At 46.0% G+C, this 50,319-nt stretch carries 46 protein-coding genes (1 of these 46 cut by a window edge); 28 read left to right on the forward strand and 18 right to left on the reverse strand.

The genetic code is table 11. The annotated features are described in order from the left end of the window. The 5 genes from aceE to DKW60_RS16150 form a co-directional block, all read left to right on the forward strand. On the forward strand, window positions 1-1,968 hold the 3' portion of the coding sequence (gene aceE, locus DKW60_RS16130; protein WP_109838693.1) for a pyruvate dehydrogenase (acetyl-transferring), homodimeric type. Its footprint begins 696 nt before the window's first position; the window shows 1,968 of its 2,664 coding nt (coding positions 697-2,664); its start codon lies beyond the left edge, outside the window; its stop codon occupies window positions 1,966-1,968. A 10-nt stretch (window positions 1,969-1,978) separates the two neighbouring features. Continuing rightward, the gene (gene aceF / locus DKW60_RS16135; RefSeq protein ID WP_181389745.1) at window positions 1,979-3,637 is read left to right on the forward strand and encodes a dihydrolipoyllysine-residue acetyltransferase; all 1,659 of its coding nucleotides are present in this window, start codon (window positions 1,979-1,981) and stop codon (window positions 3,635-3,637) included. Window positions 3,638-3,646: 9 nt separating this feature from the next. Beyond that, window positions 3,647-5,431: a dihydrolipoyl dehydrogenase gene (gene lpdA / locus DKW60_RS16140; protein WP_109838695.1), complete on the forward strand. Its 1,785-nt coding sequence runs from the start codon at window positions 3,647-3,649 to the stop codon at window positions 5,429-5,431. Between the two features lie 5 nt (window positions 5,432-5,436). After that, a complete protein-coding gene (locus tag DKW60_RS16145) occupies window positions 5,437-5,982 on the forward strand; it encodes a DUF924 family protein (protein WP_109838696.1) in 546 nt (181 codons plus the stop codon). 93 nt (window positions 5,983-6,075) lie between these two features. Continuing rightward, window positions 6,076-6,813 (forward strand): metallophosphoesterase, encoded by a 738-nt coding sequence (locus tag DKW60_RS16150; RefSeq protein ID WP_109838697.1) that lies wholly within the window; start codon window positions 6,076-6,078, stop codon window positions 6,811-6,813. Between the two features lie 99 nt (window positions 6,814-6,912). Here the strand turns inward: DKW60_RS16150 and DKW60_RS16155 are convergent, their stop codons facing one another. Both DKW60_RS16155 and DKW60_RS16160 read right to left on the reverse strand, forming a co-directional pair. Then, the gene (locus DKW60_RS16155; RefSeq protein ID WP_109838698.1) at window positions 6,913-7,395 is read right to left on the reverse strand and encodes a Fe-S cluster assembly transcription factor; all 483 of its coding nucleotides are present in this window, start codon (window positions 7,393-7,395) and stop codon (window positions 6,913-6,915) included. A gap of 144 nt (window positions 7,396-7,539) precedes the next feature. After that, window positions 7,540-8,022: a DUF1249 domain-containing protein gene (locus DKW60_RS16160; protein ID WP_109838699.1), complete on the reverse strand. Its 483-nt coding sequence runs from the start codon at window positions 8,020-8,022 to the stop codon at window positions 7,540-7,542. A gap of 151 nt (window positions 8,023-8,173) precedes the next feature. Here DKW60_RS16160 and DKW60_RS16165 point away from each other — a divergent pair, with 151 nt between their 5' ends. The 8 genes from DKW60_RS16165 to DKW60_RS16200 all read left to right on the forward strand — a co-directional run bounded on the left by DKW60_RS16165 (window position 8,174) and on the right by DKW60_RS16200 (window position 17,112). Beyond that, window positions 8,174-9,799 (forward strand): alpha-D-glucose phosphate-specific phosphoglucomutase, encoded by a 1,626-nt coding sequence (locus DKW60_RS16165; RefSeq protein ID WP_109838700.1) that lies wholly within the window; start codon window positions 8,174-8,176, stop codon window positions 9,797-9,799. 245 nt (window positions 9,800-10,044) lie between these two features. After that, on the forward strand, window positions 10,045-11,877 hold the full coding sequence (locus DKW60_RS24085; protein WP_109838701.1) for a peptidoglycan-binding domain-containing protein: 1,833 nt from the start codon (window positions 10,045-10,047) through the stop codon (window positions 11,875-11,877). A gap of 473 nt (window positions 11,878-12,350) precedes the next feature. Beyond that, window positions 12,351-12,803 (forward strand): acetyl-CoA carboxylase biotin carboxyl carrier protein, encoded by a 453-nt coding sequence (gene accB, locus DKW60_RS16175; RefSeq protein WP_109838702.1) that lies wholly within the window; start codon window positions 12,351-12,353, stop codon window positions 12,801-12,803. Window positions 12,804-12,815: 12 nt separating this feature from the next. Then, window positions 12,816-14,162, forward strand: a complete 1,347-nt coding sequence (gene accC, locus DKW60_RS16180) for an acetyl-CoA carboxylase biotin carboxylase subunit (RefSeq protein ID WP_109838703.1) — start codon at window positions 12,816-12,818, stop codon at window positions 14,160-14,162. Beyond that, window positions 14,162-15,049, forward strand: a complete 888-nt coding sequence (gene prmA / locus DKW60_RS16185; RefSeq protein ID WP_109838704.1) for a 50S ribosomal protein L11 methyltransferase — start codon at window positions 14,162-14,164, stop codon at window positions 15,047-15,049. The genes accC and prmA overlap by 1 nt, the downstream gene beginning before the upstream one ends. 44 nt (window positions 15,050-15,093) lie before the next feature. Beyond that, the gene (locus tag DKW60_RS16190; RefSeq protein WP_109838740.1) at window positions 15,094-15,756 is read left to right on the forward strand and encodes a zinc-ribbon and DUF3426 domain-containing protein; all 663 of its coding nucleotides are present in this window, start codon (window positions 15,094-15,096) and stop codon (window positions 15,754-15,756) included. Window positions 15,757-15,771: 15 nt separating this feature from the next. Further along, window positions 15,772-16,779, forward strand: a complete 1,008-nt coding sequence (dusB, locus tag DKW60_RS16195) for a tRNA dihydrouridine synthase DusB (RefSeq protein WP_109838705.1) — start codon at window positions 15,772-15,774, stop codon at window positions 16,777-16,779. A gap of 84 nt (window positions 16,780-16,863) precedes the next feature. Further along, complete coding sequence (locus DKW60_RS16200; RefSeq protein WP_109838706.1) at window positions 16,864-17,112, forward strand: helix-turn-helix domain-containing protein; 249 nt, start codon at window positions 16,864-16,866, stop codon at window positions 17,110-17,112. Between the two features lie 39 nt (window positions 17,113-17,151). Here DKW60_RS16200 and ispF read toward each other — a convergent pair whose 3' ends face one another. From ispF to DKW60_RS16230, 6 genes are read right to left on the reverse strand one after another with little or no spacing between them, the layout of a single operon-like run. Beyond that, window positions 17,152-17,634, reverse strand: coding sequence for a 2-C-methyl-D-erythritol 2,4-cyclodiphosphate synthase (gene ispF, locus DKW60_RS16205; protein ID WP_109838741.1), 483 nt, complete (start codon window positions 17,632-17,634; stop codon window positions 17,152-17,154). A gap of 1 nt (window position 17,635) precedes the next feature. Beyond that, window positions 17,636-18,391: a 2-C-methyl-D-erythritol 4-phosphate cytidylyltransferase gene (gene ispD / locus DKW60_RS16210; RefSeq protein WP_109838707.1), complete on the reverse strand. Its 756-nt coding sequence runs from the start codon at window positions 18,389-18,391 to the stop codon at window positions 17,636-17,638. 5 nt (window positions 18,392-18,396) lie between these two features. After that, window positions 18,397-18,732, reverse strand: coding sequence for a septum formation initiator family protein (locus DKW60_RS16215; RefSeq protein WP_181389747.1), 336 nt, complete (start codon window positions 18,730-18,732; stop codon window positions 18,397-18,399). Window positions 18,733-18,748: 16 nt separating this feature from the next. Further along, complete coding sequence (gene eno, locus DKW60_RS16220) at window positions 18,749-20,029, reverse strand: phosphopyruvate hydratase (protein ID WP_109838709.1); 1,281 nt, start codon at window positions 20,027-20,029, stop codon at window positions 18,749-18,751. A 39-nt stretch (window positions 20,030-20,068) separates the two neighbouring features. Next, complete coding sequence (gene kdsA / locus DKW60_RS16225; RefSeq protein WP_109838710.1) at window positions 20,069-20,902, reverse strand: 3-deoxy-8-phosphooctulonate synthase; 834 nt, start codon at window positions 20,900-20,902, stop codon at window positions 20,069-20,071. 15 nt (window positions 20,903-20,917) lie between these two features. Next, entirely contained in the window at window positions 20,918-22,555 is a 1,638-nt protein-coding gene (locus DKW60_RS16230) for a CTP synthase (RefSeq protein WP_109838711.1), read from the reverse strand. A 247-nt stretch (window positions 22,556-22,802) separates the two neighbouring features. On the opposite strand from DKW60_RS16230, the gene DKW60_RS16235 reads away from it, so the two are divergent. The 10 genes from DKW60_RS16235 (at window position 22,803) to mgtE (ending at window position 31,504) form a co-directional block, all read left to right on the forward strand. Beyond that, a complete protein-coding gene (locus tag DKW60_RS16235; RefSeq protein ID WP_109838712.1) occupies window positions 22,803-23,774 on the forward strand; it encodes a calcium/sodium antiporter in 972 nt (323 codons plus the stop codon). Between the two features lie 40 nt (window positions 23,775-23,814). After that, a complete protein-coding gene (locus DKW60_RS16240; protein WP_109838713.1) occupies window positions 23,815-24,804 on the forward strand; it encodes a KpsF/GutQ family sugar-phosphate isomerase in 990 nt (329 codons plus the stop codon). A 37-nt stretch (window positions 24,805-24,841) separates the two neighbouring features. After that, the gene (gene lptC / locus DKW60_RS16245; RefSeq protein ID WP_109838714.1) at window positions 24,842-25,408 is read left to right on the forward strand and encodes an LPS export ABC transporter periplasmic protein LptC; all 567 of its coding nucleotides are present in this window, start codon (window positions 24,842-24,844) and stop codon (window positions 25,406-25,408) included. After that, window positions 25,377-25,910, forward strand: a complete 534-nt coding sequence (lptA, locus tag DKW60_RS16250; protein ID WP_109838715.1) for a lipopolysaccharide transport periplasmic protein LptA — start codon at window positions 25,377-25,379, stop codon at window positions 25,908-25,910. Before lptC ends, lptA begins: the two co-directional genes overlap by 32 nt. Before the next feature lie 11 nt (window positions 25,911-25,921). Then, on the forward strand, window positions 25,922-26,647 hold the full coding sequence (lptB, locus tag DKW60_RS16255; RefSeq protein WP_109838716.1) for an LPS export ABC transporter ATP-binding protein: 726 nt from the start codon (window positions 25,922-25,924) through the stop codon (window positions 26,645-26,647). A gap of 217 nt (window positions 26,648-26,864) precedes the next feature. Continuing rightward, window positions 26,865-28,301, forward strand: a complete 1,437-nt coding sequence (locus tag DKW60_RS16260; protein ID WP_109838717.1) for an RNA polymerase factor sigma-54 — start codon at window positions 26,865-26,867, stop codon at window positions 28,299-28,301. Between the two features lie 90 nt (window positions 28,302-28,391). Further along, window positions 28,392-28,718: a ribosome hibernation-promoting factor, HPF/YfiA family gene (hpf, locus tag DKW60_RS16265; protein WP_109838718.1), complete on the forward strand. Its 327-nt coding sequence runs from the start codon at window positions 28,392-28,394 to the stop codon at window positions 28,716-28,718. 18 nt (window positions 28,719-28,736) lie between these two features. Continuing rightward, a complete protein-coding gene (locus DKW60_RS16270) occupies window positions 28,737-29,210 on the forward strand; it encodes a PTS sugar transporter subunit IIA (RefSeq protein WP_109838719.1) in 474 nt (157 codons plus the stop codon). Then, window positions 29,211-30,074, forward strand: coding sequence for an RNase adapter RapZ (gene rapZ / locus DKW60_RS16275; protein WP_109838720.1), 864 nt, complete (start codon window positions 29,211-29,213; stop codon window positions 30,072-30,074). A 53-nt stretch (window positions 30,075-30,127) separates the two neighbouring features. Continuing rightward, complete coding sequence (gene mgtE / locus DKW60_RS16280; protein WP_109838721.1) at window positions 30,128-31,504, forward strand: magnesium transporter; 1,377 nt, start codon at window positions 30,128-30,130, stop codon at window positions 31,502-31,504. A 98-nt stretch (window positions 31,505-31,602) separates the two neighbouring features. Here the strand turns inward: mgtE and djlA are convergent, their stop codons facing one another. From djlA to nagZ, 6 genes are all read right to left on the reverse strand, one after another. Beyond that, complete coding sequence (gene djlA, locus DKW60_RS16285; RefSeq protein WP_109838722.1) at window positions 31,603-32,430, reverse strand: co-chaperone DjlA; 828 nt, start codon at window positions 32,428-32,430, stop codon at window positions 31,603-31,605. A gap of 36 nt (window positions 32,431-32,466) precedes the next feature. Beyond that, window positions 32,467-33,297, reverse strand: coding sequence for a dihydropteroate synthase (gene folP, locus DKW60_RS16290; RefSeq protein ID WP_109838723.1), 831 nt, complete (start codon window positions 33,295-33,297; stop codon window positions 32,467-32,469). Between the two features lie 3 nt (window positions 33,298-33,300). Beyond that, complete coding sequence (locus DKW60_RS16295) at window positions 33,301-34,347, reverse strand: quinone-dependent dihydroorotate dehydrogenase (protein ID WP_109838724.1); 1,047 nt, start codon at window positions 34,345-34,347, stop codon at window positions 33,301-33,303. A 100-nt stretch (window positions 34,348-34,447) separates the two neighbouring features. Further along, window positions 34,448-35,362: a protease HtpX gene (htpX, locus tag DKW60_RS16300; protein WP_109838725.1), complete on the reverse strand. Its 915-nt coding sequence runs from the start codon at window positions 35,360-35,362 to the stop codon at window positions 34,448-34,450. A 177-nt stretch (window positions 35,363-35,539) separates the two neighbouring features. Continuing rightward, on the reverse strand, window positions 35,540-36,112 hold the full coding sequence (locus DKW60_RS16305) for a rhomboid family intramembrane serine protease (protein ID WP_109838726.1): 573 nt from the start codon (window positions 36,110-36,112) through the stop codon (window positions 35,540-35,542). Between the two features lie 7 nt (window positions 36,113-36,119). Next, complete coding sequence (gene nagZ / locus DKW60_RS16310) at window positions 36,120-37,148, reverse strand: beta-N-acetylhexosaminidase (protein ID WP_109838727.1); 1,029 nt, start codon at window positions 37,146-37,148, stop codon at window positions 36,120-36,122. 238 nt (window positions 37,149-37,386) lie between these two features. Between nagZ and DKW60_RS16315 the strand changes: the two genes are divergently transcribed. The 4 genes from DKW60_RS16315 (at window position 37,387) to DKW60_RS16330 (ending at window position 43,531) form a co-directional block, all read left to right on the forward strand. After that, window positions 37,387-37,878 carry a DUF805 domain-containing protein gene (locus tag DKW60_RS16315; protein WP_109838728.1) on the forward strand — a complete coding sequence of 164 codons (492 nt, stop codon included), beginning with the start codon at window positions 37,387-37,389 and terminating at the stop codon, window positions 37,876-37,878. A gap of 144 nt (window positions 37,879-38,022) precedes the next feature. Beyond that, complete coding sequence (locus tag DKW60_RS16320) at window positions 38,023-39,552, forward strand: efflux RND transporter periplasmic adaptor subunit (protein WP_109838729.1); 1,530 nt, start codon at window positions 38,023-38,025, stop codon at window positions 39,550-39,552. Further along, on the forward strand, window positions 39,552-42,722 hold the full coding sequence (locus DKW60_RS16325; RefSeq protein WP_109838730.1) for an efflux RND transporter permease subunit: 3,171 nt from the start codon (window positions 39,552-39,554) through the stop codon (window positions 42,720-42,722). The genes DKW60_RS16320 and DKW60_RS16325 overlap by 1 nt, the downstream gene beginning before the upstream one ends. After that, window positions 42,722-43,531, forward strand: a complete 810-nt coding sequence (locus DKW60_RS16330; protein ID WP_109838731.1) for a sialate O-acetylesterase — start codon at window positions 42,722-42,724, stop codon at window positions 43,529-43,531. The genes DKW60_RS16325 and DKW60_RS16330 overlap by 1 nt, the downstream gene beginning before the upstream one ends. Window positions 43,532-43,536: 5 nt before the next feature. Here DKW60_RS16330 and DKW60_RS16335 read toward each other — a convergent pair whose 3' ends face one another. From DKW60_RS16335 to DKW60_RS16350, 4 genes are all read right to left on the reverse strand, one after another. Continuing rightward, complete coding sequence (locus DKW60_RS16335) at window positions 43,537-45,102, reverse strand: alpha/beta hydrolase (RefSeq protein ID WP_109838732.1); 1,566 nt, start codon at window positions 45,100-45,102, stop codon at window positions 43,537-43,539. A gap of 9 nt (window positions 45,103-45,111) precedes the next feature. Further along, window positions 45,112-46,587, reverse strand: coding sequence for a threonine synthase (gene thrC, locus DKW60_RS16340; protein ID WP_109838733.1), 1,476 nt, complete (start codon window positions 46,585-46,587; stop codon window positions 45,112-45,114). A 27-nt stretch (window positions 46,588-46,614) separates the two neighbouring features. Continuing rightward, complete coding sequence (locus DKW60_RS16345; protein ID WP_109838734.1) at window positions 46,615-47,925, reverse strand: homoserine dehydrogenase; 1,311 nt, start codon at window positions 47,923-47,925, stop codon at window positions 46,615-46,617. Between the two features lie 136 nt (window positions 47,926-48,061). Then, a complete protein-coding gene (locus DKW60_RS16350) occupies window positions 48,062-48,991 on the reverse strand; it encodes a sigma-70 family RNA polymerase sigma factor (RefSeq protein ID WP_109838735.1) in 930 nt (309 codons plus the stop codon). A gap of 282 nt (window positions 48,992-49,273) precedes the next feature. On the opposite strand from DKW60_RS16350, the gene ypfJ reads away from it, so the two are divergent. Then, a complete protein-coding gene (gene ypfJ, locus DKW60_RS16355; RefSeq protein WP_109838736.1) occupies window positions 49,274-50,155 on the forward strand; it encodes a KPN_02809 family neutral zinc metallopeptidase in 882 nt (293 codons plus the stop codon). The last annotated feature ends 164 nt before the right edge of the window (window positions 50,156-50,319 follow it).

The raw sequence follows: 50,319 nt of genomic DNA on the forward strand, positions 1-50,319 counted from the left end.
GAAATGGATGAGCCGGAATCACTGGGTGCTTGTTCACTGGCAGGTCGTGAGCAGCTGGATAACCTAACATGGGTAATCAACTGTAACCTTCAGCGCCTTGATGGTCCGGTACGTGGTAACGGTAAAATAGTTCAGGAACTTGAAGCTAATCTGCGTGGCTCTGGCTGGAACGTGATTAAAGTCATGTGGGGTTCTTATTGGGATCCATTACTGGCTAAAGACAAAGATGGCATCCTTCAGCGTCGCATGATGGAAGTGGTTGATGGTGAATTCCAAAACTACAAAGCTAAAGATGGTGCGTATGTTCGTGAGCATTTCTTTGGTGCTTCACCAGAGCTAAAAGCGATGGTGGCGAATATGACTGATGATGACATCTGGCGATTGAACCGTGGTGGCCACGATCCTCATAAAGTCTACGCGGCATACCACGCGGCTGTTAACCACAAAGGTCAACCTACTGTCATTCTTGTACACACAGTAAAAGGTTACGGCATGGGCTCTGCGGGTCAGGGCCAAAACCGAACTCATGGTCAGAAGAAGCTGAATGAAGAAGAGATGATGGAGTTCGCTAAGCGGTTCAACATCCCAATCAGTGAAGAGGATGCTGCTGCAGCCAACTACTACATGCCTCCTGAAGATAGTGAAGAAATTCAGTACATGAAGGCACGTCGTAAAGAGTTAGGTGGCTCACTCCCTCAGCGAAACACCACAGCTGCTCCACTGACGGTTCCTGAGTTATCGGTTCTTGATCCGATCCTTAAAGGATCTGGCGATCGTGAAATGTCCACTACGATGGCATTTGTACGTATCTTAACAATCCTTACTCGTGACAAGAAACTGGGCAAACACATTGTTCCAATCGTCCCTGACGAAGCCCGTACTTTTGGCATGGAAGGTATGTTCCGTCAGTTGGGTATTCACTCTTCGGTTGGTCAGTTATACACGCCTCAGGATTCTGAGCAGGTTATGTTCTACAAAGAAGATAAGACTGGTCAAATTCTTGAAGAAGGTATCAACGAAGCAGGTGCATTCTCATCGTGGATCGCTGCGGCAACCTCTTACAGCACGCACGCTGTTAACATGGTTCCGTTCTATATCTACTACTCAATGTTCGGCTTCCAACGTATCGGTGACCTGGCATGGGCAGCTGGTGATTCTCGTGCACGTGGTTTCTTAGTCGGTGCAACTGCTGGTCGTACGACACTGGCAGGTGAAGGTCTGCAGCATCAGGATGGTCACGGTATGGTTCAGGCTGCACTGATTCCTAACTGTATTAGCTACGATCCGACTTATTCTTATGAGATGGCCGTTATCATCCATGATGGTTTGAAGCGCATGTACTCAGATCAGGAAGATATCTACTACTACATCACATCAATGAACGAGAACTACCAGATGCCTGCTATGCCTGAGGGCGCTGAAGAAGGCATTCTGAAAGGTATGTACTTGCTTCAAGGTGGTGGAAAGAAGAAGAAGAAGGTTCAGCTCATGGGTTCCGGTACGATTCTTCGTGAAGTTATCGCAGCGGCTGAAATTCTTAATAAGGAATGGAGTGTGGATGCGGACATTTGGAGCTGCACAAGTTTCAATGAGCTGGCTCGTGATGCACAGGATGCAGATCGCTGGAATCGTCTACACCCGCTCGAAGATCAGCGTACACCATATGTAGCTGAGCAACTGAAGGGACACCGTGGCCCGGTCATTGCGGCAACGGATTATATCCAGCAGTACTCTGAGCAAATCCGTCAGTGGATTCCTGCCCGCTATACAACATTGGGAACAGATGGTTTCGGGCGAAGTGATACTCGTGTAGAACTGCGTCGTCACTTTGAAGTTGACCGTTTCCACGTAGTGGTTGCTGCGCTAAAAGCGTTAGCAGATGAAGGAACACTACCTGCCGTTAAAGTTGCTGAAGCCATTGAAAAATATGGTATTGACGCAGATAAGATTAACCCATTAAAGGCCTGAGGAAGTAATTATGTCTGTTAAAAACATTATTGTGCCCGATATCGGCGACTTTGATGAAGTTGAAATCATTGAGCTATTGGTATCTGTGGGTGATCGCATTGAAGCTGAGGACTCACTGATTACGGTTGAATCTGATAAAGCGTCGATGGAAATCCCTAGCTCTGACTCTGGAGTTGTCAAAGAAATTGCTGTCAATATTGGTGACAAAATCGCTGAAGGCAGTGTGATCCTGACGATTGAAGCTGATGCTGATGCACCCGCTGCAGAAGCACCAGTACCAGCTCCTGCTGTTGAGGCTGCACCTGCGCCGGCAACACCTGAGCCAACTCCGGCACCTGCAGCCGCACCGGCGAGTGCTCCTGTCGCTGCAGGTCCAAAAGAAATCGTTGTACCTGACATCGGTGACTTTGATTCGGTTGAGATAATCGAGTTATTAGTCTCTGTCGGTGATCGTGTTGAAGTGGAAGACTCGCTGATTACAGTTGAATCCGACAAAGCCTCTATGGAAATTCCTAGCTCGGATGCGGGGACAGTCAAAGAAATTAAAGTTGCTATTGGCGACAATGTATCTAAAGGTAGTGTGGTATTAATACTTGAAGCAGATGCTGCGACAGCAAGCCCGGCTCAGGCCGCTGCACCAGCTGCTGCGCCTGCTCAACCGGCATCATCAACACCATCACCTGCTCCTGCAGCCGCTGCGCCAGCTGAGCAAGCTAAACCATCACCAACGGCAAAGATTGATAATGTTGGGTTTAAGCGAGCTTATGCCAGCCCATCGGTACGACGTCTCGCCCGTGAGTTAGGCGCAGACCTGGGTAAAGTCAGTGGTACTGGTCGCAAGCAACGCATCATAAAAGAAGATGTATTCGCTTACGTGAAGTCAGTAATGACGGCACCACCGGCAAAAGCCGCACCAAGTGGTAATACACCACTGGGTATCGCACCTATGCCTGAGATTGATTTCAGCAAATGGGGTAATATCGAAACTCAGCCACTGAGCAAGATCAATAAGCTAACGGGTGAATACTTACATCGCAGTTGGGTAAGCATTCCTCACGTCACACAGTTCGATGAAGCTGATATCACTGAAATGGAAATCTTCCGCAAGCAAGTTGCTAAGGAAATGGAAAAAGAAGGGGTGAAAATTACACCGCTGGCATTCATTGTTCAGGCCGTCGTTGCCAGCTTGAAAGCCTTCCCTCGCTTTAACAGCTCTTTGGACTCATCAGGCGAAAATCTGATCATGAAGCAATACTTCAATATCGGTATTGCAGTGAATACACCTGATGGCTTGGTGGTTCCTGTGATCACTGATGCAGATAAGAAGTCTTTGGTTGAGATTTCTAATGAGATTCGTGAATACGCGGGTAAAGCGCGTAACAAGAAACTCAAGCCTGCTGAAATGCAAGGCGGCTGTTTCACTATCTCAAGCTTAGGTGGTGTTGGTGGCACGGCTTACACACCGATTATTAATGGTGCTGAAGTGGCTATTTTGGGTGTATCTAATACACGTACCTCGCCGGTTTGGGATGGTAATGAGTTTAAGCCTCGCCAGATCTTGCCGTTATCACTGTCCTATGATCATCGTGTGATTGACGGTGTTGCTGGTGCTCAATTCACAACTTACCTATGTCGCATGCTAAGCGATGTACGTCGTTTACTGGTTTAGGAGAATCCCATGAGTCAGGAAATTGATGTAAAAGTCCCGAATATCGGTGATTTTGATGGTGTCGAAATCATCGAACTATTAGTTGGTGTGGGTGATGTAGTTGCTGCTGAAGATTCTTTGATTACTGTGGAGTCTGACAAGGCTTCCATGGAAATTCCAAGTTCTGATAGCGGTACCGTTACAGCTATTTATGTAAATGTAGGTGATACAGTTGCAGAAGGCAGTCCGATTTTAAAGTTGGAAGCGAATGCATCAGCAGAGAAACCAGAGTCTCCGGCAGCTGCACCAGAAGCGCCTGCTGCACAAGCAGCAAAGCCTACCGAAGCAGCAGCTGCGCCTAGTGCACCTGCGCCTCAGGCTGTTACCTTCAGTGGTGAATCCGATCAGCATGCTCAAGTGGTTGTGCTGGGCTCCGGGCCTGGTGGTTATACCGCCGCATTCCGTGCAGCGGATCTTGGCCTGAATGTCATTATGATTGAACGCTATGAGAATATTGGTGGTGTTTGCTTAAATGTAGGCTGTATTCCTTCGAAGGCACTGCTACATACTGCAGAGATCATTAATGAAGCTGCAGAATTTGCTCATCAGGGTGTGACTTTCTCTGAGCCAGAAGTTGATTTGGACAAGCTGCGTGCACATAAAGATGATGTAGTAGGCAAATTAACAGGCGGATTGAAAGGTCTCGCGAAACAACGCAAAGTCACTATTGTGAAAGGCTACGGTAAATTCTCCTCGGCCAATACCCTAAGCGTCACGGATGAAGACGGTAGTTCGCAGGTGATCAGTTTCGATAATTGCATTATCGCAGCAGGTTCACGGGTGACTAAACTGCCGTTTATTCCATGGGATGACCCTCGCGTTATCGACTCGACCGGAGCATTGGAACTGGCAGAAGTACCTGAGCGTATGCTGGTTGTTGGTGGTGGAATTATCGGACTGGAAATGGCAACTGTTTACGACGCACTGGGCGCTAAAATCTCAGTCGTTGAATTATCGCCAGGCCTAATTCCCGGGCCAGACCGTGATTTGATTCGCCCGTTGGAAAAGCGCATCAAGGCTAAATATGAAAATATTTACCTCAATACCAAAGTCACCGCAATTGTGCCAACTGATGAAGGTCTGGTGTGTCATTTTGAAGGTGATAAAGCACCTGAAACCGAGACCTTTGACCGTGTTTTAGTTGCTATTGGACGCAGCCCGAATGGCTTGGCTATTGATGCTGATCTTGCAGGCGTACAGGTTGATGAGCGTGGGTTTATCAACGTTGACAACCAGATGCGTACCAATGTTGATCATATCTTTGCTATTGGTGACATTGTTGGTCAGCCAATGCTTGCTCATAAAGCAACTCACGAAGGTAAGGTTGCTGCTGAAGTTATCGCAGGCCACAAAGCTTATTTTGATGCGCGCACCATTCCCTCAGTCGCTTATACTGACCCTGAAATTGCTTGGATGGGTGAGACTGAAGAGAGCTGTAAATCTAAAGGTATCGCCTACACGAAAGGTGTATTCCCTTGGGCAGCCAGCGGTCGATCTCTAAGCCGTGGTCGTAATGAAGGAATGACTAAGGTGCTGTTTGACAAGGAAACCGGACACCTGATAGGTTCCGGTATCGTTGGCTCAAACGCCGGTGAGTTAATCGCTGAAGCGGTCTTAGCGCTAGAGATGAATGCAGACGCTCATGATATCGGGCTGACGATTCATCCGCACCCGACCTTATCTGAGACACTCAACTTCGCTGCGGAAGTGGCTGAAGGAACGTGTACTGATATTTACGCGCCCAAGAAAGGTTAAAACCTATGCATTCACCAGATGACATTCTAAAATTTTGGTACAGCGAGCCGATGAAATCTCATTGGTTTAAATCAACGCCTGAAATCGATGCGTTGATTACCGAAAAATACGAATTCATCTGGCAGACTGCTGCCAATGGCGACCTTGATATCTGGCAAGATAGCCCTGAGGGCTGTCTTGCCTTATGTATCATCCTGGATCAATTCCCTCTGAATATGTTTCGGGGCCAAGCATTAGCATTTAGTACAGAGCAACACGCGGTCACTGTCGCTAAACACGCCATTGTTCAGGATTACGATAAGCAACTCGACAAATCCCATCTCAGCTTTTTATATATGCCATTAATGCATAGCGAAAACCTTGATGATCAGGATCTAGCCATTGCATGTTTTGAAGCAGCTGGATTAGACGATAATGTACGATTTGCACACCATCATCGGGGCATTATTGAGACATTTGGTCGCTTCCCTCACCGCAATGAAATACTTGGTCGTGAGAGCAGTGAAAATGAAATAGCTTATTTAAATTCGAAATCCGCCTTCAAGGGATAATCCTTCCCTCACGCTTTCGTGTTATCCTTGCGTTTAGTGCCAATCATGCGAATTGATAGGCGGCCATAACAAAATCGACTTATAACGCCTGAGATGACCACAGTTCTATTCAAATATTTTCCAAAAAATCACCAAGGTAGAGACTTTATCATCGGTGATTTACATGGCATGTTCCATACTCTGGAAACCATGCTGGAAACTGTTCATTTTGATAAAACACTGGACCGTTTATTTTCGGTGGGTGATCTGGTTGATCGTGGCCCACAGTCAGAACGCATTTTACAGTTTCTTGACGAGCCTTGGTTCCACGCGATTCAAGGTAATCATGAGCAATTACTACTCCAATCCATCACGTCTCATTCCATTCATAAAGCATGGACTCAACGCGCTGGTGGTGCCTGGTGGTTGACCGTTAGTGATGTGGACAGAGAAAATATTCGAAAGAAGATAGAAGCATTACCGATGGCATTTGAGATTTCAACGGATACCGGCGAGATCGGCGTCGTACACGCTGACATCCCTATTGGTCTGACATGGCAGGAGTTCATAAAAGCCCTTCAACATGACCCTGAACTACAACAACATGCGCAATGGTCACGCATCAGGCATCGCTACATCACTGCATCTGAAAGTGTTCCAAGTGTCAAAGGCATTGATCTGATGGTGGTAGGGCATTCAATCGTTGATAAGCCATTGTTCGCCGCAAACTTATGCTACATAGACACGGGCGCGGCATACACCGGATATGGCATTGATTCACGGCTTACAATGCTGCAGGTTCATCCGGAACAGAAAGTTTTCCAACAAAAGACTCGGGAAAAGAAAAGGTAGCAAATCGGGGATTATCGATACAACCTGTTGCGGGCTGTATGCAAATCATACCGGCAGAATGCAGACTAAGTTTAGATCTGCACACAGCCCGGATATGAATCAACTTGCGCGTGCTACTGGTTGAAACATCTTGTTGATACGGTTTGACGTGGAGTTCTGCTGCACCGAAATACGTTTCACTTCAGGACGCTTAATAAAGTCAGACAACGTAATACCATTCAAAAACTCATAGAGCCTCACACTCAAGTCTTCCCAAAGCTTGTGTGTCATGCAACGGTCACCGCTTTGGCAGTCCTCAGCACCTTGGCATTGAGTACTATCGATAGTCTCATCTACCGCCAAAATTATCTCCGCAACACTGATGCTGTTGGATGGTTTACCCAGACGATAGCCGCCGCCGGGCCCACGCACACCCTCAACTAATCTGGCTTTACGAAGCTTGGCAAACAGTTGCTCCAGATATGATAGAGATATGCCTTGACAACTCGAAATTTCTGCCAACGTGACAGGCCCATTTCGATCATTAATGGCTAAATCCATCATCGCAGTTACTGCATACCGACCTTTTGTAGAAAGTTTCATTTTGCAATCTCCAGTCCGTTTTTCTAACAGATATTTAAGCCTCTGCACCCATGGAAATAATTCCTGAGTGATTTACTGGGTATTATAAATAACCTAGTAAAACAGTCAATCTTTCTGAAGAAAATTTAATCTACTGAATTTTGGTCAAAATGAGTAGTTCTGGCGACGCAGATATTTCACCCATTTAAAGAGAAATCGGTTGGTGCGCCACTGACAAAGTAACTGAGTATCTGCCCCCATCTTACGAGTATTGATTTGATCCCCAAGGAACTTGCATCGACGGGAAATTACATTCGCTTGGCGTGAATCGTGATAAATCTGAATTTGTAAATCCGGCCTAGGCTGGTCATCACTATTAAAGTCGTACGTGAGTAATAAAATAGTGGTGTGACTACTTTGCTCCAAAACCTCCAGTCGAAGTGGTATCCCTGTGGACTGTTTAGAGAAATAAGTGCCTTGCAGACTACGAATATCCCCGCAAAGCAGACGTAATTGCATATAATTGATTTCATACATTTCCATCAACGCAGCAAATGACCGCGGACGTGGAGGGAAGATGGCCTGCTGAATATTTTTCAGCAACTCGATATCACTGGTAGACAGTTTTGTAGTGAGACTAGTTTGCATATTGGCCAATCTGTATTAGAAAAAAATGCATATTATTCATTCCGTTTAGCGTTTTTTATGGCACGAGGATAGTGATTCATTCTATCATCAGTGTATCAATTAATAGCGTTAAATCCTGCTAAACCCTTAAAAATAGACCAAAAGGCTGAGCATGTTACTAAAAACCACTCCGTTTTCAGATCAAAAACCCGGTACTTCTGGTTTGCGCAAGCAAGTCACACGTTTTCAGGAACCTAACTACCTGCCCAACTTCATACAATCCATCTTCAACTGCCTGCCTGATCTGAAAGGTGCAACGCTCGTAGTTGGCGGCGATGGTCGTTTTTATAACCGTGAAGCTATCCAGATTATCATCAGTATGGCGGCTGCAAATCAAGTTGGAAAGTTACTGATCGGACAGTCGGGTGTTCTCTCAACGCCTGCCGTGTCACATCTGATACGCAGCAACAATGCTTTAGGAGGCATCATACTGTCGGCCAGTCATAACCCTGGCGGCCCTGACGGTGACTTTGGCGTAAAGTATAATGCAAGTAATGGCGGCCCTGCTCCTGAATCCTTCACGGATGCTGTGTTTAAAGTAAGCCAGAATATTGAGTCATATGAGATAGCCGACAACGACCCTGTCGATCTTGAAACTAAATCGACGACTGAACTTGATGGGATGATTGTTGAGATTGTTGATTCCGTATCAGACTATGCTGACTTGATGGAGTCGATTTTTGATTTCGATAAAATCCGTGATCTGATTTCACAGTCTGACTTCAAGCTTTGCTTCGATGCAATGAGTGCGGTAACCGGCCCATATGCAAAAGAAATCCTTGGCAACCGACTTGGCGTACAAGCTGAAAATATTATTCGTGCAGAACCGCTTGAGGATTTTGGTGGCGGACACCCTGACCCTAACTTGGCTCATGCCAAAGAGCTTGTCGAAAGAATGTTTTCAGACCAAGCACCCGCATTCGGGGCTGCTTCTGACGGTGATGGCGACCGTAACATGATACTGGGTGCCAACTGTTACGTTACACCAAGCGACAGCTTAGCAATATTAGCGGCTAATGCTCAGCTGGTACCCGGCTATAAAGATGGACTTGCCGGCGTTGCCCGATCAATGCCAACCAGTCAAGCGGTTGATCGCGTGGCTGAAGCTTTGTCACTGAAATGTTTTGAAACACCAACTGGCTGGAAGTTTTTCGGTAATTTACTCGACGATGGTCGAATAACGCTGTGTGGCGAGGAAAGCTTTGGCACAGGCTCTGATCATGTTCGCGAAAAAGATGGCCTGTGGGCTGTCCTGTTCTGGTTGAATATTCTTGCAGTTAAGCAGCAAAGTGTCAGTGATCTGGTCATGGATCACTGGAAGCATTTTGGCCGCAACTACTATACGCGCCATGATTATGAAGGTATTGAGACCAGCCGTGCTGATGAAGTGTTCAACTTACTGGAGTCAAAACTGGCTGACAGTGCAGGCAAGGTCATGTCAGGTAGAACCATCAAGAAGGCTGATAATTTTGCCTATAATGATCCGGTTGACAGCTCAGTGAGCTCCAATCAAGGTATTCGTTTTCTATTCGAAGATGGAGCACGCATTATTTTCCGTAAATCCGGCACTGGCACCAGCGGTGCGACATTGAGGCTCTATGTGGAGCACTTCGAAAGCGACCCAACCCGCTTTGAGCTTGATACTCAGCAAGTACTGAAAGACTTACTTAATATTGCAGAAGAGCTGGCGCAGTTAACGACATTAACCGGGAGAGAAAAAGCAGACGTAATCACATAAGTATTTACCAATAATCATTAAAAATATTAATCGGTAGAAACGTTAGGGCAAACTATAACAATAAGATTCCATGACTTAAATTTGTGTTGCTCACCCTGAATTATGGGTGAGCGGGATAATTTTATACGGAAAAGACAACCGCTTAGCTGGAATCACACCATTAATTCACTGTTATAACTTTAAGATATATCCAACGTAGAAAATCACATCGAAATATCACCCAGTGAAAGGGGTTCCAAAAAACTATGAATACAACAATTAAATTATCGGTTTCAAGCGTATTGCTTGCCGGCTTCATGACCGGCTGTAGTCAGCAACAATTCCAGGGTGGTGGGCAGCAGATTGCCGGTGGCTCACAACTAGCTGGCGGACAGCAGGTATCGGGTGGTTCTCAGGTCGCTGGTGGCCAACAAATTGCTGGCGGCTCACAACTAGCTGGCGGACAGCAGGTATCGGGTGGTTCTCAGGTTGCTGGTGGCCAACAGCTCGCAGGCGGTCAGCAGGTCATGGGTGGCCAGCAGTCGATGGATAGACAAATTCAGGAGCGGGTAGTTGTTGACACTCACTCCCACACTTTACAGTCACAAACTCATTCGCATAATGTTCAGTCGCAGGAGCGCGTTTACGTCCCACTCCCTAAGACACACAAAGCACCGCCAGCAGTAGTGATGTTCAAGCAACCTAAGCCTGTTGCTCAAGCACCCGTTGTGAAACGCCCTGCTCCCGCTGTTAAGCGCCCGGCACCTGTTGTGCGCCCGGCAGCTCCTAAACCTATACACCGTCCTAAACCAGTGGTTCAGCACCGCGGTATTGGTCTGCCTCCGGCACAACCAGGTCAGTGTTTTGCTAAGGTAAAGACACCTGCTAAGTTCAAAAATGTTGTAAAGCGAGTTCAGGTAAGCCCTGCAACCAGCAAGCGTGTTTTAGTTCGTGGCCCTCAGTATCGCTGGAACACCAAGAAAGTATTAGCACGCCCAGCCACACATACTTATAAATACATTCCTGCACAATACAAGAATATAACAAAGCGCGTACTCGTTAAGCCTGCACACTACAAGTGGCAGAAAGGCAAACAAGGCCCAATAACGCGCATCGATAACATGACTGGCGAGATCATGTGCCGTGTTAAAGTACCTGCGGTATATCGCACGGTGACTCAAAAAGTGGTTGCACGACCTGCACAACGCGTTAAACGTTACGTTCCTGCTGTTTACAAGAATGTTAAGCAGAAGCAGTTAGTTTCACCAGCTCAATACAAGACCGTCAGAACACCGGCTCGCTTTGTTAACAAATCATATCGCGTCAAAGTAAGTGATGTACGCTATCAGTGGAAGCCGATCGCTTGTAAAGCTCCAGCACCGGTTCATAAGCCAAAGACAGTTGCTTACAAACCTAAGCAAACGCCTCAGCAGACAGCAGAGCAACGCCGTTTGAAAATTGAATTCGATAAGCAACAGCGGATACTACGTCAGCAGTGGTTAGTGCAAGAGAAACAACGTCAACAGGCAGCTGCAGCGAAGCAACGTAAAATTGCACAGCAGCGTCAACAGGCACAACTGCAAAAACAGCGTCAGGCTCAATTACAGCAGCAACGCCAACAGGCTGCAGCGGCAAAGCAACGTCAGGCACAAGCTAATCACCAACGCCGTCAGGCAGCGCTGAAAGCTCAACATGATGCACAACTGCTACAACAGCGCAAAGCAGCTCAGATGCGCACTCTGTCTCAGGGGCATCAGCAGCCTGCGTACGCTAAGCCAAAACCAAAAGTGACTCAGGTCAGACATGTACCTAAGCCACGCCCTGCAGCACCTGTCCATGTAGCTGCACCAGTGAAGGCTCAGCCAGTTGTGCAGCAAGCTCCTGTTGCTGCTAATAACGACAAGACTCCATTGACTCGTGCTAATGCGGTTTACCGTATCCAGAAAGCACTTCAGCAACGTGGTTTTAACCCGGGTGCGATCGATGGTCGCTTAGGCCCAAGCACAGTGAAGGCTCTGACAGCGTTTCAGGAAACTCGTGGCCTGAAAACGGGCACACTGAACCGTGACACGTTACGTGCACTAAGCTTAGTTGAGTAATTACTCAGTTTTTTAAGTACAAATTGAGGCCTGTCTTTTGACAGGCCTTTTTTATGGTGCTTTCATTTAGCTTGAAAGAACCCTATGAATGCGAGTATTCTTCGCAGATATAAATATAAGCAATGTCAGTAGAGGCTGTCATGCCCTCCCCGAAGAGTATGTACTCTGAATTAATCTATGTGTGTTGCAGAAGCAACATAAGCCATTGAATCTATGATGAGCAATCAGCTCATTTTTCTAAAATAAAATTTAGTTGTTAAAAATTCATTAGAAAACTAGCCGGTGACGTTATTTAGTAGTAAAATGCATCGATCTTTCACTAACACCGGCTAACTTCGATTAAGCTGACTTTTTTAAGCTATTTAGTCAATAATAAGCGTATCCTAACTGTGTTAGTCCTTCACTCCGAAGTGCTTGCAGAGTTGCATATAAAAATCGAAATAAACCGACAGCTAACAGAACAAGGATCTCAAATGGATGTTCGAAAAATTAAAACACTGATCGAATTAATCAACAGCAGCGACATTGCTGAAATTGAAATCAAAGAAGGCGAAGAGTCAGTCAGAATATCCAGGACTAGTTCAGTTGCAGCACCTGTTTATGCTGCACCAGCAGCTGCTCCTGCTCCGGTTGCACAAGCGGCAACGCCTGCTACAGCGCCTGCCGCTGCTGAGGCAGCACCTTCCATGAAAGGTGAGCATATAGAATCACCGATGGTTGGTACCTTCTACAGAGCATCGTCACCAACCTCAAAGGCATTTGTTGAAGTAGGCCAAAAAGTCGCTGTAGGCGATACGCTTTGTATCATCGAAGCCATGAAAATGCTTAATCAGATTGAATCTGACAAGGCCGGTACTATCACACAAATTCTAGTTGAGAACGAGCAGCCTGTTGAGTTTGGCCAGCCTTTGTTTGTGGTTGAGTAAATAGGAGCTATCATGATTAAAAAGCTACTTATTGCAAACCGGGGCGAAATCGCCTTGCGTATATTACGAGCATGCCGGGAAATGGGCATCAAGACTGTTGCCATCCACTCAACAGCAGATCGCGACTTAAAACATGTGCGTCTGGCCGATGAGTCAGTCTGTATAGGGCCTGCCTCTTCAACCGATAGCTACTTAAATATTCCAGCCATCATTAGTGCAGCTGAAGTAACAGATGCTGACGCTATACATCCAGGCTACGGATTTCTCTCAGAAAATGCTGACTTTGCCGAACGCGTTGAAGAAAGCGGTTTTATCTTTGTTGGCCCGAAGGCCGAAACTATTCGCTTAATGGGTGATAAAATTTCTGCTAAAGAAGCGATGATCAGAACCAACGTCCCGTGTGTTCCGGGCTCTGACGGTGCCATTCCTGACGACACTAATGAAGCATTGGAAATGGCGGAAAGAGTTGGTTATCCCGTTATCATCAAAGCTACTGGTGGCGGTGGTGGTCGCGGTATGCGTGTGGTAGAAAAAAGCGAAGACCTGTTGGAATCGATTACGCTGACTAAATCAGAAGCACGTGGTGCGTTTGGTAACGATGTACTTTACATGGAGAAATACTTACAAACGCCGAGACATATCGAATTTCAGGTGCTCGCAGATTCGTTCGGTAACGCCATCCATTTGTGTGAGCGTGACTGCTCCATGCAACGCAGACATCAGAAGGTTGTCGAAGAAGCACCGGCACCGGGTATTACAGCAGAAGAACGGGCAAGACTCGGCAGTATTCTCACTAAAGCATGCACTGATATTGGCTATCGCGGCGCAGGTACCTTTGAGTTTTTATACGAGAATGGTGAATTTTACTTTATCGAAATGAATACTCGCCTACAGGTAGAGCATCCTGTCACTGAGCTGATTACAGGCGTAGACCTTGTTAAACAACAATTACTGATAGCTTCCGGTGAAAAGTTGGCGATAAAACAAGAAGATATCACACCTAAAGGCCACTCGATTGAGTGTCGGATTAACGCTGAAGACCCAAATACTTTCATGCCTTCACCTGGTAAAGTTGAGCGCTTTCATCAACCTGGTGGTCTTGGGGTGAGAGTGGATTCCCATGTTTATGGTGGCTACACCGTTCCTCCTTACTACGACTCAATGATCGGCAAGTTAATCGTTCATGCAGAAGATCGCGACAGTGCGATTGCTCGTATGGTTGGTGCACTTGATGAGATGGTCATTGAAGGTATTAAAACGAATACACCGCTACAACGTCGTATTTTAGAAGATGATGCTTTCAGAGCAGGTGGTGCGGATATTCACTACCTCGAGAAAAAACTGGAATCAGAAAGCTAATGTGGTTACAACTGATTTGCCAAACGGCCAGAGATACTGAGTCTCTGGTCAGTGAAGCGGCAGAAAACATGGGTGCTGCGTCTATCACGCTCAGCGATGCTGGTGACAATCCGGTTCTTGAACCTCTGCCTAACGAAACACCGTTATGGGATGATATTATCGTTACCATATTGTTTCGGGAGGAAGAAAAATTCCTGATTGACAGCCTTGAGCAACAGCTTGAAGCGAGCAAAGAAGCCTGGAAAATCTCAAACATTCGCCAAGAAGAACTCGAAGAACAGCAATGGGAGCGAGTATGGATGGATGATTTCCATCCTATGAAATTTGGTGAAAACCTATGGATTTATCCAAGCTGGTCTGATATCCCTGATGATGATTCTGTAAAAATTAAGCTAGACCCGGGTTTGGCATTTGGGACAGGCACACACCCTACTACCGCATTGTGCATGGAATGGCTTGACCAAAACCACCCACGCAACCTCACCGTTGTTGATTATGGTTGTGGCAGTGGAATTTTGGCTATTGCGGCAGTAAAACTGGGCGCGAAACATGTATTAGCTACTGACATAGACCCTCAGGCTCTTCTTGCGACACAGGACAATAATCTCAAAAATGATATTCCGGACGGGATGATTGATTGCTGTTTACCAGAGGATATGCCAGAGTCAGTTCAAGTAGACTTAATGCTAGCGAATATATTGTGTGGCCCTTTGATAGAGCTATCAAAAACACTCTGCTCTATGACAAAGAGTGGTGGTCATATCGTCCTTTCTGGCATCATTGAAGAGCAAAAAAAGCTGCTAAATGAAGAATATAACCAATACTGTAATGATATTCAGTTTGCTACAGTCGATGGCTGGGTTAGAATGACTGCGTTAGTTCGTTAATTTTGCTACACTATTTATAGTTAGTAACTAATACAGAATCACTCATGTATACACGTTGCAGTCATTGTAAAGCTATCTTTCGTGTCACAATGAAAGAACTCACCGCAGCTCAGGGTAAACTCCGCTGTGGCGAATGCGCATCCGTGTTTAATGCAATGGACAGTCTATCCACTAAGCTACCGGAGCAAGAAGATCCAACGGGTAATGTTTCGTTCGAAACATTAAACCAAAACGCTAAGCAGCACTTTGAAACCAGCGGAACAGCCGCACGCAGAAATGAAAAAGTCAGGGAACATAAGAAACCTGCTACTTATAGCCCGTTTCTGCCAGTTGCTCTGGCGGGACTGTTAGCCACCATCTTAGCCTCACAAGTTTGGTTGACACGTGATTTATGGTTCAGTGCTCGCGATCCTGAAAAGGTTAAAATGCTTAGTCGCAAAGTTTTTACCCACCCAAGCCAACCTGAAGCCTTGATTATCACAGGAGCTATACAAAACACTGCTGAACGCTCACAGCCTTACCCTTACCTTGAAACTCGTCTACTTGACGGGAATGACAGAGTGGTTGCGCTGAGACGTTTCAGACCACATGAGTATGTTGAAAACTACCAGCCAGATCAATTACTACAGAGCGATCAACAAGCGTCAATACGCCTGAAGATACTTGATTTTCCTGGTGCTAAACAATTCAAGTTTTCGTTTTTGTAGTGGAGACTTGTTGATATGTTGAAGATCGCACAATACACTTTATCCAGCCCTCTTCTGCAGGCGCCTATGGCAGGTGTTACTGACCGGGTTTATCGGGACATTGTCAGAGAGCATGGCGCAGGCATGGCTACTTCCGAGATGGTGACGAGTCAACTGTCTTTACTAAAAACCCAGAAAACTCAGCTAAGACTGCCACAACTCGATGAGTGCTCTCCACGCAGCATTCAGATTGTCGGTACAGATCCTGATACCATGGCAGAAGCCGCCCGACACTATGTCAATATCGGTGCTGAAATAATAGACATCAATTTTGGGTGCCCGGTGAAAAAAGTAGCGGGGAGCAAGCAATTAGCGGGATCTGCTCTTTTAAAAGATGAGCAAAAGGTAGAGCAAATAATAAGTAGAGTAGTCGAGGCAACCGGAAATATTCCTGTCACAGTAAAATACCGCACTGGATGGTGTCAAAGTACCAGGAATGCCGTCAGAATAGCAAAAATAGCAGAACAAGCAGGTGTCGCAGCTTTGGCACTTCATGGGCGAACGCGTGAAGACAAGTACAAACCCTACGCGGAATACGAGTCGATACGCCAGGTTAAAAAACACGCTAACTCCATTCCTATCATTGCCAACGGAGATATTGCTGGCGATGAAGAACAGGCTAGATTCATACTGGATTATACTCAGGCTGATGGACTGATGATCGGGCGAGCCTCATTTGGCAGACCTTGGATATTCAGCGAACTGAATCATAGCTTGTTCGGAATACCTACCAAGGAAATTACTTGGCAATATAAACGTGATATCGCGTTAAAGCATCTCGAAAGTGTACATGACTTCTACAGAGATTCTACTTCCCATCATGCAAAAGCAACCACTAGTCATACTGGGTTTGCTAATAAAGTAATCAATTGGTATTTATTAAGTATGTCAATTCAAACTAATCTAAGGCCCCGACTACTGAAAAGTAGAACCCCCGGTGAACAAATATCGCTCTTCAAAGAGGTATTAGATGCAGCTGCATAATTTTCACCAAAATCGGACACCTCGATTGGCTTTGTCCTTGGCAAAAACACAAACCCATACAATAATACATAGGTCACGTGAACAATGACAAACACACCCCTCAACGCAGACTCGTTGTCTGAAGCAACGGATAAGGCAGTATCTGAATATTTGGATCTGCTAGGAGATCACGACGCAACTAACCTTTACCGTCAAGTAGTTGACGAGGTAGAACGTCCATTACTCGAAGTTATCATGAAGCATACACGTGGAAACCAATCCAAAGCGGCGATGTGCTTAGGTATGAACCGTGCAACGCTAAGATCAAAACTCAAGCGTCACGGCTTACTGTAAAATACAAAACAGGATCAGAGCGTCAATACTGCCTGCAGCTTAAGCGCTCTGATCTTTGTATAAGAGCACGGATACATTCACCGCGACCCCCTGTTTCAAACCAACAAAGCCTAACCCCTCGGTGGTGGTTGCTTTGATTCCGACTCTATCTTTTTCCACACCTAAATCACCTGCGATATATTCTTGCATTAGCCCGATATGTTTGGCCATTTTAGGTGCCTGTGCTGAAATCACTGAATCCATATTTTGTAGTCGGTAACCTTTTTCTTTAACCAACTCATAAACATGCCTGAGTAGTATTCTGCTATCAATATTTTCATAGTCACTGGAAGTGTCGGGAAAGTGTTGTCCTATATCTCCCATCGCCAATGCGCCGAGCAATGCATCGCAAAGTGCATGAAGTAATACATCACCATCAGAGTGAGCAATAAAGCCTTGGTCGTGAGGTATTTTCACACCTCCCAGCATTATATGATCCCCTTCACCAAATGCATGAACGTCGTAGCCACACCCTATTCTCATATCAAACATGTTTTGAGCGCTCTTTTTGCTGTAGTAAAAATTCAATTAACGGGAGATCGGAAGGCGTTGTTAATTTAATGTTATCGGACGCCCCTTCTACTAATGCCACACTTGCTCCTGCATATTCCATAGCGGACGCTTCATCCGTAATTTTCACTCCTGGGTCATGCATTACTGATCTAAACGCCGACTGTAATGCCCCTAAACGAAATAATTGGGGCGTTAGTGCGTGCCACAATTTTTCACGTGATTCTGTGTGACTAATCAATTGGTTGTCGCTTGTCGCCCGCTTCATAGTATCTTTGACTGATGATGCCAAAATACCACCGTCACCACCGGATTCTCGTAACCTTAATAACTCCATCAAATCATGCTCTCTGAGACAAGGTCTGGCAGCATCGTGCACCATCACCCATTGATCTTTATTAAGACCCACCTCCTCGGATAAATAGTTCAGACCCATCATGACAGTATCTGATCGCTCAGCTCCCCCTACGGTTGACTGCAAGAATGGTGCTCGCACACCTGAGGCAAGCAAACGCATCTCAATATCCTGCCAATACGAATCGTCTGCCCCATGTATGACTAAGATTCCGGACACTGCATCAACACCCTGAAAACAAGCTATTGTATGCTCCAGGATAGTTCGGGATTGAATGGTTAGATACTGCTTTGGGGTTTCACTAAGCATCCGTGAGCCTACACCCGCTGCTGGGATTATTACCCAGACGCCATCATCAGTAGACTGCTTTGACAAACACGCTATTCCGTTGCGGAAGTTGATGGATTTTCGGAAGGAAGCACCGCTCGCGGTGACTCTTCTTTTTTATCCAGAATGACTTCATAGAACGTTTCACGATTGCGAATCATACCTAACTCACTGCGTGCACGCTCTTCAACAGCAGCATTCCCTGATTGAGCATCTTCAAGCTCAGCTCTGATTTGCCGGTTTAGCTCTCGCTGCTGTTCGTTTTGCTGCTGCATGGCTTTGATTTCATCTTCAAGCTGCCATTTAGCCGGATAACTACCATGACCCACCCACAGGCTTACTAAAAGCAGAATGAGCAACACAGCCATGATAGTTATCAGGTATTTCATACTAAGCGATCCTTCGTTAGCCCAAGTAACGGAATGCTGAAGCACCCGCATAGCTGGCATTGCTTCCTAGTGCCTGCTCGATACGTAGTAATTGGTTATATTTTGCAATGCGATCTGAACGTGACAAGGAGCCAGTCTTGATCTGACCCGCATTCGTGGCAACCGCTAAATCAGCAATAGTGACGTCTTCCGTCTCACCTGAGCGATGCGAAATAACCGCAGTGTACCCTGCATCATGAGCCATTTGAATCGCCTCTAAAGTCTCACTCAAAGTACCAATTTGATTCAACTTGATAAGGATCGAGTTAGCAATATTCTTATCAATACCCTCTTTAAGAATAGAAGGATTAGTCACAAACAGATCATCACCAACCAATTGTACTTTATCGCCTAGTCGTTCAGTCAACAGCGCCCAACCTTCCCAGTCACCTTCGTCCAAACCATCTTCGATACTGATGATTGGGTAACGCTCAACCCAGTCTGCCAGGAAATCAACCATTTCAGCTGCGCTAAATGATTTACCTTCTGACTCAAGCTGATAAGCACCATCCTTGTAGTATTCAGAACTTGCACAGTCTAAACCAAGATAAATATCTTTACCGGCAACAAAACCAGCACGCTCGATAGCTTCAAGGATTACTTCAATTGCTTCTTCGTTTGAAGATAAATCAGGCGCAAAACCACCCTCATCACCAACAGCGGTATTCATGCCGCGTTCTGTTAACACTTTTTTCAATGTATGAAATACTTCAGCACCATAGCGAACCGCTTCTGAAAAGCTGCTTGCACCTACCGGAAGAATCATAAACTCTTGCATATCCACGCTATTATCAGCGTGAGACCCACCGTTGATGATGTTCATCATCGGAACCGGCATTTTATACTCCGTACCCTGACCTAAATACTGGTACAAGCCAACGCCCTTATCATTAGCTGCTGCATGTGCAGTAGCCATTGACGCTGCAAGTAGCGCATTCGCACCTAAACGCCCTTTATTGTCCGTGCCATCAAGCTCGATCAATTTAGCATCAAGTGCAGCCTGATCATCAGCATCCATACCGACCACAACGCCAGCAATTTCACCATTCACATTGGCAACTGCTGTTTGAACACCTTTACCCATGTAACGAGAATCAGCATCACGCAGCTCGATCGCTTCACGAACACCTGTTGATGCACCCGATGGCACCGCTGCGCGACCCATTACACCATTACTTAAGGTTACGTCCGCTTCAACTGTTGGGTTTCCACGTGAATCAATCACTTCGCGTGCGACGATACTTGCTATCTTTGTCATTAATACTTACCAGTTTTGTATTTTTAAATGAAAATGAGATTAAAGTGTGCTTTCCAAATACGGCCCTGCTTTTACAGCACGATCGATATCTAATAATATTTTGAGAAGCTCTTCCATACGCTGCACCGGCCATGAGTTAGGCCCATCACTCAGTGCTTCTGCAGGATTCGGATGAGACTCCATAAACAAGCCCGATACCCCGGCAGCAACGGCTGCACGTGCTAATACCGGCACATGTTGGCGCTCACCACCTGAAGCATTACCCTGTCCGCCCGGTAATTGAACGGAGTGAGTAGCATCAAACACAACAGGGCAACCGGTTTCACGCATCGTTGCGAGACCGCGCATATCGGAAACAAGGTTATTATAGCCGAATGTATAGCCTCGCTCACAGACCATTATTTGATCATTTCCGACTGCTTTAGCTTTATTAACAACATTCCCCATATCCCAAGGCGCCAGGAACTGCCCTTTCTTAATATTTACCGGACGTCCTAACTTTGCGATGCTTTGGATAAAATTTGTTTGTCTGCACAGGAATGCCGGCGTCTGCAACACATCAGCAACTTCTGCCACCTCATCCAACGGAGAGTCTTCGTGTATGTCGGTCAATACCGGCACACCAATTTCAGTCTTGACCTTCTGAAGAATTCTCAAGCCTTCTGAGATACCCGGTCCACGATAACTGTCGTGAGATGAACGGTTCGCCTTGTCATAAGATGCCTTAAAGATATAAGGAATACCCAAACGATCCGTAATTTCTTTCAGTGAGGACGCGATCTCTAAGGTCAGCTTTTCTGACTCAACCACACATGGCCCTGATATCAGGAAAAATGCTTGCTGATCACCGACTTCATATCCACATAACTGCATACTAAACCCCTTAATTTATTTATTGCCTTTTTCTTTTTGGTAGGCCAACGCTGCACCGATATAGCTGGTGAACAATGGATGCCCCTCACGAGGGCGCGATGTAAATTCAGGATGGAACTGACAAGCAACAAACCATGGATGTTCTTTCAGTTCGATCATTTCAACCAGGCTGCCATCTTCGGACAAGCCAGATAAAGTTAACCCTTTTTGCTCCAGGACTTCCCTGTAGTTATTATTGAATTCATAGCGATGACGGTGACGTTCTACCACTGAACTTGCACCATAAATCTCAGCAGATAAAGATCCCTCCTTTAGCTCACAACGCTGACCACCCAGTCGCATTGTCCCGCCTAAGTCTGACTCCTCATCACGCAATTCGACTTCACCGGTCTCAGTGCGCCACTCAGTAATTAATCCGATAATCGGATCTGGCGTATCCTGCACAAACTCTGTACTGTGCGCTGCCGTTAATCCGGCACAATCACGCGCGAATTCAATCACAGCAACCTGCATACCCAAACAGATACCCAAATAAGGGATATTGTTCTCACGAGCATAACGCACTGCGCTAATTTTACCTTCAACTCCACGGATGCCGAACCCACCGGGAACAAGGATTGCGTCGGCTTCTGCTAAACGATCCAAACCTTCTGATTCAAGTTTTTCAGAGTCAATGTAGTCAATCCTCACACGTGCGCTATTTTGAATCCCTGCATGTGTTAGTGCTTCATTCAATGACTTATAGGATTCTGTTAAATCGACGTATTTACCAACCATGGCAATCGTCACTTCCGCTTCCGGGAACTCCATGGCATTGATTACTTTACGCCAGTCACTTAAGTCTGCTTCCGGTAAATCATGCAGTCCTAAACGTCTCGCTACAATTTGATCCAGTTTTTGTGCATGATACCACAGTGGGATTTTGTAAATATTATCCAGATCCATCGCAGAAATAACGGCTTCTTCTGCAACATTGGTGAACAAGGCAATTTTACGGCGCTCATGCTCAGGGATTTTACGTTCGCTTCGACATAGCAACACATCCGGCTGAATACCAATTGAGCGAAGCTCTTTTACTGAGTGTTGCGTTGGCTTCGTTTTCATTTCACCGGCAGCTGCCAGATATGGCACCAGTGTCAGGTGCATAAATAAAGCCTTCTCACCCTCCTCAACACGAATCTGTCGAATCGCTTCGAGGAATGGTAGTGACTCGATATCACCAACTGTGCCACCGATCTCGACAATCGCAATGTCAGCATCGCCAGCAGCAGCACGAACAGATCGCTTAATTTCATCTGTGATATGCGGAATCACCTGCACCGTCGCACCGAGGTATTCACCCTGACGTTCCTTACGAATAACTTCGCTGTAGATACGGCCAGTTGTAAAGTTATTGAGTTTTGATGCTTTAAACCCAACAAAGCGCTCATAGTGACCAAGATCCAGATCCGTCTCAGCTCCATCTTCTGTGACAAACACTTCACCATGTTGAAATGGACTCATCGTTCCCGGATCAACATTAATGTAGGGATCCAGCTTCATCATGGTCACTTTCAAACCACGCGCTTCCAGAATTGAGCCTAGAGATGCACCTGCAATTCCTTTACCTAAAGAAGAAACCACACCACCGGTAACAAAGATGTAACGCGCCATTGAATTAATCCTAAACAGTTTTCAGGTACTTAACTACCTGAGAAAATTGACTATGCAGGTGAAAAGAAAGTCGTGAAATAACCGCATTCTTAACCCCAAAAAATAATCTGCGAATCCTATCACAGACGACATTATGACGCACCCTAAGTCATGGTACTTTTCATGTGAAAGACCTGTAATCCTTTGTGACTAATCAAACTTCTGTATAATCGCCAATTCATTCCAAACTGACATACTCAGAATCATCATGATTAGCCTTATTTTAGCTGTAATTATCGGCCTCCTCTTGCTTGTGTGGAGCGCAGATAAATTTATTGACGGCGCTGCGAACCTTGCGCGCAATTGGGGAATTTCTCCCTTCATTATCGGTGTACTTATTGTTGGCTTAGGTACATCGGCCCCTGAAATGCTGGTCGCAGCAGTCGCGGCACTCCAAGGTAACCCTGGCATAGGGATTGGTAATGCGCTGGGATCCAATATTACTAACATCACTTTAGTGCTTGGCTTCACGGCACTACTGGCAAATCTGCCTGTGCGGTCCGAGATTGTTAAACAAGAGTTACCGCTTATATTATGCGTTGGCTTGTTTAGCTGGATTCTCATGGCGGATCATATGCATAGTCGATTTGATGGGATATTACTCCTGACAGGATTGTTTGCTGTACTTTTCTGGTTAGCCAGAACCGCCAAAAAGCAACAGTCCGTGACAGACCCATTACTGGAGGACTCTGTTGATGAACTACCAGATGAGATGCCTTTTAAAAGCGCACTCATCTGGACAGCTGTAGGCTTGGTATTACTACTCGTTAGCTCCAAAGTCCTGGTCTGGGGCGCCAGCGGCATTGCCAGTCAATTCGGGGTCAGTGACTTGGTAATCGGTTTGACGGTTGTTGCGATCGGTACCAGCTTGCCTGAACTTGCAGCCAGTATTAGCAGTGTAAAAAAAGGCGATACAGATCTGGCAATAGGCAATATCGTTGGATCAAATTTATTCAATAATCTTGGCGTATTAGCAATCCCTGCACTCATAAGTCCGGGCGTAGTACCTGACGGTGTATTAAATCGGGATATGCCAATCATGATGGCCGTGACTTTATTATTGATTGTACTTGGTTACGGTTTGCTATCTCGCTCCCGCTATATGATAACTCGCGGACGTGGTGCATTTTTTCTCATGATATTTGTCGCTTACCAATTTCTGCTTTACTATCAGCATTAAGGTATCGACATGCCTTCCCATAATAAGAAAAGGAATTCCCATGAAACAACTTCATGATAATCAAAGACATGAGCTCATCACTAATGCCAAACAAGTCATCACGGACGAACTGTCTGCTATCCAGTCTTTAACAGAAAGATTCGATGAGCAGTTTGTTGATGCGTGCCAGATCATACTGGATTGTAAAGGTCGGGTAATTATTGCGGGCATGGGGAAATCCGGGCATATTGGGCACAAAATAGCGGCTACACTGGCTAGCACCGGGACACCATCTTTTTTCGTACATCCTAGTGAGGCACTACATGGTGACTTGGGGATGATCACCAAACAAGATGTTCTGATTCCTATCTCAAACTCAGGTAGCACTGACGAGTTAGTCACTCTATGCTCTGTGGTGAAACGCCAAGGCACAAAACTCATTGCCATGACCGGTAACCCCGATTCATTGCTGGGAAAACTAGCTGACTATCACATCAATATAGGGGTATCAAAGGAAGCTTGTCCGCATGACTTAGCACCCACTTCCAGTACGACCGCAACATTAGTGATGGGCGATGCACTAGCGGTTTCACTGCTTAAAGCACGCTCCTTCACGCCAGAAGACTTTGCGCGTTCACATCCCGCCGGACGTTTAGGCAAGAGACTGAGTATATTGGTTAGCGATCTGATGCACAGTGGTGAAGAAATGCCGACCGCGCTACCAGAGGAAACGCTGGAAAAAGCCATCTTGGTTATGACAGGCAAACAATTCGGAGCAACTCTGGTTGTCGACTCTCAACGCAATCTGTTAAGTGTGTTTACAGACGGTGATTTAAGACGAGCGTTCGAATCTGGCACTGATTTGAAACGCTCTTCGCTTGCTGATGTCATAAAGATAGGATGTCATCGCATTCAGGAATCATCACTTGCAGTCGAGGCACTTTCGCAAATGCAAAGCAAAAAGATTATGGTGTTACCGGTTGTGAATAGTCACGATGAGCCGGTAGGTATCATTCATATGCATGATTTATTGAAAGCAGGTATCGTCTGACGGCAATGACCACATTTATGTTAAACACTGATTAATAATGAAAAATATCGGGCGCTTATTATTCGTATTGTCGCTTATCGTGGCAGCAGTCGTGACATGGTTGAACTTGTCATGGAAATCCATCGAGCAGTTGACCAACTCACCCAGTGAGTCCCGTATTGATTATTATCTGAGTGACTTCACGCTGATGAAGACTAACGAGAGTGGCAGTATTGACTACCAGTTGAATGGTCGACATTTGACGCATAAACAAGCAAGCGGTGCGACTGAAATCTATCAACCCCGCATAAGAATGCGATCGGATGATGGACAAATCATGACCGTGGTTTCAGAAAAGGCATTGCAACAGGCGAAAGATGATAGCATTACGCTGAGTGGCGATGTTTTGGTGAAAAAGGTGGGCACTTCATCTTCACCAGAATTTACACTTAGCACAGAAGATTTACTTTACAATCCACAACAAAGACTAATATCAACCACTGCAGCTATTCAATTTAATAGTGCAGCAGGCACCTTAAAGGGTACTGGTTTTGAGACCAGTCTGGATGAACAAGAACTAAGGATACTTTCAAATGTACAAGCAGAATTTCAAGCCACTCAGTAAGCTACTTGTTGTACTCTCACTGTGCTTATTAAGCACACCACTGATGGCACTCCGGGACGATGTGACTAAACCCGTCAGAATCAACGCTGATACGGTTGTCTTCAATAAAGCTAAAGGTTTCGCCGTCTACTCTGGAAATGTAGTGATCGTACAAGGCAGCTTACAGATCAGAGCATGGGAAATCACGATTCAAGCACCAAACAACACGATTCAGTCGATAACTGCGAAAGGATCACCAGTGCAGTTTCAGCAAACGATGGACGATGGAAAGGTCGCTAAAGGTAAGGCAAACCTTGTGCGCTACTTAGTGCCACAAAAGCAGTTGTATTTAGACGGTGCTGCTGAACTGACTCAGAACAATGATAAATTCAGTAGCCAACACATTGAATACTCAACCCGTACCGGTGAACTCAAAGCGGGTATCGCCAGAGTAAAAGGTAAGAAGCCTGACCCGAAAGGCCGTGTTAGCGCTATCTTCTACCCTACTAATAAAGCGCAGTAAAAGGATTCCAGTTGAGCGTTCTAGCGGCAAACGGTCTGCGTAAAAGCTACGGCAAACGAACCATTCTTGAAAGCATCAGCCTACAGGTTAACAGTGCAGAAGTCGTTGGGCTACTAGGCCCCAATGGAGCGGGAAAGACGACCTGTTTCTACATGATTGTCGGACTCGTCCCCATCGATAGCGGTACGGTAACGCTGGATGATAAAGATCTGACCAAGCTTTCGATGCATCAACGGGCCAGGTATGGGGTCGGTTATTTAGCCCAAGAAGCCAGCGTATTCAGAAAGCTTTCTGTAGAAGACAACATCATGGCTATCTTGCAAACCCGCAAGGGCATGACACGCCAACAACGTCGTCAAAAGATGGAAAGCTTGCTGGAAGAGTTTCAAATTACTCACATCAGAAGCGGCTTGGGGATCAGTCTTTCCGGGGGTGAACGACGGCGTGTTGAGATCGCCAGAGCCTTAGCCACAGAACCTGAATTTATTCTTCTGGATGAGCCCTTTGCGGGTGTTGATCCTATTTCAGTGATTGAAATCCAAAAGATTGTCACCCACCTTAAACAGCGTGGTATCGGTGTATTGATCACTGACCATAATGTCCGTGAAACGCTGGGAATTTGTGACCGGGCCTATATTCTTGGTAATGGTTCGATACTGGCTCAAGGCACCCCGGCAGAAGTATTGGACAATCGTCAGGCGCGGGAAATTTACCTAGGTGAAGACTTTAAATTATAGTTTATTAACTTCAAGCCATATTAGTCACTATAACTACCTTCAATCGGTTTCGGCACCACGCTAATATGCACGCATGCTATCCTGATCAGGAAAAATGGAATGACCAAAACAAACCCTCCCCGGCACTCCTGCAAGCATTTCCCATTGGTGGCATTTTGATGGTAGATATTGTTTGTTTGGGATTGACCGATGACAGCAAAAAGACAATGATAATAATATGCTGAAACAAGGAATTCACCTAAAGCTAGGACAGAGTCTTTCAATGACTCCGCAACTGCAACAGGCCATTAAGATGCTGCAGTTGTCATCTTTGGAGCTCGAGCAAGAGATTCAAAGCGTTCTTGAAACCAACCCATTACTGGAACGTGCTGATGAAGTTGATCAGTACGACAGCGGTCAAGCTCAGGAGGAAGTAACACGCTCTGATGAGCCATTGAGTGAGACTATCCCCGAAGAACTGAGTACTGACTCTAATTGGGAAGACACTTATGATACAGAGTGGAAAACAAGCAATCCTGACAGTGAAAGTGCTTCAGATTACATTGAGAAACTGCACTCTCACTCCGAAGGTTTGACCGAACACCTTCTGTGGCAGATTGACCTGAGCAATCTCAGTGTAATCGATAAAACCATCGCTCACCTTGTTGTGGATTACATCAATGATGATGGATTACTTACTGAGTCACCAGAGCAAATTCTTGATGCTCTGGAATCAGAATTATTGATAGAGCAAGATGATGTTGAGGCTGTCATTCGATTTGTACAACACCTCGACCCAATAGGTATCGGGGCCAGAGACCTGGGACAAAGCCTTTGGCTGCAGTTCAATTTTCACTACCCTGACCACCCTCTAAAGAAAAAGGCTCAGTTACTTTTAGAAAAAAATCTGGACTTACTGGCCAAACGGGATTATAAAAGTATTAAGAAAGAAATAAGGTTAAATAATGATCAACTCGACACGTTGGTCAATCTGATGAAGACCTTAGATCCCAATCCGGCAAGTCAGTTTAACCGGGATGACGTGGATTACATCAGACCTGATGTCTACGTGAGAAAAGTGAAAGGCCGCTGGCAGGTAAGCCAAAACGCTGAGACTGTCTCAGAACTCTGCATCAATCAAGAGTATGCAGAGATGGCTTCAGACAAGCACGTAGATAAAGCAGCAACAGAGTACATCAAAAATAATCTGCAGCAAGCGAGGTGGTTTATTAAAAGTCTCGAAAACAGGAACTCGACAATCCTGAATGTCGCTCACGCAATCGTAGAGCGCCAAATGGCATTTTTACAGTATGGCGATGAAGCCATGAAGCCTATGGTGCTAAAAGACTTAGCCGAGCAACTCGACTTGCATGAATCAACCATTTCTCGTGTCACTACGCGTAAATTCTTGCATACACCTAAGGGAATTTATGAATTCAAATATTTCTTCTCAAGCCATGTCAATACGGATACTGGCGGAGAATGTTCAGCAACGGCAATCCGAGCCATGATCAAGAAAATAATTACCTCGGAGAACCCACGTAAACCCTATAGTGACAACAAATTGACGAACCTGCTGAATGAGCAGGGGGTCAACGTAGCGCGACGTACTGTCGCAAAATATCGTGAAGCTTTAGCGATACCTTCCTCTCATGACCGCAAAGCGCTGTCTTGATCTGAAAGGAGATTTTATTACTTAGCATCACGAATCGAAACATGCCTACATAGGCTGTTTCGCTCATGTAACAAAATGGAGACAATTAGTATGCAATTGAACATTACCGGTCATCACATTGAGATTACTCCTTCTATGAGCAATTACATCAAGGAAAAAACGAAACGTCTTACCCGTCATTTTGACCAGGTACTGAATATCAACGTTATCCTTGAAGTCCAGAAGCTTGAGCATAAAGCTGAAGCATCAATTCTGGTCAGTGGAAACCAACTGTTTGCCGAGTCTGTCGATGAAGACATGTATGCAGCCATTGACTCCCTTGCGGATAAATTAGACCGCCAAGTCCTGAAACATAAGGAAAAGATCACCCGAAAGCATCGACAGGAAGGTAGCCACCGTAATATTATTGCGGAGTAGCCTTATTCGGGATCACTTATGTTAAGTGACATCACAACACTCTTAAGCCCTGAGCGGACGCTGTTCGTTCAGGAGCTTGAAAGCAAAAAACGCGTTTTCGACACTCTGTCGGAACTACTTTCACACAAGCAACCACAGCTTGAGAAAGGCCAAATCTTCGATTATCTGATTGACCGGGAAAAACTCGGTAGTACGACCATTGGTGGGGGAATCGCGCTGCCGAGAGCACGAGTACCGATATCACAGCCCTATGCAGCGCTACTGGTTCTCAAGGATGGCATAGCCATCGAGACGCCTGACAAACAAGCTGTCTCTGTGTTCTTAGCGCTGTTACTTCCGGAAACCAACGCTCAACAGTACTCTGATCTGATTTCAAATCTGATGCTGAGGATGGCTTCACGCCCTGTGGCAGAAGAACTTTCAGAAATTAGCGAACCTCAAATTGCCATCAACTATTTTGAGACATTACTACTACAGGAAAAGGCCGCCTAAATGCATGTCTTAATCATCACAGGCGTGTCAGGTGCAGGTAAAACCCAGGCACTCAATACTCTGGAAGATCAGAACTACTACTGCATCGATAATCTGCCACTCAACATGCTTGAGTCGCTTTTTGATAATGAGTGGGTACAGTCAAAAGAGAAAGTGGCCATCGGCGTTGATGTAAGAAGCGGCAAAGCTCAATTAAGTGAACTGCCGGCGATTGTTCAAAACCTAAAGAATCGCTTCAGAACTGATTTAGTGTACCTCTATGCCTCTAAAGGTATTATTTTCAAACGGTACAATGAGACCAGACGTAAGCACCCTCTTTCTAGCGAAGGCATGGGGTTAGAAGCTGCGATCCGGGCAGAGTATGAACTACTCACGCCGGTTCGGGCCATAGCAGATTTTCAGTTAGAAACCAGTAACACTGATATTTACCAACTTGCCTCACTGATTAAACAACGAATTTGTGTGCTTGCAAAGAAACAACTGTCACTGTCCTTTCAATCGTTTGGCTTTAAATACGGTGCTCCACGCGATTCCGACTTTATCTATGATGTGCGCTGTCTGCCTAACCCTTATTGGGTGCCAGAGTTACGCATTAAATCCGGGCAAACTGAAGCCGTTTCGACATGGCTAGATTCTCAGGACGCGGTTCAGGATATGTATACTGACATTCGTGACTTTCTTGAAAAGTGGATGCCTAGCTTCATCGATAACCAACGAGCCTATCTGACGCTTTCAATTGGTTGCACAGGCGGGCATCATCGTTCTGTCTATTTAATTGACAAACTAGCAGACTATTTCAGACAGGATGAACGAGTCTCAATTATTGTAAATCATCGCGAGATTACCTCAAAAAACACCCAGTAATGCGATGAATGTTGGTAGAATACGGAACTTGAAAATTCTACCAATCAATTCTCATGGGCAATCAAGAGCACCTCAGTAAAGAAGATCGCCTCGCTTCCTTAAGCGGTGCGATTGAGAGTGGATCGTTGTTTAGATTACAGCGAATGCTCAATGCTTTGCACCCTGCTGAAATCGCCCATTTGCTAGAATCCTCTCCACTAGAGCAACGTAAAATTGCCTGGGAGCTGATCAAGCGCGAAAACGAAGGTCTGGTCCTCATCGAGCTCAATGATGATGTGCGATCTCAACTCACTGAGGAAATGGATACCGGCGACCTGATCGAGGCACTAAAAGACCTCGATACCGATGACATGGCTGATTTCCTGCAAGGTCTTCCGGACACGGTGATTCAGGAAACACTATCCGCTATGGGACGTCAGGAGCGTGAGCGTGTTGAAGTCGTACTTGGTTACGACGAGGATACTGCTGGCGGCCTGATGGACACCGAGGTTGTAACTATCCGATCTGACGTGACTGTCGAAGTGGTATTGCGCTATCTACGAATGCGCGGGGATCTTCCCTCACATACCGATCGTGTGATTGTAGTAGACAGTTATGATAAATATCTCGGTGTCGTCTCTTTATCCAAGCTTCTGACTAGTCAGCCCGATGACTCTATCTTGTTTATCATGGATCATGAGTATTCAGCAATCCATGCTGATACTGATAAAAATGAGGTCGCTGCATTATTTGAAGATCGTGATCTAATATCTGCACCCGTCATTAACGAAGTTGGTAAATTACTGGGTAGAATTACCATCGATGACGTGGTCGATGTTATTCGTGATGAGGCCGAACATTCTATTAAAAGCATGGCTGGCCTGAATGAAGAAGATGATTTGTTTGCACCGATTTTACCAAGTGTAAAGCGACGCGCCGTTTGGTTAGGAACAAACCTGATCACCGCCTTTATGGCAGCAGCAGTTATCTCTCAATTTACTGAAACTATCGAATCTGCAGTCGCTTTGGCAGTGCTGATGGGCATTGTACCCAGCATGGGCGGCATAGCCGGAAGTCAGACCTTAACTATGGTCATCCGTGGCATAGCACTGGGACAAATCGGTAAATCCAACACGCATAGCCTACTGAGAAAAGAGCTATTGTTAGGACTGATCAACGGGGTAATTTGGGCAGTGGTGGTGTTTGCCATTTCAGCGATTGCGCTGAAGGATATCGAAATCGGCATCCTGATTGGCGTTGCTATGTTACTGAATTTACTGGCTGCACCTTTGTCGGGTGTTCTATTACCGCTGACACTGCGTAAAATGAATATCGACCCGGCATTGGCGGGCAGTGTTTTGCTAACCACCGTGACAGACATTGTTGGTTATGCTGGCGTGCTTGGGCTCGCTTCACTTCTACTGCCCTATCTACGTCAAATTTTTGCTTGAGCTTAAGCTGATCACTCTTGCTACTAATCATCCGCCCGCATTGCGAAGTTTACAATGGTAATCAGCAACATCGCATGCATGCAACAACGATTTAAATGCTAGTTTATGCCACGGCTCTTTTTGATCAGATCATATGCTGCCTGTATTTCTTTGGAACGCTCTGTAGCAACTTTAATCATATCCTCTGGTAAGCCTTGCCCAATCAAACGATCAGGGTGGAATTCACTCATCAGCTTCCGATAACTCTTTTTCAGTGCAGAATCACTGATATCCTTATCGACGCCTAAGGCCTGATAAGCCGAGGATAGCGATGAAGCAGCACTTGCCGCTGAAGACTGCTGGCCGCCACCAGAGTATTGATAGCCTCCCCCTCTAAACTGACTCTGCGCCTGAATCATCATTAACAATTGATTGAACGACTGCTCTGAGAAACCTAACTTTATAGCAATCTCACGCAATAGCTCCTGTTCAACTAACTCTATCTTACCATCGGCAAGAGCAGCACCCAGCAGGTACATCACTAGTAGTTGCTTTAAATTAGCCGCATTACCGGTAGTTGTTTTGAATTCTGAAATCGTCTCATCCAGAGAAAACTCTGAACGTGCACCTTGCTTGAATAAACGTATCGCCTCTTTTCGATGTTCTGGCGTCATTCCCAACTGCTGCATAAACGCCTCGGCATGGGCTATCTCAGCCTCAGAGACACGTCCATCAGCTTTTGCCAATTTACCCATTAACAAGAATAAGGTTTTGATAAAACCAGACTGTCGCTGTTCACGCGTTTTAGGATTTACACCAAACATGCCCGCACTACTGCGGCTAAAACGATTACTCAGCCATGCACCTAAGAAGAAGCCAATCAAGGCTCCCCAAAAACCGTAATAGATGTAGCCAATGATAGCCGCTGCATACTTAGCGTAACGCATAATTATCCTTGATAAATCAATAAGTAAATGTCAGTTTTATGCTGAATGAATGGCCCAGGCCACATCCGCCGCCTGCCTGTTTTCAAGTACGTCATGCACCCGCACGATTCTTACGCCTGACCTCACCGCCAGAGCCGTTGTTGCTGCCGTCGCAACACCGAGTTGATTCGACTGATCCACCTGGCAAATCATAGACAGAAAGCGCTTGCGACTGGTGCCCAGTAATACAGGGTATGGTTTCGCACACAACTCGGCCATGTTCGCCAGTAGCTGCAGGTTATCTTCAAAACGTTTGCCAAATCCAATCCCCGGATCGAGAACAATCTTATCAGCGGCAACGCCAGCGTTTAGCGCTTGCTCTGCTCTGCCTTCTAAATAAGCGAAAACCTCAGTGCAAACATCATCATAATAAGGGTCGTTCTGCATGGTGGCAGACTTTCCTTTGCGATGCATTAGCACCAATGGGAGGTCATGCCTGGCTGCCAACGTTAACATTTCAGGTGAATCTTCAGCAGCCGAAATGTCATTCAACCAATTCACGCCCGCAATTACAGACAGCCTTGCCACCTCAGCATCGGTGGTGTCAATGCTGATTGGAAAACCCTCCGGCAGCGCTTCCCGCAGAGCTGAAATAACAGGAATCACCCGACTCAATTGCTCGTCCGTATCAACAGCTTCCGCACCAGGACGTGTTGACTCACCACCCACATCAATGATGTCGGCGCCTTGTGATACCATCTCAAGAGCGTGCGCTACTGCTTTTTTGGGGTCATTGAACTGCCCGCCATCTGAGAAGCTATCAGGTGTTACATTTAAGATCCCCATAATCAGGGGAGTGTCGCGTTGCTGGTAGATTTCTTCAGCCATGACTCACCCTTTATGGTCTTCCACAGATACATCACTGAGTGCGGCAACACATTCCGTGATTAAAGCAGGACCTTGATATATTAAACCAGAATAAACCTGTATCAACGAGGCACCAGCATTAATTTTATCGCGCGCATCAGCAGCATTAAAGATACCGCCCACCCCGATAATTGGCATCGCACCTTTCAGCTGCTTAGCAAACTCTGCAATCACTTCAGTAGATTTTTGTGTGACAGGCGCACCACTCAAACCACCCGCTTCATCACCGTGCTGCATACCCTGAACAGCATCGCGTGACAAGGTAGTGTTCGTTGCAATCAGCGCATCGATCTTATTATTCACTAAACATTCCGATATGCCGGCTATCTCTTCTGAGGACAGATCGGGAGCAACTTTAACGGCCAACGGCACATAACATCCAGTAGATTCACTTAAGGTTGTTTGCTCAGCTTTCAGTGCTGACAATAAAGCATCTAATTCTTCACCATACTGCAAAGAGCGCAATCCCGGCGTATTGGGTGAAGAAATATTAATCGTGATATAAGAGGCATGCTCATAGGCTTTACGCAGACAAATCAGGTAATCATCCAGAGCATTCTCAACGGGGGTAACCGCATTTTTTCCAATATTAATACCAATAATGCCATCAAAACCTCTGGCTCTTGCAGCTTTGACATTTTCAATTAAGTGATCAACACCATGGTTATTAAACCCCATGCGATTGATAATGCCTTGCGCCTCCGGTAGGCGGAACAACCGTGGTAAAGGGTTGCCATCCTGCGGCTTTGGCGTGACTGTACCGATTTCAACAAAACCAAACCCTAAACCTGCAAGGCCTTCGAGGTAATCACCATTTTTGTCTAAACCAGCAGCTAATCCCACTTTATTGGGAAACTGTAGTCCCATCACTTCAACGGGTTCAGATGAAGCTTGCTTTGTGAAGACTGATAGCAGGTGAGCTTTCTGGGCTAGTTTCAAGCTTTTAAGAGTGATGTTATGCGAGGTTTCTGCCGGCAGTTTAAATAATAGTTGGCGCGCGATGTGATACACGGAATTCTCCCGGACGAAAATGAGCCGTGATTATCCCCAGAAACAACAAAGGCCGCAACAGCGACCTTTATTTTCAAACGATAAGATTGTGTAAAATTGATTAACGCATCGCTTCCAGAGCAGCAATACGTTTTTCCAGTGGTGGGTGAGTCGTAAATAGTTCTTTTAAACCGCTACCAATTCCACCGGCAATACCAAATGCAGCCAGTGAGCCTGGCAAGTCATGTGGTTGACTACCGCGCTGCAATGCCTTCAACGCATCAATCATCTTCTGACGACCTGCCAAATCAGCTCCGCCCTTGTCAGCCTGAAACTCACGATAACGAGAGAACCACATCACCACCATATTGGCCAGGAAGCCAAGCGCCACCTGAGCAATCATCGATACGATGTAATAAACCATGCCATATGAGTTACCACGGTTACCTTCGCCACGGTTGCCGGACAGTAATGAGTTGACTAAAGTGGCAATAACGCGGGAGAAGAAGAATACAAAGGTATTCATCACTCCTTGCAGCAAGGTTTGTGTCACCATGTCGCCATTAGCAACGTGAGCAATCTCGTGCCCCATGACCGCCTCGGCTTCATCAGCCGTCATCGTATTTAATAAGCCACGACTGACTGCGACTAAAGCATCATTTCTACGGGCACCAGTGGCGAACGCATTCACTTCAGGGCTTTCAAAAATACCGACTTCCGGCATGTCGATTCCGGCTTTTTCAGCTTGTCGCGCGACGACGTTCATCAACCAACGCTCTTCCTGATTTGCTGGCTGTTCAATTACACGAACCCCCATACTGCGCTTGGCAGAGCTTTTAGACATCCACAAGCTAATGAATGCACCCGCGAAGCCCATCACCAAGGACATCAAAGCGATGTAACCAAATTCGGCAGGAAGTCCCATGCCGTGTAAGGCTTGGCTAATGCCAAACACACTGTCCAGAATGTTCCAGACAATGCCTAATACAACCACAACGGCAAAGTTAGTTGCCATCAATAGTAATGTGCGTTTCATGCAAGATCCTCTAAAGGTCATTTAATTTATTGCTGAAGATAGTGATATAACCGTCTGCTTTCAAGCTGCTCACGTTAAACGGTTACTCAATCAGTCTTATTATTCAGTGGCTTAGTCAGTGTCAACATGGCATTGGTTCAGCTTGGACAGATGCACACCGAGATATCATCGTTTGGTTTACGGTAGTATTTTATGCACATTCCGACCAACCAATAGCCACGCTGTAATCGCACCGCCGATGCCACCGAATAAGTGACCATCCCATGACACCCCTTGTTGCCACGGAGCGATACCAGAAATCAATACACTGCCATAAGTGATCGCAACAAAGGCCGCGATTATCATTGGCACGATACGCTTTTCAAGTAAGCCGGAAACAATCAGGAAAGTAGCCAAGCCAAACACCAGAAGGCTAGCTCCGATATGCAATGTATTACCCCGCCCAAACATCCACAGTAGGCCGCCGCCAATCAATACGATCATGCCAACTATCATCAGGCTGTTGGCACGTGACCCTGCGAGCAATGCCAGCATGATGACTAGGGGTACAATATTCCCCATAATGTGGGCCAGATCACCATGTAAAAACGTCATGGTTAGAATACCAATTAACCCACCACCATCTCGTGGAATTAATCCCAAACGCTCCAGTGGCAGGAAAAAATCCAAGGCAAATACCAGCCAGATCAGTGCGATAAAGATAATAATGCTTTTCAGCTCTTCACGGACTGTATGCGCATAATTTTTCATAGGAACCTCAGACAAAAGCACTCATTTCGGATTCAATTTCACTCCATCGTTGAGTATCCAGTAACGCACTTCGGTTCATATATTCACGACCTTTCATCCGTTCCAAGCGCTGCATGCTGGCCTGACTAGTTGCCGAGGTCAGATCGATATTGGCTTCATCCATCACTTGAATCACACCGGGTCGATTATTACAGACCAGTACCATATCGCAGCCTGCGCTAATAGCGGCCTCTGCCCGCTGAGCATAGTTTCCGGCAAATGAAGCGCCCTCCATATTCAAGTCATCACTAAAAATCACACCGTCAAACCCTAGCTGTTGGCGAAGGATTTTTTGTAGCCAGATCTTCGAAAACCCTGCCGGCTGTGAATCAATTTCAGAATAGATCACATGCGCAGGCATCACAGCATCCATACCTTGTTGGATCAAATGTGCAAATGGACGCATGTCAGCCGCATCTAATGCAGCCATTCCCCGCTCATCAACCGGAATTTCAAGGTGGGAATCTGCAACCACAGCCCCGTGCCCTGGGAAGTGTTTGCCAGTGGCCGCCATACCCGCATCATGCATGCCTGAAATATAAGACGTTGCCATTTTCGCCACGATGTCTGCCTGCGAATGAAATGCGCGATCACCAATGACTTCACTGACGCCATAGTTCAAATCTAATACCGGCGCAAAACTAAAGTCGATCCCCATTGCCCGAAGCTCCGAGGCCATTAACCAGGCATGGTGGTGAGCAGCTCTGAGCGCTGATGGCTCATCTTCACTTTGCTCATACAGCTTTGCCAGTGCTGGAAGTTTTGTAAACCCTTCGCGGAAACGTTGTACCCGCCCTCCTTCGTGATCAACGGATATCAGAAAATCTTCCGGTGCTGCAGCACGCACCTCATCGATTAACACTTGCAATTGTTCGACACTTTCAAAGTTTCGGGAAAAGAAAATCAAACCGCCACAAAAAGGGTGTTGCAGTAACTCCTTCTCTTCTGCTGTGAGCACAGTCCCTTCCAGATCAAGCATCAGTGGTGCAATCGGCATGGTGTTTCCTCTTTAAACATTTTTTGATTTCACACAGTATAGCGGGATGGTCGGTGGCAGCCTAAAACTATTCACGTGCTATTCACGCTGTATTACTGAGTCTTTCCATACTAGTTAAGTCGGCATTCAGCTCCGCGCTAAAAACGGTACTTTCATCCCTATGGGCATACATTTTTTTTATGCCACACAGTAAAACCTTAATCATTGCTAGGGGAAAGTTTTAAAAAGGAGCTTGTTAATGGATTCAACAGTTGATTTTGAGCAATACCAGCGGATGGTAAAACCTTCAAGTCGTTACAGCGAAGTCCGAATTTTATCAGCGGACGGCAGGGTTGGACGCTTTGAGTATTTCTTTTACTCGTTAGTCATCCCATTTTTGGTATTTTGGATCGTTGCAGCGCTGGCTGGAATTGCCAGTCATTTCGGGGAATTAGGTGGCGCCATTGCCTACGTGTTATTAGCAGCAGGCTTTTGTGCAGCAGTCATTATATATGTTCAACTGACCATTCAGCGGTGCCACGACTTTAATGCTAACGGTTGGGTGTCGTTACTTGTCATATTGCCATTGGCGTGCATTCTGTTCTGGATTATTCCGGGCAATACAACGGTCAACCGTTATGGAGAACCAACCAGACCGCCGTCATCACTCTTAAAAGTGGGGGCAGGTCTTGTGTTATTGATTCTTGTCGCCGCCGCTACGTTTCTGGGTTTAAATTATTTTGGACTATAGGAAAAAATTATAAAGTAAAGATTCTGTAAGATTTATAGTCGGGCTAAACGGCTTTAGCTACAATGTGGCTAGCCGTGGCTCGCACTATTAAACCTATTTATTCTCTCACGGCCACTCATAAAGAACATAATAAGACGGTGGACTATGAAACAGCTGATTTTAATTATCGCATTAATCGCAGGGTCTGTTGCGCTAGGCAGTTATCTGATCAAAACCAAACCTGAGCCCAGAAAACGCGTCCGTGCACCTTCGATTCCGGTGGTTGAAATCATGACGCCACAGCCGCAGTCATTCACACAAAAAATTGGCTCCTCAGGCTCCGTAGAGGCCAACCGCAGCACCAATATCATCGCGGAAGTCTCCGGCAAAGTCACTCAGTTAACCAGTGCTTTTCAGGAAGGCAATTATTTTAAGAAAGGCCAACAGCTCCTTTCCATCGATAATACGAACTACAAAAACGCGATCATTATCGCCAGCGCAGAGGTAAGCCAACGAACACTAGAGCTTAAGAATGAGCAAAACCTTGCCAATCTTGCCGTCAGAGATTTTCAGCTTTTAGGAAACAATCGCCGCCCTAATGAAATCGCTAGTCGTAAACCCCACATCGCATCCGCATTAGCAAATTTAGAAGCTGCGAAAGTTCGCTTACAACAAGCCCGCGACGATCTTAATAAAACACGTGTGATGGCACCCTATGATGGTCGCCTTCTGAGTAGAAATGTTGATATCGGCCAATATGTAACACCCGGAACACAACTAGGTCAGGTTTATTCCACAGATTACGTAGAAGTTCGCCTACCCTTGTCACTGGCGGAATACGAGCAACTTAAGCTGCCTGAGAATTTCCGTAACCAAGAGTCAGCTAAGCGCGAGAACATGCCGGAAGTTAGTTTTTCTGCTCGCTACGGTAACAAGAGCTATCAATGGACAGGCCGTGTTGTGAGAGCCAGTCCAGCCATGGACGCCCGAACCAGACAGATTTCTGTCATCGCCAGAATCGACGATCCCTTTACTAAAAAAACGGATAGTGACGCGCCACCCATCAAGATTGGTCAATTTCTTCAAGCTGAGATAATCGGCACCACGCTTCGTGATGTTTATGTAATTCCAACCACGGCAACTCGCCAAAATCGAGAAGTCATGCTTTATGACGAAGGTAAGTTACGCGTATTACCGATTGATGTACTGGCAACGGATAATGACCGTCTGGTGATTGCTGAAGACTCATTACCACCTTTGGCAAAACTTATCATCACGCCAATGCCTTCGGCTAAAGACGGCATGACAGTCAGATTGCCCGGTGAGCGAACTCAACGCCCGGGTGGTGGGCGACCTCGTGAAGGCGGAAGACCACCTGGAGCCGGAGAAGGTGGCAGGCCAGCAAGCGCAGGTGAAGGTACAAATAACCGACCGCCACGGACAACCGCTTCTAATGATGAGTCCCAAACTAAACCTGTCGGAAACAGGGGCTCAGGCGAACAAGCAAGACCTGCAAACGCCGAAAGCACTTCACGGCAAGCTCAAGGACAAGGACAAGGACAAAATACCGGTGAGAGACGACAGCGACCTGCTAACGGCGAAGGTGGTGGTGCTAACCTGACTCCTGAGCAAAGAGCTGCCCGTAGAGCTGAACGCAGAAAGCAAGCACAAGCAAATGCTGAGGGTGGTAACTAATGCACGGTGCAATAGCCTGGTTTGCCAGAAACCACGTCGCGGCTAATCTGTTAATGGTGGTAATCATCTCGGCAGGTATAGTCTCCATGTTTAATCGTATCCCGCTTGAAGTCTTTCCGGCTTTTGAACGTGATGTGATCAATATCTCAGCCAGTTACTCGGGGGCAGCGCCCAATGAGGTTGAGTCTGCAGTCGTCCGCCGCATTGAAGAAGCTATCTCAGACATCCCTGAAATCGAACATATTATTAGTACCGCGAGAGAAGGCTCTGCCTCGGTCAACGTAGAGATCTTACCCGGTAGTGATAAAGACCAACTGTTAAATGAGATTAAAAGCCGGGTCGATGCGATTTCAGAATTTCCGGATGATGTAAGCTCACCGGTTGCCAGTACCTCAGTGCGCATCCGTGAAAACATTAATGTGATTTTTTATGGTGATATCACAGAGATGGAACTCAATAAGGAAACGCTAAAAATTCGGGATGAGCTATTACAGTTACCCGGCATTACCCAAGTCGCGATAAGCGGTCTGCGTCCTTATGAAGTGGGCATTGAGATTCCTGAGATTACCCTACAGCGTTACGGCCTGAGTCTGGCAGAAATCTCACGCGCCATTCAAACCGCCTCACAGGATATTCCGGCTGGCTCACTGAAAACTGATGCTGGTGAAATCCGTATCCGTACTCTGGGTAAAGCTACTGAAGCCAAAGATTTCTACAACGTCAATATTCGCAGTAATGAGGATGGCACGCAGATTCGTTTGGGAGATATTGCGACTATCGTCGATGGATTTGATGAAGGCCCTCAGTACACCACTTTCGATGGTAAGCGTGGTTCATCGCTGGAGGTTTATCGGGTTGGCGATCAAAGCGCAATCGCACTTTCGAAAACGGTAATTGATTATATTGCCGAAAAGAATGATCGCTTACCTTCATACATGGGAGTGACCTACTGGCGTGATAATTCGAAAGTATTAAAAGCACGCTTAACTACCCTGGTGAATAGCGCTGTACAGGGTTGCTTACTGATCTTCTTACTATTGGCACTGTTCTTGCGCCCTCAGGTTGCGCTATGGGTAAGTGTGGGTATCCCAATCAGCTTCATGGGCGCGATGTCACTGCTGCCGGAACTGGGGGTAACGCTTAATCTGATTAGTCTGTTCGCCTTTATCGTAGTACTTGGGATCGTGGTCGATGATGCCATCGTGACCGGTGAGAATATCTACACTCACCTGCAACGCGGTAAAGACCCCACGACCGCAGCCATTGAAGGCACACAGGAAGTCTCCGTTCCGGTGACATTTGGTGTTCTGACAACCATGACCGCCTTTGTTCCACTGATGATGATTGGGGGCACGCGAGGTCAGATTTTTGCAGTGATACCAGCGGTTATTTTGCCCGTTCTGCTCTTCTCACTGATTGAGTCAAAGTTAATCCTGCCGGCGCATATGAGCTCGGTTAAGTCGCCAGACCCTGATGAAAAACCGAATATTCTGTCACGTATTCAGCAGGGTATTGCACGGAGTCTGGAATGGTTTATTGCGAAGATATTCTCACCTTTCCTAAACTTTTCGCTCAAGCTTCGTTACTTCATGCTGACGTTCTTTGTTGCTTTGTTGGTGCTGTCAATTCTCAGTATTACGACAGGTCGCTTTGCATTCACTTTCTTTCCGCGAATTCAAAGTGAGTACGTTCGTGCGGATCTTACGATGCCTGAAGGGACCCCTATTGAGGTCACCGGCCGGCATGTTGACAACATGCTAAAACAATTACTGATTCTGCAGGAGAAGTATGTTGAAGAAGAAACGAATGAGAGCGTCATTCAGCATATTCTGACGACTGTTGGTACGCTTGGCGGAAGTAGGCGTCAACTCACCAGTGGTCAATCAAACATCGCGCGTATCCAGTTTGAAACCACGCCTCCAGAGTCACGTAAAATCGATATCACGAGTGTACAACTGATTCGAGAATGGCAGCGGATGATCGGCGATATTCCGGGCGCAGAGAGTCTATCATTCCGTGCTGAAATAGGCCGTGGCGGACAGCCGCTGGACATTCAAATTAAGGGCGATGATTTTGCACTATTGTCTGCTGCCTCTCAGGAAATCAAGCAACGCCTTGGTGACTATGAAGGATTGTTTGATATTGCCGATAGCTTCGAGGGGGGTAAAGATGAAATCCGTATGCAAATTAAACCAGAGGCAGAACTACTCGGTCTCACTCTGGCGGATTTAGGACAGCAAATCCGTAACAGTATTTTCGGCTCAGAAGCTGAATCATTACAACGAGGTACAGAAGATGCCAAGGTCGTTGTGCGATTGCCTAAGGAAGAACGTTATTCCGTCACGGCGCTTGAGAAAATCCGCATACGTACCAGTAATGGTGACTTAGTGCCATTGCTTGAAGTGGCGGATGTGGCGATTGAACAAGGCTTTTCAAGCATCAGACGCTATGACAGCACCCGTGTGTTGAATATTACTGCTGACGCTGACAAAGAAGCCGTGGATATGCCGCGCATCCAAGAAGAAATGAGCATATGGCTACCGCAGATATTGGAAAAATATCCGGATGTGTCATACACGCTGGAAGGTGAGCTGAAAGAACAGTCAGATGCCTTTAACAGTATGTATTATGGTCTTGGCTTTGCCTTACTGGGGATTTATGCCCTGTTAGCCATCCCATTTCGCTCATATGTGCAACCATTTATCGTGATGGGGGTCATTCCATTTAGTATAATCGGTGCACTAATCGGACATGCCATTATGGGCATGACCTTGAGTATCAGTAGTATTTTAGGGATGTTGGCACTGACCGGTGTGGTAGTGAACGATTCCTTAGTATTGGTCGACTATATCAACCGTCGACGCCGTGAAGGCATTGATTTACACGAGGCTGTTCGCAAGGCAGGTGGTGCTCGTTTCCGCCCTATTTTGCTGACTTCTCTGACGACATTCGCCGGTTTATTACCGTTGATGTTTGAAAAGAGTACGCAGGCGCAATTCCTGATTCCTATGGCGGTTAGTCTGGGATACGGTATTTTATTCGCCACCCTGCTGTCCTTGGTATTAGTGCCGGTCAGTTATCTGATCCTTGAGGATATAAAGCGGATATTAGGAACCATTACAAGGTGGCTTTTCAACCTTGAAAAACCACAAAAACAAGAAACAGCATAATGACTAAAATGATAAAGCTTTACCTGAGCGGCCTGTTACTGGTCGTCACTACGGTTGCTCAGGCGGACACCATTGACTTACATGTCATGGGTGGTCAATCAAATATGCAAGGATGGCGCAGCGATGCTCAATTCTACCCACACGATCACGGCAGAGTGGATTCGCGTATCCCGTTCTATTTCGAAGCGGTTGATTATGCATCAACTCACCGACAATGGGATGTACTTCGCCCACAAGCAGGACATTTTGTAAAAGGCCATTTTGGTCCGGAAGTGACCTTTGCACGTGCGGTCAAAAACTCCGGATTTAATCCTGCAATTTTCAAATTTAGTTTTGGTAGTAGCAGTCTTGAAACCGTCTGGAAGGCTCCCGGACATGGTGGCTTGTATGACCGCATGATTCGTGAATTGCAGCACTCGATCAATCTGCTGAAACAGCAAGGACATCAGGTTAATATCCGGTCTTTTACCTGGATTCAGGGTGAAACAGATGCCAAGAATGATCAACTGGCCAATCGCTACTATGGCAATCTCAAACGACTCATTCACCATTTTCGTCGTAATGTCGCCAGAAATAACAGTCTGCCTGTAATCTTAGGTGTTGACGAACAACATCCTCTGGTAAAACAAAGACCTCAGGTGGTCGCTGCCCAGCAGCGCCTCGCCAACGAGGACCAAAATACCGCAGCTACTTCCATGTATGGTCTGGAAAAATCAGATGTCACCCATTTAACCGCTAAAGGGGTGATTCAGCATGGTAATCGCCTTTATCAGGCTTACGTTGGCTTGGCTTATCAGATGCGTTTTTAAAACGATTATTTAGCCCACACAATTAGATTAAGGCTCCGCTCAACAAGTCGCTCTTCGGCATCACAAAAGGCGGTTTCTTTGATCTCAGGGTTGAGAAATACCTGCACTTCATCATTTGAACAGATCGATGAACTCAAGACGGAATGCGCTGATTCCGGATACTCAAGGTAGCGACTGTTACTCAACGTTTTAGCCAGACTCCTTCCCCATTCCGGTGGCGTGATGGAGTCTAATGCTCCAGCTAATATAAGCGTTGGGATGTCGCTCACTACGGGTTTACGATAATCACGCTCAGCAGATATGGACACATCTTTCCACTGCTCACACATTTTAGGGCTATAAATAGCCTGCTCGGACCAATCTAACATCGGATATCTGTCAAGATACGGGCCGAGTCTTTCCATTAATTCATCGATCGAAAACTGCCCATTCTCTTTGCACTCCGTGATCATATACACAGGCTCACTGAACTCTTCGAACAACTCTATTTCCAGATAGTTTGTGGCAAGCTCAAGTAACGGCTTATTCTGTAAATCGCCCTCAACCACAGCCGAGATCGCTGCCGGAACATTGGCAAGCAGACTGGAGTCGTAACTGGCATAGTCTAGCAACAGGATCAAACGATGCGGGGTTAGTGACAGTCCCCGAGCAGGCTTACCAACTTCCGTTTGTGGAACTGATAAATCCAGCGGCTCTGCTTTGAGCGCAAGCAATGCATCATTGAGTCGCTTGCTTAGCATCGGATGTTCTTCATCGCACATAACATCGGAGCGGCAACTCTCCAACAATCGCTCAATCGCCCGCAAACCATTTTCAGTTAATGTTTCAAAGCCATCGTAACGGGGCGGATACACTGAATCGAGCACCATGGATTTTACTAATGCCGGATAACGACGAACAAACTCCAAAGACAACCGGGTGCCATATGAAACACCCATCAATACCCATTGCTCAATGCCTAACAGGGAGTGCAGATCAGCAATATCATTCACGCTATCATCAGTGCTGATATATTGCATATGTTGACTAAGCGATGTTTTTTGCGTCAACGCCTCGTAGCATTCCTGCATTTGCCTTATAAACTGTAGTGAGTCCTCACGGGCGGTTAGCGATGTTTTTAAACTATCCAGTCGCTGTGAATGGCTATCGGGACAAGTCAGTCGTGGTTTACTGAGCCCGGTTCCACGCTGATCATAAATAACGAAATCAATACCCCAATCCTGATGGATAAAGTTCTGTATCCAGAACGGCATTATCTTGGCATCAATATAGGCCGCTCCACCCGGCCCACCGGCAATGTGTAGCATGGGTGATTCAGAGTTACGCCACAGAGAGTGCCGTAATACCACGATAGGTAACTCAAACGTTGCATCTGAGTGTGTTTCAGTACGTGTCGTCATATAACCACACTCGACACGCATGAATTTATTGCTCTCAAACCAGCAGTCGACTGGCCTATAGTTTGCACCGTTGGGTAATTCAGAAGCACGGAACTGCAGCGATTGAAAATAAACAATCGCTGCAGTAATGACTAATAAACTAAAGACTAAAAGCTGAGTACGTCGACTCAAAAGGTCACCTTACAAAAAGGATAAAATCGTCTTCTCAATATCCGCCTTATCGATTAACGTTTTTTGTGCAACTGGCTTATCGAATAAGGCTTCAATTTGCTCAGGGATTTTGATATCAGCTTTTGCAGAGATGTTATTCAAGGCTTCTAAATCACCAGAACCTGACTCTACCCCAATAGCATCCGCAATGGTCATTGAGAATTTAGTCCACTCAGCGGTCGACGTCACCACTGTCTTCAGGTTCTTCTCACGGCAGGTATCAAACGTTTTGATGCATGTCGCGGTATGAGGATCCATGACGTAGCCTTCTTCAAAGAAATCTTTGATATACGCGATCGTTTCAACATCATCACAATCATCGGCAATGAAATACTGCTTCAATTGATTGTGCTCCGCTTCGCTTAGTTCATAGAACTTTTCATCATCTAACTGCTTCATCAGCTCGCGCGTGCGCTCAGCACCAAACAGATCGAACAGAACACGCTCAACATTAGATGCCTTAAGAATATCCATCGCAGGAGACAAGGTAGAAATCACAGATGAATCACGGAAATCATATCGTCCATGATTAATCAATTGCTTTAATACATTATTATTGTTGGTTGAGATCAGTAACTTCTCGATGGGTAAGCCCATGCGGATCGCATAATAACCACCTAATGCATTTCCAAAATTACCACTCGGCACCGCTAAATAAATGCTATCACCCATCGTAATTTCATCATTACGGACCAGTTCTAAGTACGCATGAATATGGTAAATAATCTGAAAAATAATACGCCCAAAATTCACCGAGTTAGCGGCAGACAAGTGAATTTTCTTTTCTTGCAGTGTCGCTTTAAATTGCGCCGAACCCAGTAACGATTTCAGTGCAGCCTGTGCATCATCAAAATGACCATGAATACCAATTACTTTAAGATTATCAGCATCTTCAGTAATCATTTGCAAACGCTGTACATCTGATGTACCGCCCTCAGGATACATACAAGCCACACGTACCCGGTCACGATTTTTGAACGTCTCTAATGCTGCAGGCCCGGTATCACCACTGGTCGCTGCCAGAATCAAATATTCTTCATCGCGCTTCCTGGCTAATGCCGACAACAACACACCAAATGGCTGCAACGCCATGTCTTTAAAGGCACGTGTCGGGCCATGGTATAACTCACTAACAAACAAATCTTCACGCAGCTTAGCGAGTGGTGTCGGATCTTCCGCATCATCAAAGTGATCATAGAGACTTAACGCCTCATCAATCACTGATTCCTCAATATCAATCTCGAATGCCAGCAAAATGGCTTTTGCTAGCTGCTTATAGTCTGACTGCAAATGAGCCTCTAAAAAGCTCAACCCCAAATCCGGCAAACTCTCAGGTGCATAAATACCACCATAAGAAGCGATAGGACCTAGTATAGCTTGTGAAAATTCAACGGATACTGGATGGCGTGGCTGTCCGTCATTACCACGAGTTTCTATAAATTTCATAATGAATTCCCGATAATCATCGATGACTTAGCTAAGGTTCTCAACACGTATGCGTGTGACAGCACCACTCACCACATCCAGTGCTTCAATTTTGCTAATCGCCTGATTCATATCACCCTCGTTCACTAACTTAGTTAACAAAATGATATCTGCCTTACCGTCGCTGATTTTCGTTTCTTTTTGAATGAATGCTTCGATACTGATGCTGCTATCACCTAGAATCTGAGTGATATTAGCTAATACTCCAGCCTCATCTAGTGCACTCAGGCGCAAGTAGAAGGCGCTCTCGACGTCATCCATTGACAGAATTGGCGTATCGGACAAAGCATCAGCCTGAAAGGCAAGATGTGGTACACGATTTTCAGGATCAGAGGTTAAAGCCCGCGTGATATCGATAATATCTGCAACAACCGCCGACGCAGTAGGCTCGCCACCGGCACCCGCTCCATAGTGCAAGGTCGGACCAACGGCATCGCCTTGAACCAGCACAGCATTCATGACACCATCAACATTGGCAATCAACTGACGCTTTGGAATGAGTGTCGGATGTACTCGCTGCTCAATGCCTTTCTCAGTACGACGTGCAATACCTAAATGCTTGATGTTATAGCCCAACTCGGCAGCATAATTTACATCATCACGGGAAATCATCGAGATACCTTCCATATAGGTCTTCTCAAATTGTAGCGGGATACCAAACGCGATGGATGACAGGATTGATAATTTATGCCCGGCATCAACACCCTCAACATCAAAGGTTGGGTCTGCTTCGGCATAACCCAGCGCCTGAGCTTCTTTAAGTACATCTTCAAAATCACGGCCTTTGTCACGCATTTCAGTCAGAATGAAATTGCCGGTACCGTTGATGATACCTGCCAGCCAGTTAATTTTGTTGGCAGACAATCCCTCTCTTAGGGATTTGATGATAGGAATACCACCCGCAACCGCTGCTTCAAACGCGACGATGACCCCTTTTTCCTGAGCTTTGGCGAAAATCTCATTCCCGTATTTCGCAATCAGAGCCTTGTTTGCTGTGACGACGTGCTTACCGTTATCAATCGCTTGTAACACCAAGCTCTTAGCCGGTTCATCACCACCATAAAGCTCAACAACAATAGAGATTTCCGGATCATTGACAATGTCAAAAGGATCAGCACTAATTCGGCTGTTAGCTAAACCTAGTCCACTCGGTAACTCTGACTTTGAGGTAGACACAAAATCAATTTCAATACCTCGCCCTGCTCTGCGCGCAATTTCTTCAGCGTTACGTTTTAATACCGTCGCGGTTCCACTTCCAACCGTTCCTAAACCTAGCAGACCAACCTTTACCGGAGTCATTTACTCTACCTATCGTAAAATTTCGAGACATAATTAAGCAGCGATTCCTTCGAAAAAGAATCGCTGCGAAACGTAAAAAAAGTTGCGGCAAGTATAAAGTAAGCCTAAGCAATAGGCTATGTTTAAGGGTTTGCTTTTATGAGCTTTGCAAGTATAGCTCTCTCGAACCACCTTCCATCTCTAAAATACGGCGCAATCGTTTCAAAGCATCCAGTTGGATTTGCCGAACCCGTTCACGCGTAATCTCTAATTCCTCACCAACGCGTTCCAGTGTCGTAATATCATGCCCATGTAATCCAAACCGTCTGACGATAACCGCTTGTTGCTTTGCATCGAGCTGGCCTAACCACGCTTCAACGGCATTTGAAATATCACCTGAAATGACTTCCTCATCGGGCTGTTTAACAGTGTCCGCAGATACGAAGTCCATAATCGATGTGTCATTACCTTCTCCGACCGTAAAGTCTAACGAGGTAGTATGCTCCGTATGTCGCAGTAAGTGCTGAACTTCATTCTCAGACTTACCCATCTCTCGTGCTAATTGATGAAGACTGGGTTCTGACCCTAATTTTTGCCCGAGCTGCGCACGTTTTTTAAGACAGCCATTAAGTGCTTTATTTATATGGATAGGTAAGCGGATAGTGCGTGAATGATTCATTAGGCCACGTTCAATATTCTGACGAATCCACCAGGTGGCATAAGTAGAGAAACGGAATCCTTTCTCTGGATCAAACTTTTCAACGGCGTGAATTAGACCAAGATTACCTTCTTCAATAAGATCTAATAAGCCCAAACCTCTTCCAAGGTAACGTCGCGAAATCTTCACTACTAACCTGAGGTTGCAGGTAATCATTTTCTTACGAGCCGACTGATCTCCTTTTTTCACCAGTCTACCGTAGAAAACTTCTTCTGCGGCACTCAATAGTGGGTTTTTCTCAATGTCTCTGAGATACAAATTAACAGCATCTTGTTGCCGTTTTCCACCGGAAACAAATTGCTTTCCTAAGCCGGAGCGAAATCTGGTAGCAGATTCAGCAGACGGGGTCTTTCCATTAACTCCTGACATACTCGAACTCTCTCTCACAATTTTTAGGGTTTGTTGAGGTTTTAGCACCTCATTATCTTCTCATTATTATTATATTATGGCCTGACTATACCATTTAAGTTCAATTTTAAATCTACCTAAATCTAGTCACTATTAAGCGAGCCAATTTGCCAGACAAAAGGTTAAGCAGGCATCTTATCGACGTTATTTACCCGACAAGTTGACTCGCCAACGAGCAATTTTGTGATACTCATATTACGTGTGTATGATTGAGCCTTTATTATCAGGCTAGTGAGCGAGATTATGCGTTGGAAGGGACGTAAACAAAGTACGAATATAGAAGATCGTAGAGGTGGACGAAGCGGATATTCGGGCCAACGTCGACCCGGTGGCGGAATGAAGATAGGTGGTATTGGTTTCTTTATCGCCCTTTTGATATTTCTGTTTACCGGACAAGGCCAGAACTTCATGGATATGATGGGCGGTGACGCTCAAATGGGTGGCAGTGTGTCTCAGCCCCCCAGCCAAACCGGCGCTGCGTCAGGCGCAACGGATGAAGGAAAAGAATTTATTGGTGTTGTTGTAAAGGACACAGAAGATGTCTGGAACCCTATTTTCGAAAAAGCAGGTAGTCGTTATCGCGAACCAACCGTCGTTCTGTTTAATGATCAGGTGAGTTCCGCTTGCGGCCTGACATCATCAGCTACAGGTCCTTTCTATTGTCCTGGCGATATGAAAGTGTATCTGGATCTTGGTTTTTTCAGACAGCTTAGTCAAATGGGTGTACGCGGTGATTTCGCTCAGGCTTACGTAGTCGCTCATGAAGTGGGGCATCATGTTCAGAAACTGCAGGGTATTTCTGATCAGGTTATGCGAATGCAACGTCAGACTAACAAGACACAAGCAAACCAACTCTCAGTCTTACTAGAACTACAGGCGGACTGTTATGCAGGAATTTGGGCACGCCGCCAAGCGAATTACAACCTTCTAGATGACGGTGACCTTGAAGAAGCAATGAATGCAGCAGGTAACATCGGTGATGACCGAATGCAAAAGCGTGCTGGCCAATATGTTAATCCTGACAGTTTCACCCATGGTTCCTCTGCACAGAGAATGGAGTGGCTCAAACGGGGAATGCTGAGTGGTGACCCTACGGATTGCGACACCTTCGCAGCTTTGCGTTAAGCTTGTTTGCTTAATCGCTGTTCAGTTAATCAAGCTGCTAGCTGAACGACGTTCAGTTAGCAGGCTGATTACTGTGTATCATCGCATCTTAGAATGAATAAATTACACACAAAATAGAACCGTAAGTATTTGTTTATTAATAGACTCAACAACCACCAGCTAAA

It is taken from the genome of Leucothrix pacifica, assembly GCF_003172875.1.
Lineage (GTDB): Bacteria > Pseudomonadota > Gammaproteobacteria > Thiotrichales > Thiotrichaceae > Leucothrix > Leucothrix pacifica.

Bases quoted from the DNA above. Each gene is read 5' to 3' on its own strand.
- DKW60_RS16150 (WP_109838697.1), top strand. From the start codon at position 6,076: ATGACCACAGTTCTATTCAAATATTTTCCAAAAAATCACCAAGGTAGA.
- rapZ (WP_109838720.1), top strand. From the start codon at position 29,211: ATGCATGTCTTAATCATCACAGGCGTGTCAGGTGCAGGTAAAACCCAG.
- ispF (WP_109838741.1), bottom strand. From the start codon at position 17,634: ATGAGAATAGGGTGTGGCTACGACGTTCATGCATTTGGTGAAGGGGAT.
- DKW60_RS16320 (WP_109838729.1), top strand. From the start codon at position 38,023: ATGAAACAGCTGATTTTAATTATCGCATTAATCGCAGGGTCTGTTGCG.
- eno (WP_109838709.1), bottom strand. From the start codon at position 20,029: ATGACAAAGATAGCAAGTATCGTCGCACGCGAAGTGATTGATTCACGT.
- DKW60_RS16190 (WP_109838740.1), top strand. From the start codon at position 15,094: ATGTATACACGTTGCAGTCATTGTAAAGCTATCTTTCGTGTCACAATG.
- aceF (WP_181389745.1), top strand. From the start codon at position 1,979: ATGTCTGTTAAAAACATTATTGTGCCCGATATCGGCGACTTTGATGAA.
- lptA (WP_109838715.1), top strand. From the start codon at position 25,377: ATGTACAAGCAGAATTTCAAGCCACTCAGTAAGCTACTTGTTGTACTC.
- DKW60_RS24085 (WP_109838701.1), top strand. From the start codon at position 10,045: ATGAATACAACAATTAAATTATCGGTTTCAAGCGTATTGCTTGCCGGC.
- accC (WP_109838703.1), top strand. From the start codon at position 12,816: ATGATTAAAAAGCTACTTATTGCAAACCGGGGCGAAATCGCCTTGCGT.
- DKW60_RS16200 (WP_109838706.1), top strand. From the start codon at position 16,864: ATGACAAACACACCCCTCAACGCAGACTCGTTGTCTGAAGCAACGGAT.
- prmA (WP_109838704.1), top strand. From the start codon at position 14,162: ATGTGGTTACAACTGATTTGCCAAACGGCCAGAGATACTGAGTCTCTG.
- DKW60_RS16160 (WP_109838699.1), bottom strand. From the start codon at position 8,022: ATGCAAACTAGTCTCACTACAAAACTGTCTACCAGTGATATCGAGTTG.
- DKW60_RS16260 (WP_109838717.1), top strand. From the start codon at position 26,865: ATGCTGAAACAAGGAATTCACCTAAAGCTAGGACAGAGTCTTTCAATG.
- DKW60_RS16240 (WP_109838713.1), top strand. From the start codon at position 23,815: ATGAAACAACTTCATGATAATCAAAGACATGAGCTCATCACTAATGCC.
- DKW60_RS16345 (WP_109838734.1), bottom strand. From the start codon at position 47,925: ATGACTCCGGTAAAGGTTGGTCTGCTAGGTTTAGGAACGGTTGGAAGT.
- DKW60_RS16215 (WP_181389747.1), bottom strand. From the start codon at position 18,732: ATGAAATACCTGATAACTATCATGGCTGTGTTGCTCATTCTGCTTTTA.
- DKW60_RS16325 (WP_109838730.1), top strand. From the start codon at position 39,552: ATGCACGGTGCAATAGCCTGGTTTGCCAGAAACCACGTCGCGGCTAAT.
- lpdA (WP_109838695.1), top strand. From the start codon at position 3,647: ATGAGTCAGGAAATTGATGTAAAAGTCCCGAATATCGGTGATTTTGAT.
- DKW60_RS16145 (WP_109838696.1), top strand. From the start codon at position 5,437: ATGCATTCACCAGATGACATTCTAAAATTTTGGTACAGCGAGCCGATG.
- DKW60_RS16305 (WP_109838726.1), bottom strand. From the start codon at position 36,112: ATGAAAAATTATGCGCATACAGTCCGTGAAGAGCTGAAAAGCATTATT.
- folP (WP_109838723.1), bottom strand. From the start codon at position 33,297: ATGGCTGAAGAAATCTACCAGCAACGCGACACTCCCCTGATTATGGGG.
- DKW60_RS16155 (WP_109838698.1), bottom strand. From the start codon at position 7,395: ATGAAACTTTCTACAAAAGGTCGGTATGCAGTAACTGCGATGATGGAT.
- mgtE (WP_109838721.1), top strand. From the start codon at position 30,128: ATGGGCAATCAAGAGCACCTCAGTAAAGAAGATCGCCTCGCTTCCTTA.
- djlA (WP_109838722.1), bottom strand. From the start codon at position 32,430: ATGCGTTACGCTAAGTATGCAGCGGCTATCATTGGCTACATCTATTAC.
- kdsA (WP_109838710.1), bottom strand. From the start codon at position 20,902: ATGCAGTTATGTGGATATGAAGTCGGTGATCAGCAAGCATTTTTCCTG.
- accB (WP_109838702.1), top strand. From the start codon at position 12,351: ATGGATGTTCGAAAAATTAAAACACTGATCGAATTAATCAACAGCAGC.
- DKW60_RS16270 (WP_109838719.1), top strand. From the start codon at position 28,737: ATGTTAAGTGACATCACAACACTCTTAAGCCCTGAGCGGACGCTGTTC.
- hpf (WP_109838718.1), top strand. From the start codon at position 28,392: ATGCAATTGAACATTACCGGTCATCACATTGAGATTACTCCTTCTATG.
- dusB (WP_109838705.1), top strand. From the start codon at position 15,772: ATGTTGAAGATCGCACAATACACTTTATCCAGCCCTCTTCTGCAGGCG.
- lptC (WP_109838714.1), top strand. From the start codon at position 24,842: ATGAAAAATATCGGGCGCTTATTATTCGTATTGTCGCTTATCGTGGCA.
- DKW60_RS16230 (WP_109838711.1), bottom strand. From the start codon at position 22,555: ATGGCGCGTTACATCTTTGTTACCGGTGGTGTGGTTTCTTCTTTAGGT.
- ypfJ (WP_109838736.1), top strand. From the start codon at position 49,274: ATGCGTTGGAAGGGACGTAAACAAAGTACGAATATAGAAGATCGTAGA.
- DKW60_RS16315 (WP_109838728.1), top strand. From the start codon at position 37,387: ATGGATTCAACAGTTGATTTTGAGCAATACCAGCGGATGGTAAAACCT.
- DKW60_RS16165 (WP_109838700.1), top strand. From the start codon at position 8,174: ATGTTACTAAAAACCACTCCGTTTTCAGATCAAAAACCCGGTACTTCT.
- thrC (WP_109838733.1), bottom strand. From the start codon at position 46,587: ATGAAATTTATAGAAACTCGTGGTAATGACGGACAGCCACGCCATCCA.
- DKW60_RS16235 (WP_109838712.1), top strand. From the start codon at position 22,803: ATGATTAGCCTTATTTTAGCTGTAATTATCGGCCTCCTCTTGCTTGTG.
- DKW60_RS16330 (WP_109838731.1), top strand. From the start codon at position 42,722: ATGACTAAAATGATAAAGCTTTACCTGAGCGGCCTGTTACTGGTCGTC.
- DKW60_RS16350 (WP_109838735.1), bottom strand. From the start codon at position 48,991: ATGTCAGGAGTTAATGGAAAGACCCCGTCTGCTGAATCTGCTACCAGA.
- nagZ (WP_109838727.1), bottom strand. From the start codon at position 37,148: ATGCCGATTGCACCACTGATGCTTGATCTGGAAGGGACTGTGCTCACA.
- htpX (WP_109838725.1), bottom strand. From the start codon at position 35,362: ATGAAACGCACATTACTATTGATGGCAACTAACTTTGCCGTTGTGGTT.